General features: G+C 40.2%; 63 protein-coding genes and 1 pseudogene (1 of these 64 cut by a window edge). 12 read left to right on the plus strand and 52 right to left on the minus strand.

All coding sequences use genetic code 11. The features are described from left to right. The 45 genes and pseudogenes from DLM75_RS24585 to bet form a co-directional block, all read right to left on the minus strand. Nucleotides 1-500: IS3 family transposase (locus DLM75_RS24585; RefSeq protein WP_206610871.1), on the minus strand; the 500-nt coding region annotated here is incomplete at its 3' end. Beyond that, a complete protein-coding gene (locus tag DLM75_RS24590; protein ID WP_206610872.1) occupies nt 497-892 on the minus strand; it encodes a transposase in 396 nt (131 codons plus the stop codon). The genes DLM75_RS24585 and DLM75_RS24590, both read right to left, overlap by 4 nt. 56 nt (nt 893-948) lie before the next feature. Beyond that, a complete protein-coding gene (locus tag DLM75_RS21985; protein WP_118970660.1) occupies nt 949-2,673 on the minus strand; it encodes a DNA methyltransferase in 1,725 nt (574 codons plus the stop codon). 295 nt (nt 2,674-2,968) lie between these two features. After that, on the minus strand, nt 2,969-3,319 hold the full coding sequence (locus DLM75_RS21990; RefSeq protein ID WP_118970661.1) for a hypothetical protein: 351 nt from the start codon (nt 3,317-3,319) through the stop codon (nt 2,969-2,971). Nucleotides 3,320-3,463: 144 nt separating this feature from the next. Next, nucleotides 3,464-3,856 (minus strand): annotated as a pseudogene (locus tag DLM75_RS24755) (DUF6161 domain-containing protein); the annotation flags it as partial. Between the two features lie 35 nt (nt 3,857-3,891). Continuing rightward, a complete protein-coding gene (locus DLM75_RS22000; RefSeq protein ID WP_118970663.1) occupies nt 3,892-4,638 on the minus strand; it encodes a hypothetical protein in 747 nt (248 codons plus the stop codon). An 80-nt stretch (nt 4,639-4,718) separates the two neighbouring features. Next, nucleotides 4,719-5,138 carry a hypothetical protein gene (locus DLM75_RS22005; protein WP_118970664.1) on the minus strand — a complete coding sequence of 140 codons (420 nt, stop codon included), beginning with the start codon at nt 5,136-5,138 and terminating at the stop codon, nt 4,719-4,721. Then, nucleotides 5,135-5,353: a hypothetical protein gene (locus DLM75_RS24760; RefSeq protein ID WP_118970665.1), complete on the minus strand. Its 219-nt coding sequence runs from the start codon at nt 5,351-5,353 to the stop codon at nt 5,135-5,137. The genes DLM75_RS22005 and DLM75_RS24760 overlap by 4 nt, the downstream gene beginning before the upstream one ends. 2 nt (nt 5,354-5,355) lie before the next feature. Next, nucleotides 5,356-5,994, minus strand: a complete 639-nt coding sequence (locus DLM75_RS22015) for a hypothetical protein (protein WP_118970666.1) — start codon at nt 5,992-5,994, stop codon at nt 5,356-5,358. Beyond that, entirely contained in the window at nt 5,991-6,272 is a 282-nt protein-coding gene (locus tag DLM75_RS22020; protein ID WP_118970667.1) for a hypothetical protein, read from the minus strand. The genes DLM75_RS22015 and DLM75_RS22020 overlap by 4 nt, the downstream gene beginning before the upstream one ends. Then, entirely contained in the window at nt 6,269-6,712 is a 444-nt protein-coding gene (locus DLM75_RS22025; RefSeq protein WP_147456687.1) for a DUF4376 domain-containing protein, read from the minus strand. The genes DLM75_RS22020 and DLM75_RS22025 overlap by 4 nt, the downstream gene beginning before the upstream one ends. A gap of 131 nt (nt 6,713-6,843) precedes the next feature. Continuing rightward, nucleotides 6,844-8,811, minus strand: coding sequence for a hypothetical protein (locus DLM75_RS22030; protein WP_118970669.1), 1,968 nt, complete (start codon nt 8,809-8,811; stop codon nt 6,844-6,846). 314 nt (nt 8,812-9,125) lie between these two features. Continuing rightward, nucleotides 9,126-10,022 (minus strand): hypothetical protein, encoded by an 897-nt coding sequence (locus DLM75_RS22040; RefSeq protein ID WP_118970670.1) that lies wholly within the window; start codon nt 10,020-10,022, stop codon nt 9,126-9,128. Continuing rightward, a complete protein-coding gene (locus DLM75_RS22045; RefSeq protein WP_118970671.1) occupies nt 10,022-11,962 on the minus strand; it encodes a hypothetical protein in 1,941 nt (646 codons plus the stop codon). Before DLM75_RS22045 ends, DLM75_RS22040 begins: the two co-directional genes overlap by 1 nt. A 3-nt stretch (nt 11,963-11,965) precedes the next feature. Next, entirely contained in the window at nt 11,966-12,805 is an 840-nt protein-coding gene (locus DLM75_RS22050) for a phage tail protein (RefSeq protein WP_118970672.1), read from the minus strand. Between the two features lies 1 nt (nt 12,806). Continuing rightward, a complete protein-coding gene (locus DLM75_RS22055) occupies nt 12,807-16,127 on the minus strand; it encodes a primosomal protein (RefSeq protein ID WP_241548016.1) in 3,321 nt (1,106 codons plus the stop codon). Between the two features lie 228 nt (nt 16,128-16,355). Next, a complete protein-coding gene (locus DLM75_RS22060) occupies nt 16,356-16,706 on the minus strand; it encodes a hypothetical protein (RefSeq protein ID WP_118970674.1) in 351 nt (116 codons plus the stop codon). A 29-nt stretch (nt 16,707-16,735) separates the two neighbouring features. Further along, nucleotides 16,736-17,245: a hypothetical protein gene (locus DLM75_RS22065; RefSeq protein ID WP_118970675.1), complete on the minus strand. Its 510-nt coding sequence runs from the start codon at nt 17,243-17,245 to the stop codon at nt 16,736-16,738. Next, the gene (locus DLM75_RS22070) at nt 17,235-18,053 is read right to left on the minus strand and encodes a hypothetical protein (RefSeq protein WP_118970676.1); all 819 of its coding nucleotides are present in this window, start codon (nt 18,051-18,053) and stop codon (nt 17,235-17,237) included. Before DLM75_RS22070 ends, DLM75_RS22065 begins: the two co-directional genes overlap by 11 nt. Nucleotides 18,054-18,061: 8 nt before the next feature. Beyond that, a complete protein-coding gene (locus DLM75_RS24510) occupies nt 18,062-18,238 on the minus strand; it encodes a hypothetical protein (RefSeq protein WP_167731801.1) in 177 nt (58 codons plus the stop codon). An 11-nt stretch (nt 18,239-18,249) separates the two neighbouring features. Next, complete coding sequence (locus DLM75_RS22075; protein WP_118970731.1) at nt 18,250-18,627, minus strand: hypothetical protein; 378 nt, start codon at nt 18,625-18,627, stop codon at nt 18,250-18,252. A gap of 47 nt (nt 18,628-18,674) precedes the next feature. Next, entirely contained in the window at nt 18,675-19,178 is a 504-nt protein-coding gene (locus DLM75_RS22080) for a hypothetical protein (protein WP_118970677.1), read from the minus strand. After that, nucleotides 19,178-19,501, minus strand: a complete 324-nt coding sequence (locus DLM75_RS22085) for a hypothetical protein (RefSeq protein ID WP_118970678.1) — start codon at nt 19,499-19,501, stop codon at nt 19,178-19,180. The genes DLM75_RS22080 and DLM75_RS22085 overlap by 1 nt, the downstream gene beginning before the upstream one ends. Beyond that, the gene (locus DLM75_RS22090) at nt 19,501-20,607 is read right to left on the minus strand and encodes a hypothetical protein (RefSeq protein ID WP_118970679.1); all 1,107 of its coding nucleotides are present in this window, start codon (nt 20,605-20,607) and stop codon (nt 19,501-19,503) included. Before DLM75_RS22090 ends, DLM75_RS22085 begins: the two co-directional genes overlap by 1 nt. After that, on the minus strand, nt 20,608-21,264 hold the full coding sequence (locus DLM75_RS22095) for a hypothetical protein (protein WP_118970680.1): 657 nt from the start codon (nt 21,262-21,264) through the stop codon (nt 20,608-20,610). 2 nt (nt 21,265-21,266) lie between these two features. After that, nucleotides 21,267-21,443 (minus strand): hypothetical protein, encoded by a 177-nt coding sequence (locus tag DLM75_RS24515; protein ID WP_167731802.1) that lies wholly within the window; start codon nt 21,441-21,443, stop codon nt 21,267-21,269. A gap of 5 nt (nt 21,444-21,448) precedes the next feature. After that, nucleotides 21,449-22,576, minus strand: coding sequence for a P22 phage major capsid protein family protein (locus DLM75_RS22100; RefSeq protein WP_118970681.1), 1,128 nt, complete (start codon nt 22,574-22,576; stop codon nt 21,449-21,451). A gap of 12 nt (nt 22,577-22,588) precedes the next feature. Beyond that, nucleotides 22,589-23,425, minus strand: a complete 837-nt coding sequence (locus DLM75_RS22105; protein WP_118970682.1) for a hypothetical protein — start codon at nt 23,423-23,425, stop codon at nt 22,589-22,591. After that, nucleotides 23,426-24,964: a phage portal protein gene (locus DLM75_RS22110; protein WP_118970683.1), complete on the minus strand. Its 1,539-nt coding sequence runs from the start codon at nt 24,962-24,964 to the stop codon at nt 23,426-23,428. Nucleotides 24,965-25,039: 75 nt separating this feature from the next. After that, entirely contained in the window at nt 25,040-26,440 is a 1,401-nt protein-coding gene (locus DLM75_RS22115; RefSeq protein ID WP_118970684.1) for a terminase large subunit domain-containing protein, read from the minus strand. After that, nucleotides 26,437-26,865: a hypothetical protein gene (locus tag DLM75_RS22120; RefSeq protein ID WP_118970685.1), complete on the minus strand. Its 429-nt coding sequence runs from the start codon at nt 26,863-26,865 to the stop codon at nt 26,437-26,439. The genes DLM75_RS22115 and DLM75_RS22120 overlap by 4 nt, the downstream gene beginning before the upstream one ends. Then, nucleotides 26,858-27,481 carry a ParB N-terminal domain-containing protein gene (locus DLM75_RS22125; RefSeq protein WP_118970732.1) on the minus strand — a complete coding sequence of 208 codons (624 nt, stop codon included), beginning with the start codon at nt 27,479-27,481 and terminating at the stop codon, nt 26,858-26,860. Before DLM75_RS22125 ends, DLM75_RS22120 begins: the two co-directional genes overlap by 8 nt. A gap of 101 nt (nt 27,482-27,582) precedes the next feature. Continuing rightward, nucleotides 27,583-28,887, minus strand: a complete 1,305-nt coding sequence (locus tag DLM75_RS22130; protein WP_118970686.1) for a putative antirestriction adenine methyltransferase — start codon at nt 28,885-28,887, stop codon at nt 27,583-27,585. Further along, nucleotides 28,888-29,271 carry a DUF488 family protein, N3 subclade gene (locus DLM75_RS22135; RefSeq protein WP_118970687.1) on the minus strand — a complete coding sequence of 128 codons (384 nt, stop codon included), beginning with the start codon at nt 29,269-29,271 and terminating at the stop codon, nt 28,888-28,890. It lies immediately after the preceding gene. Further along, nucleotides 29,268-29,459 carry a hypothetical protein gene (locus DLM75_RS22140; protein WP_118970688.1) on the minus strand — a complete coding sequence of 64 codons (192 nt, stop codon included), beginning with the start codon at nt 29,457-29,459 and terminating at the stop codon, nt 29,268-29,270. The genes DLM75_RS22135 and DLM75_RS22140 overlap by 4 nt, the downstream gene beginning before the upstream one ends. Continuing rightward, complete coding sequence (locus DLM75_RS22145) at nt 29,456-29,923, minus strand: DUF6908 domain-containing protein (RefSeq protein ID WP_118970689.1); 468 nt, start codon at nt 29,921-29,923, stop codon at nt 29,456-29,458. The genes DLM75_RS22140 and DLM75_RS22145 overlap by 4 nt, the downstream gene beginning before the upstream one ends. Beyond that, nucleotides 29,920-30,393 carry a DUF6908 domain-containing protein gene (locus tag DLM75_RS22150; protein ID WP_118970690.1) on the minus strand — a complete coding sequence of 158 codons (474 nt, stop codon included), beginning with the start codon at nt 30,391-30,393 and terminating at the stop codon, nt 29,920-29,922. The genes DLM75_RS22145 and DLM75_RS22150 overlap by 4 nt, the downstream gene beginning before the upstream one ends. A gap of 100 nt (nt 30,394-30,493) precedes the next feature. Then, the gene (locus tag DLM75_RS22155) at nt 30,494-30,802 is read right to left on the minus strand and encodes a hypothetical protein (protein ID WP_241548019.1); all 309 of its coding nucleotides are present in this window, start codon (nt 30,800-30,802) and stop codon (nt 30,494-30,496) included. A 222-nt stretch (nt 30,803-31,024) separates the two neighbouring features. Next, nucleotides 31,025-31,258: a hypothetical protein gene (locus tag DLM75_RS22160; RefSeq protein ID WP_118970691.1), complete on the minus strand. Its 234-nt coding sequence runs from the start codon at nt 31,256-31,258 to the stop codon at nt 31,025-31,027. Continuing rightward, nucleotides 31,255-31,662, minus strand: a complete 408-nt coding sequence (locus DLM75_RS22165; protein ID WP_118970692.1) for a hypothetical protein — start codon at nt 31,660-31,662, stop codon at nt 31,255-31,257. The genes DLM75_RS22160 and DLM75_RS22165 overlap by 4 nt, the downstream gene beginning before the upstream one ends. A gap of 11 nt (nt 31,663-31,673) precedes the next feature. Further along, the gene (locus tag DLM75_RS22170) at nt 31,674-31,859 is read right to left on the minus strand and encodes a hypothetical protein (protein ID WP_118970734.1); all 186 of its coding nucleotides are present in this window, start codon (nt 31,857-31,859) and stop codon (nt 31,674-31,676) included. A 44-nt stretch (nt 31,860-31,903) separates the two neighbouring features. Next, entirely contained in the window at nt 31,904-32,977 is a 1,074-nt protein-coding gene (locus DLM75_RS22175) for a helix-turn-helix domain-containing protein (protein WP_118970693.1), read from the minus strand. Next, on the minus strand, nt 32,974-33,375 hold the full coding sequence (locus DLM75_RS22180; RefSeq protein ID WP_118970735.1) for a hypothetical protein: 402 nt from the start codon (nt 33,373-33,375) through the stop codon (nt 32,974-32,976). Before DLM75_RS22180 ends, DLM75_RS22175 begins: the two co-directional genes overlap by 4 nt. Before the next feature lie 160 nt (nt 33,376-33,535). Beyond that, nucleotides 33,536-34,375, minus strand: coding sequence for a PD-(D/E)XK nuclease family protein (locus DLM75_RS22185; protein ID WP_118970694.1), 840 nt, complete (start codon nt 34,373-34,375; stop codon nt 33,536-33,538). Next, nucleotides 34,375-35,400 carry a phage recombination protein Bet gene (gene bet, locus DLM75_RS22190; RefSeq protein ID WP_118970695.1) on the minus strand — a complete coding sequence of 342 codons (1,026 nt, stop codon included), beginning with the start codon at nt 35,398-35,400 and terminating at the stop codon, nt 34,375-34,377. Before bet ends, DLM75_RS22185 begins: the two co-directional genes overlap by 1 nt. Before the next feature lie 530 nt (nt 35,401-35,930). Here bet and DLM75_RS22200 point away from each other — a divergent pair. Continuing rightward, a complete protein-coding gene (locus tag DLM75_RS22200; RefSeq protein WP_118970697.1) occupies nt 35,931-36,329 on the plus strand; it encodes a helix-turn-helix transcriptional regulator in 399 nt (132 codons plus the stop codon). Nucleotides 36,330-36,341: 12 nt separating this feature from the next. Here DLM75_RS22200 and DLM75_RS22205 read toward each other — a convergent pair whose 3' ends face one another. Both DLM75_RS22205 and DLM75_RS22220 read right to left on the minus strand, forming a co-directional pair. Further along, nucleotides 36,342-36,542 (minus strand): hypothetical protein, encoded by a 201-nt coding sequence (locus tag DLM75_RS22205; protein WP_174715107.1) that lies wholly within the window; start codon nt 36,540-36,542, stop codon nt 36,342-36,344. A gap of 695 nt (nt 36,543-37,237) precedes the next feature. Further along, the gene (locus DLM75_RS22220) at nt 37,238-37,579 is read right to left on the minus strand and encodes a hypothetical protein (RefSeq protein WP_118970700.1); all 342 of its coding nucleotides are present in this window, start codon (nt 37,577-37,579) and stop codon (nt 37,238-37,240) included. Nucleotides 37,580-38,317: 738 nt separating this feature from the next. On the opposite strand from DLM75_RS22220, the gene DLM75_RS22230 reads away from it, so the two are divergent. After that, entirely contained in the window at nt 38,318-38,638 is a 321-nt protein-coding gene (locus DLM75_RS22230; RefSeq protein ID WP_147456688.1) for a hypothetical protein, read from the plus strand. Between the two features lie 341 nt (nt 38,639-38,979). Here DLM75_RS22230 and DLM75_RS22235 read toward each other — a convergent pair whose 3' ends face one another. The 4 genes from DLM75_RS22235 to DLM75_RS25080 all read right to left on the minus strand — a co-directional run bounded on the left by DLM75_RS22235 (nt 38,980) and on the right by DLM75_RS25080 (nt 42,551). Beyond that, entirely contained in the window at nt 38,980-39,909 is a 930-nt protein-coding gene (locus DLM75_RS22235) for a helix-turn-helix domain-containing protein (RefSeq protein ID WP_118970703.1), read from the minus strand. Nucleotides 39,910-40,319: 410 nt separating this feature from the next. Further along, complete coding sequence (locus DLM75_RS22240) at nt 40,320-40,994, minus strand: chromosome partitioning protein ParB (protein WP_118970704.1); 675 nt, start codon at nt 40,992-40,994, stop codon at nt 40,320-40,322. Beyond that, entirely contained in the window at nt 40,991-41,728 is a 738-nt protein-coding gene (locus DLM75_RS22245) for a ParA family protein (RefSeq protein WP_118970705.1), read from the minus strand. Before DLM75_RS22245 ends, DLM75_RS22240 begins: the two co-directional genes overlap by 4 nt. A gap of 472 nt (nt 41,729-42,200) precedes the next feature. Next, nucleotides 42,201-42,551 carry an LIC_10907 family protein gene (locus DLM75_RS25080; protein WP_118970706.1) on the minus strand — a complete coding sequence of 117 codons (351 nt, stop codon included), beginning with the start codon at nt 42,549-42,551 and terminating at the stop codon, nt 42,201-42,203. A gap of 233 nt (nt 42,552-42,784) precedes the next feature. Here DLM75_RS25080 and DLM75_RS22255 point away from each other — a divergent pair, with 233 nt between their 5' ends. Then, nucleotides 42,785-43,231, plus strand: a complete 447-nt coding sequence (locus tag DLM75_RS22255) for an XRE family transcriptional regulator (protein ID WP_118970707.1) — start codon at nt 42,785-42,787, stop codon at nt 43,229-43,231. On the opposite strand, the gene DLM75_RS22260 is transcribed toward DLM75_RS22255, so the two are convergent. Next, a complete protein-coding gene (locus DLM75_RS22260; protein ID WP_118970708.1) occupies nt 43,224-44,129 on the minus strand; it encodes an LIC10906 family membrane protein in 906 nt (301 codons plus the stop codon). The genes DLM75_RS22255 and DLM75_RS22260 overlap by 8 nt on opposite strands. Before the next feature lie 169 nt (nt 44,130-44,298). Between DLM75_RS22260 and DLM75_RS22265 the strand changes: the two genes are divergently transcribed. The 9 genes from DLM75_RS22265 to DLM75_RS22305 form a co-directional block, all read left to right on the plus strand. After that, entirely contained in the window at nt 44,299-44,679 is a 381-nt protein-coding gene (locus tag DLM75_RS22265) for a transcriptional regulator (protein ID WP_118970709.1), read from the plus strand. 208 nt (nt 44,680-44,887) lie between these two features. Then, the gene (locus tag DLM75_RS22270) at nt 44,888-46,420 is read left to right on the plus strand and encodes a TolC family protein (RefSeq protein WP_241548020.1); all 1,533 of its coding nucleotides are present in this window, start codon (nt 44,888-44,890) and stop codon (nt 46,418-46,420) included. A 98-nt stretch (nt 46,421-46,518) separates the two neighbouring features. After that, nucleotides 46,519-47,811, plus strand: a complete 1,293-nt coding sequence (locus DLM75_RS22275; protein WP_241548021.1) for an Ig-like domain-containing domain — start codon at nt 46,519-46,521, stop codon at nt 47,809-47,811. Beyond that, nucleotides 47,808-48,458 carry a lipoprotein gene (locus tag DLM75_RS22280; RefSeq protein WP_118970711.1) on the plus strand — a complete coding sequence of 217 codons (651 nt, stop codon included), beginning with the start codon at nt 47,808-47,810 and terminating at the stop codon, nt 48,456-48,458. Before DLM75_RS22275 ends, DLM75_RS22280 begins: the two co-directional genes overlap by 4 nt. Continuing rightward, nucleotides 48,458-49,111, plus strand: a complete 654-nt coding sequence (locus DLM75_RS22285) for a tetratricopeptide repeat protein (protein ID WP_118970712.1) — start codon at nt 48,458-48,460, stop codon at nt 49,109-49,111. Before DLM75_RS22280 ends, DLM75_RS22285 begins: the two co-directional genes overlap by 1 nt. An 18-nt stretch (nt 49,112-49,129) precedes the next feature. Then, complete coding sequence (locus DLM75_RS22290; protein ID WP_118970713.1) at nt 49,130-49,798, plus strand: hypothetical protein; 669 nt, start codon at nt 49,130-49,132, stop codon at nt 49,796-49,798. After that, on the plus strand, nt 49,799-51,208 hold the full coding sequence (locus DLM75_RS22295) for an efflux RND transporter periplasmic adaptor subunit (RefSeq protein WP_118970714.1): 1,410 nt from the start codon (nt 49,799-49,801) through the stop codon (nt 51,206-51,208). Nucleotides 51,209-51,235: 27 nt separating this feature from the next. Next, the gene (locus tag DLM75_RS22300; RefSeq protein WP_277738625.1) at nt 51,236-54,298 is read left to right on the plus strand and encodes an efflux RND transporter permease subunit; all 3,063 of its coding nucleotides are present in this window, start codon (nt 51,236-51,238) and stop codon (nt 54,296-54,298) included. A gap of 20 nt (nt 54,299-54,318) precedes the next feature. After that, nucleotides 54,319-56,935 carry the 5' portion of an efflux RND transporter permease subunit gene (locus DLM75_RS22305; protein ID WP_118970715.1) on the plus strand. Its footprint extends 74 nt past the window's final position, so the window shows 2,617 of its 2,691 coding nt (coding positions 1-2,617); it begins with the start codon at nt 54,319-54,321; the stop codon falls past the right edge of the window.

Consider the following 56,935-nt stretch of genomic DNA (forward strand, 5'->3'; position numbering starts at 1 on the left):
TCACCAAATCGTTGCTCCTTTGCTTCAAGAAGCATATCTCGAATCATCTGACCGTCAATGCCAATCGTTGAGGAAATGTAGCTTATGATTTCTCTGTCATGGCAATCCATGACAAAGGCCAACCAAATAAGTCTTCCATCCCAACAACGAATTCCTAAAATATCGGAACACCATCTTACATTGCTTTTTAATGTGATGATTTTCCCTTCATGGGTCCGTTTTAACCTTGGAGCATTCCTTTGTAAAAGTAGATTTTGTTCCTTCATGATTCGGTAAATCCGCTTATGGTTCACACGTGGCAAACCCTTGTTTCTATTGATCCGATTGACGATCGCCGTAATTCTTGGATACCCGTAGGTAGGTCTATCATGGCAGACATCTTTAACCGTCTGCAAGATATGCTCTTTGAATTCTCTGATCGAAGGTTTTGTTCGGCGAAGACGATTCTTATAGTAAAAAATCGACCGAGAAATCCCTAATGCGGAAGCGATTCTTGTCATTGGAAACCTTCGATTCCTTCCAATGGCTTTTGCGAGATCAGTTTTTTTTTACGAGCAAGGATGACCGCTTCTTTGAGAATCTCGTTCTCTTCCGTCTTTCTTCCGAGAAGGCGTTCCAAATTCTTTATTCTCTGTTCGAGCTTTTTATACTCTGATTCAGGGACCAAGTTCTCTTCATTCTCGATTCCTTTGCTTGCACCGTTTTCCATAAACCGCCTCCACTGGAAGAGCTGACTGGGGCATATATTATACTTTCTCGCAACTAAAGAAACCGAATTTCCCGGTTCAAATGTCTCTTTTACTATCTGTTCCTTTTCTATCGACGACCATCTTCTTCTTCTCTGAACAGAGCTGATTACGTGGACAGTATCATTGATACTAGTACTATTCATAGCATTACTCCTATTGTCTCGGAGCTATCTGAGGTGTACGGTTTTAAGTGGGGTAACTACACACCTGACCACACTTGGGTCGATACGGCATCGACAATAGTACCACCGTTGTTTAATATATAATCAAGTCCACCGACCCTCGAATCATTTTGACGAATCGTATTCGTTCCTACTAAACCTGCATATTTTCCATCCTGAAGCTGATCATGAGTTTTTCTAAACCAGTAAACACAATAATCAGCTCGCCCAGGCATATCTGGATACCTTTCCCTTATTAGATTTACATATTCATGATCCATTTCCATTTTCATTTTATTTTTTGACTGATATGGAGGATTTCCGATTATTACATCCGCATTAGGCCAAGGATCTAATATTGCATCAGCGCAATATATGTTTTTATTTAGCGTGTCAAGAGGTAAACCTTGATCTAGAATTAATCCTAAAGAATCGAACGGCTCTATTCTCTTATTCCATTCGGCAGATAGTATTTCTTTGCCAAGCATCATTGTCATCTTCGCTACTTCTACTGCTATCGGCTGAATATCAATACCATAGAATTGCTTAATGGAAACTTTAGATAGACCTAATTTTAAATGTTTTGTTGTTTTAAAGTTAAGTGCAATTTTTTCGATAATCATGAATTCTATATCTTTTAATACTTTAAAGGCTACATACAAAAAATTTCCACAACCACATGAAGGATCCAGAACTTTGAAATTCGACAATTCCTCTAATAGAATTGTTAGCTCGCCTAAAGTTTTTGCTTTTTCAATTTTTGCCTTCCAAGGTTTAATAATAGTTGGATTTACTATTTTTAAAATATCAGGCTCTCTTGTAAAATGAGCACCGAAGGTATGTCTTTCCGTTGAAGTTAGCGTGCTTTCAAATAGAGAACCAAAAATTACTGGATTTACATTTTGCCATTTTTTTTCAGAGGCTTCTTTTAGAATTTCTAAAGATTTATGATCTAAGTCCAGCGGATCAACTATTTCAAAAAGTCCACCATTAAAATATTCAATTTCTCTGAACCGTCCAGCAGGTGCCTGTTTTGGTGAAGCCATTTGCTTGAACAAAGAACCAAACAAATCGAAACTACTTTCACCCTTTAAGCAATCTCGAATAAGTTTTGAAAAAAATCCATTTGGCAGTAAGCCAAAATCCTCGGAAAATAATGCCAACACACATTGTAGCAAGAATCTTTGTACCTTTTGTCGATCCTGACCTAATTCATATACTTGATACTTAAAAATTGTTCCAATGAGTTTCGCCGCTTCTTCGGATATCTCTTCAACGTTATTTCTAAATATAGGTTCCGAATTATTTGGAAGTAGAAAGTTAAATGCTGTTAATCTATCTGGTAGTTCCTTTAAGTAAATCTCGTCAACAGGTGATAAATATCGGTAAATTATAAACTTTTCAAAATTGCAAAGAATAATATACTCTGGTTTTTGCGCCCCTTCACCCATTATTGTCTCTGGATTCATCTCTATCCAATAGTCGCGCGCTTGTGGAAAATGAGTTTCTAGATATTTCTCACCTTTCTTTTTCATTTCGATTAGTACTCCTGGCCGCTTCGGAGGTAACCATATACAATCTGCAAATTTAGTCTTGCCAGTTGAAAACTTAATTCGGGTTTCTAAGGAACCATTAGCTTCGATTATTCCCCCATGGCCAAAAGCGCGAAATAGTCTATCTATGTATAACTGGGCTTCACCTTTTTCGTCTCCTTTTAGATTATTTGCAAATTCTATAAATTCTCTAATTGATTCTTTTTGCATAATTTAAAGCTCACATATTTTTTATTTAATATTTTTAATAAATTCTTTTTCACAATTAGAGTTCTAAAGACTCTATATTAAGATTAATTTTGCCAATGGGCGAATAGAAGAAACGTTCTGAAATTTATGCAATTTTATCTAAATACAAAAAAAATTTTGTTTTGGCTTTGGCCTTTTTCGACTTCCAATAACGTGTAATTCTGTCACTGAAACGCTCTTCCATTTTATATGTTCTGGCACATCGGTAACACTACAAACACGAGACATGGGTTACACCGTTTCGTTGTAGTTGTTTTCAAAGAGAATTCCAACAAACAATGCAAGCATCGATTAGATCGTCGGATACTAAGTAAGCAATCCAACCTGTAAAAAGTATCAAACCGAAACCAAGCATAAACATGATAAAAAGAAGAGCGTAACGCATTCCTTTAGATAAATCTGGGCTTAACGTCCCCGAAAGATTGTTTTGAGTGATGGTGAATGCTTCAAGTAAGAGCGACATACCGAGAATAATGTATAATAGCTTGTGCTTTTCTAAATCAAGATTTGCAATGAGAATGAAACCTAAGATAAAGACAACGGCAATGCGGCCTACTGACCAAGTGCCAAGGTTTAATATTACTTTTTGTTCTTTTTCAATATCCATGATTTTCTCATTGTTCTATATTCAATGAAATCGTCAACATTTCGAGCTGGAGTTATCCCCAAAAATCATATAGCCAATGTTAGCCCTTTTTCGATAACTTCATTCAACACCATTAAGTATCTTTTCAATTCTTTTAACCCTTCCTTATTTCCCCATATAAGATTTCAAAATAGATAAATCAACAGGAAGGGTCGGAGAGCTGTCCCCTTGCAATAATCCTGAATCAGCTCTTCCGAAGCGAGCTTGTAAAACTAAGTTACGATCCTCTTTATGAAGCGCTTCTTCTTTTAACATAGATAGATAAACATGACTTAGCTGAAACCTTTCTTTAGCATCTACTGAAAGATGATAATTACTCAGCATTAACTTAATTGCGATTCGTAACAGGTATAAGAGAGTAGAAATAGCAATACCAATTAGAAGTGTACCTTTGACCCCTTCTAATGAGATTATTTCCGGTTTCCAATGCTCTGGATAAAAAAAGAATATTGTACTTGTAAATGCGATTGTCAGAATGCCTAGTCCGATCGAACAATTGCGCCATAAATCTCCTTTACTGCGGTAAAATACTTCTAATTCTTCCCAGTATTTTGCCGACCAGAAATTCTAAGTTTCTCTTCGTAATTAAAGAGTACTTCACTAAATTTATCCTTATATGATACTTCGAAATCATCGATTCTCTTTTTCTGTTTGGCTTGTTCTTTATCACTTGAATTTTTATATTCTACCAATGTCTTGTGGAATTCTTCTATAATGTTATTGCTTTTCGATATTGTATCGAATGTTGACTTTTGCATTTCAGAATTCAATTCTTTACCCTTAATGAATATTTCCTCAATTCCACCTGGAAAGTATTGCGGATTATCGAGTAGCAATGTTTTGATATAGCCCGAGAAGTATTCTTTGTTTAATCGATTACCATTGAAATTTCCTCTAAAATAATCCATAATTGCATTTGCCTCGGTCTGAGTCTGTGGATTTAAAAAAAGAACTTTCATTCCTAAATCTGTTTTGCTATTGAATTTAATTAAATCATTATTCTGAATATTATAATGAATTTCATTTAATATTGAATCAAATTGAGATTGATTTTTGGTTTTAGAAAATGATTGAATTGAATTGTTCAAATTCTCATACAAATTATTATAATATTGAAATAATCCAGAATTATTTCCAATAAAATTATCCTTCCAAATATTTACTTCTTCTTTTAAAAAAGATAATAATTCTTTTGATTCTTTAAATTCGACAAAAGAATTGCCAAAAGGTATTTTCCACATTCTATGATTTCTATTAAAAATTAGATTGAACTCTTCCACTCGGAATCTCCAATTATATTATCTGAATATTCAGAATATGAAGGAATTAAACTAAAGGCAATAAAAAAGCAAATTACCTATTAGGAATTGCCTATGAATAAATTTGATAGGAGTCCGAATAACTTCGAACCGAGTCCAGAAATATAAAGAAAAATCCCCCCAAAGATCGAAATCGCTCCGCCAATCACAAAAACCAGAATCCAATTCTTCACCGATCTCCCGAATTCCGCGTCCGCCTTACGGGATTCTGCGACTTTCATCCAGTAAATCGCAAAAGATTTTTCCCGGAAAAACGCGTCTAACGCCCTTCTCCTACCCTCTTCGTTATCCTGACAGATTTGTTCGATTTCAACGGGATCGTTGGATTTCTTTCTCTTAGAATTGTTTTCTTTTAAGTACTGAACTTCCGATTTGTAATCGAAGATCGGTTCATCCGGTGGCGTTGAGCAATTCGAAAAAGAAATGAAACTGAAAAGAAGGATAGAAAGTATTTTTCTCATTGTTTTTCCTCCGGAGAGAAACCCTTCTTACCGATGAACCCGATCGCCGCGAAACCGGCAGCCATACCTATCGCGGCTTGAGGCCAATCCGCTTTTTCGAGAAAAACACTTATAACAGAACCGAGTACGATTAAAATTCCTAGTATCGTTGAAATGATTCCTTTAGTAGAGTTGTCGAGAAGATATTTCCATAAAGACTTTGCGTGTTTTACCAAGATCAGATTCCTCCTTGAGTCAGGTAAATATAGGAAGCGCGCTTCCCCGCGTTTTTGTCTCTTCCGCAATGAGCGACGAGCTTCGCCGCTTCATATCGGTTATAAATTACTTTTTCTTTGTAGCCTGTGTTCCAGTTACCGTTTGAATCGATAACGTTGTAAAACTTCACTCCATCGAAGATTTCGATTCCGGTTAGAACGATGAAATGTCCCGATACAGTAAGACTCGTCCCAAGCATGACAGCGCGGCCACTCCGAAGAACCGAATCCAACTCTTCCCATTCTCCGTTGACTCGAAGAGTCACGTCGACTTTGAATTCGTTAAGGATTTCTTTTAAGCCTTCCGCATAACACTCTAAGAATCTTCCGAGTCTAATTTCAGGTTTTGATTTCCAGAGACTTGCAATCCACTGAAGTTTTGGATTTTTTAGAATCTTTTCTCCGATTCCTTTTTCGCCGAATCGCGGTTCCATCCAATCGATGAACCAACGAACAACATCTACGGAAGAAAATTCCGGAATTACTGATGAGGCGAGGACCATCGCGGCGATATAGCCACAAACCGAACCATATTGAATCGGACCGACTGCTTTTATTTTGCTATTTTGTTCGATACCCTTTAAAGCGGATGCGTGAATCAAGTTCTCTCCTCCTTACTTTCTTGGAGAAGAACTGCGAGCGTTGAACAAGTCGTATTTAAGCGATTGATCGAGTCGCCTAACGTTCGAAGCTCAATTTTGATTTCTTTTAAATCGTTTGCTTGATAGCTGAGGTCTCTTTCGAGCTGGTTGGCTTTGTTTCGTGCTTCATAGGCGACTTGGAGCGCTTCGTTTAAACGGGAATGAACGTGTTTTACAAAGTATCCGATACCGGAAATCACAACGCCGGCAACGTAATTGATTTGTTCTTGAGAAATCATTCTGAAATCTTCTCTTCGATTTCTTGCCACCTCGAAGAAACATCGAGGGACAAAAGCTCGTTTGGAGATAAAGAATCTATTTCATCGCGTAAAGTGGTGTTTATGTGTAAAAGAAATCTCCACTTCTTGCTGATTGCTATAGCTAACGAGTCGATTTGAGGATACGAAGTGATTTCGTGATGAGAATTATCTTTTCGAACCCAATAGGAAATTGGAATTCCTCGAATCCAGTCTTGGAGTACAAGACCTATCCGGTTCGCAGAGCGTTCGCTTGTTTGAAATTTACTACCTTCAAATTCAACACCTTCTTCGCATTTCTCAGCGTACTTAGTAAAGAGTTCTCGTTTTCTTTTTTTTCTTAATTCATCCAAAGTTATATCAAAAGGAACTTCCCACTCCTTTTCCGGTTTTTCAACGAGCTTTCCCTCAAGAACTTTCATTCTCGGGACCGGCCACGTTTCAAAAATGAAAAGAAAAGGATCTGCTTGGCACATCTGATGCCAACCGAAAGGAATGTTTGAATCTTGCGATTCTTCAAGGATCTTGTTTTCCTTGAGGTTTACTAAAAACATTAGGGAATATATTCTTTCGCGTTTATGTAAGTCGTTACTCGAAGAGAACGGTCTTGAGTTTTACGACCGCTTCGAAGTGGACCATAACCTGAATAATTTCCAGGAGCCGAAGTCGAGTCAGACGTTGAAGTTTGATATGCCATGTAATCGAACGGAGTGTCGAAACCTCCCCATAATTGAGCGTTTGAAATTCCTGCGAAACGATCAGTATAGGAATGGTTGTGGACTTGCAGAGTATCTAACATTCGTCCATTGCTTAAGAACCCTGGCGAAACGGTGTCCCGGTTTCGAAGAACAGAATCAAACACTGGCCGCCAACGAAATGAAGAATTACTAAGAGCGCCTGATACAAGTCTCCGATATGGATAAACTTCTATATATGCGCCGGTGATTGTCCCGATCGGATTTGTCCCGCCGGAATAGGATACTCCGATTTTTAAAGAAGAAGGGTTCAGAGTATTTGCGATGCTTCCGTTTGTGAATTTAAGAAGCATGTGAGTTCCCGCAGGGATTTTTCCAGCGCCATTCCCGATGTCTGATACGGCGCGAACGACAAACGCGTAATTGTCGATGTGAGTTGCATTCACCGCAACCGGAGAAATTCCGTCGCTTGATTTAAACATGGCGTAGTAATTTACATCATCGAGGATCATCGAAATCAAACTCGAAGTTGCCGGATTGGAGCCGCTTAACGTAAGCTCGACGGAATTGTTTGAATCGTATTTTGTGGCCGCAGTAACTTGAAATGTATCAATATAAGTTCCACCGCCAAAAGGATCACCTGTTCCCCATTTAATACCACGCAAGAATGGACCAAGTTGAGGCCAATTCGCATCCAATCCGTTTGAAACATCCAACGCGATGTCAAAGAAAGGCTTTTGGGGGGACGGATTTATTCGGTTAAGGGTGGAAAATAAAGTAAATTCATCGATTTGTCCTTTGAGTCCCGATGAAATAAACTGTTTCGAAGTTGTTTCAGTGATTGCGTCGGGTGAAATTCCAGAAGAAGGAGCGGCTCCAACATCGTAGTAACTTAAAGAAACGATTCCAGTATGGCCGTTTACCGAAGTAACATTACTCAGAAGAACCGAAGGAAGTTGAGAAAGAGGAATTTTTCCGGAAACGAGATCCGCTTTAGAAGTAAGTTGGTTTAGAAGAGTAGTTGCAAAATGCGGATCGTTGTTTAGAGCGTTTGAAATTTCTTGAAGTGTATCAAGCACGCCCGGTGCACCATTCACAAGATCGGCTTTTGCCTGGGTTATAGCCGCATCAACTAAAGCGATCACCCAATCTCTACGGGTTGCGTGTGAATCTAGGGAAGGTGCAAGAAGTAAAGAAAGAGAACGAACGCCGGTGACGTTATCTAGAGAATCGATTTCGATACCGGATTCCAAAACTTGAGTCGCAGAATCTCCGGATTTTAATAGTTTTGAACCTGTGAACGGATTTAGAATCCCAAGTTTATTTTGATCGAGCCATTCTAAACATTTCTCTAAAACAAGATTTCCAATGCCACCGAGCTTTCCTAACCAGTAATTGGAGAATACTCCAATCATCCAAGAGCCGCGACCCATCGTCGTTCCGGCGAGACGCGTTTCTAAATCGTTAATGACTACAGGATCGACTGATTCGTTATTTCTCGAAATCGTTCCTGTGAGAGTGAAAATTCCCCAATATGGATATTCAAATTCCCCCTGACGATTTACAAGTAAGTCCCATTCATACACTTTTGGTAAAAGTCCGCGTGTCATTGCAGGAGGAATTTTGATTACGATTTCTTCATGTTCCCAATCCGCACCTTCATCCGTTGGAAAGGGTTCAATCGAAAGTAAGATTTTTGACGAAGAGGAAGATTCTTTGATTTGGAAAAGAATATGTGCAACGGGGGAAAAAATATTCTTTAAACCCCGTAGACGGATTACAGTGGATTCGTTTTGTCTGACTTCTAAAGGAAGATTAACTCTCAAAAAACGTTACTCGACTTTGAGTATGCCGCCATACTCAAAAATCGCGTTTTTCCCTTCGGGCCACTTTGGATCCTCTCTTTCGACCAAAATGTCGAATTGCAGAATTTCTTTTTTTAATTTCGAAGTTTCGGTTTCATTCATCGAAAGAAAATACCCATTCTCTTGAACCTGGGTTTCGAACTCACCCCGCTTCAAAAAAGAACCGTCATTTTTAAGCATACCGAATGAAGCGAAAACAGTCGCGCCTTCGAGCAAGTTCGAGGGAAAGAAATTTTTAAAATTTCTTCCTCTTTGAATCGTGAGCATTATATTTTTCAAGGGAAGTAATCCGTAATCCACTGGATGAGAATCCAGCGCATCAGCGCGTTTCCGGGAGAAGTCCAACGAAAATTGAACTGACCACTGCCCTGGTCATCGATGACTTGAAAATCGGAATTTCCATCTCCATAAGCGCCAATCCCACCGATACAAGTTCGAACGTTATACCAAAGTAAGATTCCTTTTTGTCCGGCGTAAGATTCCATTCCCAAGGTGCCGGAAGCGTTGTCGATTGCGTAATCTCGTTCTCGGAGAGAGAACTTTGTCCATTTAACAAGGTTAAGAAGTGGATTCAGTTTTGAATTGATCGTTGAATCCGCGCCCGTTCGAGTATTCACTTCATTTGATAAAAGATTCGAAAGCGCCGAAAGTTGAGAAAAATTGATTCCGTCTAACGGATTTGTGCCGGGTGCTAAATTGATCGCTTTGTGAGAGTTGAAGTTTAAATTCCCTTCCATCGGAAGAGAGCCATCCCTTGAAAGTTTAGAATTTAAGGCGACGTATTGGATATAGAGATCGTTTTCAACGGTCTTACCTCCACCTACTCCGTTATACGCGTTTATATACCGAGTTCCAAGATTCACGGTATTTGGAACGACTACTTTCATCGTAGAAGGGGTGATATTCACTTGAGGTCCGATTGGTTCAGATGTAACCCTTGATTGAAGATTTGCAGGAATCTTATCTTCTAAAACGCTACCTTTATAAATTCGGATTGAGCCGTCATCCACGGGTCTTTCGTTTAATCGAAAACCTCTTCTTCCATCGAGTTCGGGAAATTCTACAACTTCGTGTACTTCCCCGAGGATTTCTTGAAAAACGAATTTACCCGTAATCTCATCATATCTCCAGTTTATATCTTGTCTTCCGGAAAGAATCGGAGGAAGAGCCATTACCTATTCCTTGCAATGTAGCGTAACGTTTCAATTTGCGAGAGATACCCCGTCAAATATTGTTCTAGGGTTTGTTTGCCGCCAAAGGTGAGTTTGCAGTTCTTTTTAGTGGGTGCGTTATTGTATTCCACTTCCACGAGTGGAACGGTATGAGTGATGGAAGTATTTGACCGGACCCGAAGTTGGTCGAAATACATGACACAATCGGGAACGTTTTTGAAAATAAAACCGATCTCGACGATTCTTTTGATTTTTAGGGAAGCAATGTTCCAAGGACAAGGAATCCAAGTTGCTTCTAACTCGATCGGAAAAGATTTTTCATGTGTTTTTCCGTTCTCGTCTACTATGTAAAAAAGAACCATACCGTCGGGGTTTTGGATAAAGTCGTCTTTGACACTTGCGTAGAGGTAGAAATGAATATCGGTAAGGCCGTTTTTGCGTTCGTTAAAAACTTTTTTGTAAACTACATGATCGGCACCGGAAAAGATGAGCTTGTGACACTTTGATCCAGAAATCAGAGTATCGTTAGTAAGTTCGGTGTGAAGTTTACTGGAGTCCGAGGAAGTCCAGGAAGAAAGGGAATCCAGATCATCGATCGTTTCATAATAACTTTTTTGTGGGAAGGCGATACTGTAATCGCCGAATTCATAATAGCGATACGGAGCGTTTTTGATTGTGATTAAAACTCGCGGCTCTTTGTGGATTTCGAGTAAGTTTTTACAAATTAGAATCGCTATTTCTTTTGTGAAAGACGCAGGGACTTCAACGCTTTGAGTTTTTCTTCCCCATTTTTTTTCGGAAGATTCATTCAGTTCCGAATAGAGTTTTGTAGTGCCGGACCCTTCCTCACTTTTTGCAAATATCTCAATGTAGTTCCAAACCCAATCACGATCGATCTTTACATCGATGTCGTTGAAATCCCAACCAACCGCGAGCTTATCAATTGGTTCTTCTTTTTTCTTTTCAAGAAAGTAAAATCCATCCGAGTTGACTCCGCAATACCAAAGCCCTCCTAGCATATCGACTAAAAGTTCGATAAACTTATAAAGGGACATTCCTTCGAGATAGAGTTCACCGAGTGTCGTTATACCGTACGTGGTTTGGATGAGATTCGAAGCATAAAGGATCGGAACTCTCTGACCGTAGGATTTAAAGACTTGGTTCGCGAGTTCTGAAACAAGTGTAAGAGGATCACCCCACTCTTTGGGGAGAATTTCAATAGTTCCGAGGATTCTATTCTGAGAAACAACGGACGGGTTGTGAATACGAACCGTTAAAGAATCGATAACTTCGACAACTCTGAATTTTCCTTCGTTGTCAGAATCGTCCGTATCCCTTATATACAATACTTGATCGGGTTCTATGTTAGCAGTTTGCAGGTTTTGAGGGTAGGAAACGTTCGCGCCGAGGTAGAGAATTGCGTCTGTTTGATTCTCACCTCCAATTTCGATTTTATGAATGTTCCACTTATTGAAATTGGAAATCGTCTCTCCTTCGAGACGTTTAATCATCCCATAGGATTTGTAAGAAAATCCTTTTTTAGAAGTCGAGGTTTGATCGGGAGTATCATAGAGATACGCCTTCATCACGGACTTGGAATCTATTTTAAGTTTGTAAGAAGCAAAGTCTGGAAGCGGAACTTCGGGCATTTCTGCAAATACCAGTTCGCCGGACAAAGGTCCGAACTGGTTCACGGTGTTTCTCATCGAAGAAAGTTTCGGATATTGAATCCCAAGAGGGAACTGAGAGAGAACAGAACCCGCAACTGACGAAAGTTGAACGTTTGAGTCTTCTCCTGTACCGCCGGAGTATTCCTGGAAGATCGTTGCGTCGGTCGGTTGACCTTTACAAGACGTTCCATACGTGGATCCGAATCCTTCCGGAAAACCGGATCTTTCACCGTGGCCGTAAACAGCCGATTCGTCTACAATGTATCCCAAAGTTTATGATTCATAGCGCGTCCTGTGTCTGATTCTTAGGCGTATGGGTGCATTCACCGCCGAAGAATAAACGACTCTGTTTTTACCCGGACGAAAGACTAAAAAACTTCCTCCGGTCCATATTAGATTATTGTGAGAATACGTGATCGGCTTCGAGTCGTTGATTCTTCCTCCGATTCGAACCTCTCCCCTGACGGAGCTGATCGTCATGTATTTGTTTAGTTCGGTTGCATTCGAAAAAGATAAACTTTGGATCCGCTGAGTTGCAAATCCTTGACCTTCCTCGTCTTCAAGGTCTAAGGAAAAATCTGGATTGGAATTACTTTCTGCGATTAAGTCGAATTCGGGATAGCCGTCGAGAGCGTATTCCGAAGCGAGATAGATGTCGAAGTATCCTCCGGAGGAAAGATATAAAAAGTCTGTGTCTGATTCTTCGTTATCTTCAAAAAGAACGTCCATGAGAATCAGTTCAATATTTGCTTCGCTTACGATTCGTTTTTCGGAACCCTTGTCGAATTTTTCAGGAATACTCGAAATTTCTACACTGGCACGACGTGAGTTTTCCACATCGATTAGGTAAATCGGCTTTTTACCCGTTAAAAAAAAGTTCGCAAGTTTACTTCTAAACAAATTGTATTCAAGATCGGAACTGAACGTTTTCGAGTAAGGAAGAGAAAGTTTCCGCGTGGAGATCACGTTGTCCGATTGATTCTTAGATCCCCACTGACTGTTTCTTGCAACAAGCGCCTCCGGAATATCGAATTTCGTCGGGGAAATTCTCCAAAGCTGATCGAGCGTTTCTGTAAGTGTTCGTCCTTTAGAATCTTGTAATATAAATTTCAAACTAACCCAAAACGCCGGTTTGCGTAAGACGTTTCAGGAGTTCGTCAAGAAGGTAGTCGAGCATCGCTTCCTTGTCGATTTGAGAGTAGTTTTGAGAGTGGTCCATCCACTCGATGTGAATATTCGGATTTAGAATATTCGATTTTGGAATGAGGCTATCCGAAATATCTTTTCGAATGTCATTCCATCCAGTCTCGGGAACAACAACCTCACGCGGAGTTAAAAGAGCGGGAACCGAATCTTTTCCGGGTATTCCACCTTCGACAAGTCCACCAATAGAAAATCCCATCCAAGGTGGATAGTTTTGAGATTGTGCGGCGGACAACGCAAGTCCCGAAGCAGTCATTCCCGCTCCTGCTACAATTCCACCAAGAACCGCACCCGTAGCAACGCCAAGAGCGGGCATCGTAAGCATGGATGCGCCAAGAGTTGGTCCGGCCAATGCGGCACCGGCGGCCGTGTATCCTGCAACGGAAGAAGCGAAAGTGATCGCACCTTGAACAGCCGATTGAGCAATTCCAAAAGCGGCTTGCGCCACTTGTGCTTGTTTGTTTGCTTCGAAAGCGGTCTTACCCGCTTGCCATTCGATGTAGCTTGTGAGTTTTTTTGCGTTCTGTTTGTCTTGTTCTGCCTTTGCAGTGGCGGCAACTTTGTCCGCTTCAATTTTCTTTTGCTGTTCGGCTAAAGCCTTTGCCTTTTCTTCATCCTCCTTCTTTTTCTTAGTATCCTCAGCATCATGGTCTTTGTTTGCTTTCTCAATTTGCTCCTGAGTTTTTTTATCGTAGCGGTCTTTTAAGTCTTGTTTGTCTTTTTGTAATCGATCAAAGAGTTCCGCTTTTCTTTGATTGAATAACTCTTCGTCTAAATTCTCTTGTTCAAGAGCCGCGATTTGTGAGTTGTATTTTTCTTCGAGCTTGAGTGCGTCTTCGTTGTAGAGAGCTTCGTTCTCTTCTCTGATCCTTTGCGCTTCTGCGTCTCTTCTTTCCTGCTTTCTTTCTTCATACGCCTGCTCGGCTTCTTCCATCGCATCGAGCTTTTCTTGAAGTTTTGCGAGTTCTGCGTCTTGAGCGGAAAGATACGCTTGAAGATTCGCATCGACGATTCTTTCGAATGCTTGTCCATAGAACTGAACCTGTTGGATCTGATTTTGACTTTGAACCTGAACAAGTTGAGCCTGAGCTTGTAGGACTTGAGTTACTGGAGCGGAAAGAAAAGCGACAGCACCGGCGGCCGCTTTTCCCCAAGCAGTGACGGATTGTAAAAACCCTTGAGACTTATTCGTCGCTACATTGATCTGCTGAGAAATTTCATAAATTTGGGATTCTGTTTGAGTGAGTGGTCCGGTATTTTGTTCCCACTCAGATTTGAACTTTTGAAGTTTAGCGGAAATTTGATCGAAAGTTTTAGCATCATCTAACTGCGCGTGAAGTTTAATACCTTCTTTGGGAGAAAGTGCGCCGGAGCGAACCTTTCGATCGATTTCATCCCTTGCGCCTGCAAGAAGTGAATCGAGTTCCCGTAAATTCTCAGGTTTTAGTTTTAAAACGACGTCGGGAGAAATGTTGTATTTTTTTGAAATTTCCCTGACAACTCGTTCAAGTTGTTCTTTGTTTTGAATCTGGTTTATTGAAATCGATTTTCCATCCAGAGTCAGAGGAATTCTTGCACCTTCTTTTTGCGAAAAATCGTTGAGTTGTTTTTTTAAATATTCAAAAGACTGAGATTCAAGCGTTCCAACGATTTTTACGGTTGTCGGATTTGCTTTCCAAAACTCTTCGATGATTCTTTTTTGTTCTGACAAATCCTCTTTAAGCTTACCCTTTCCTCCTCCGCCTGACGGAGAGGCAGGAGCTTTCGGACCTGAGTTTTCTTTATTTATTTCTGAAAATGCTTTTCTCCAACGGTTTACTTCTTCGCTGGATACAAACTGCTTACCGGAAAGCCAATTCCGTTTGAAAATTTTCTCGGTCTCTTCTGCTGTAAAACCGAGGTTCTTTAAATTCTTTTGTAGTTTCTCAATCTTTTGCTCACCCACCGCATAACCTAAGTTTGCGGCTCCGGCGAGTTCATTGATCGCGTTGTCAGCCGATTCGAAATCTTCTTTGAACCTTTCTTTAAGCGTTCTTGCTTTCTCTTCGGTGTCTTTTTGTTCCCCTTCCCTTCTGTATCTCTCTACGATGTCGATCGTAAATACAAGTGCAGTTGCTCCTAACGCAAATGGTCCAAGTATTTTTGTCCAATTCGCGGCTCCGGCTATTCCTGCAAGTTCTAAACCTTTTGTGATTGTAACAAGGGATGCGTAAAAGGTAAGTCCGGCGGTTCCGGCTACTGTGAGAGATTTTCCAAAATGAGAAATCGAAGGACCAACGTTTAGAATTTCAATTTGAGTTTTTTTGATTTGAGCATCGATTTTTTTCCACTCATCCGATCCTTCCGGAACGCGGGCTAAGGATTCTCTAAGAAGTATAATTTCGTTATCTAACTTTTTTACCTTGTCTCCATTGGAAAAAAGACCGGGTAAAAAAGAGAATCCGTCGCTTCCTAAATTTAGAATTGGAAGAAGTGATTCTTGATAGAGTTTTCCGAGTGCAACTTTTGTTTCATTCGAAGACTTGTCGAGTCTACCTAATGCACCCGCGTAGCCTTGCGCCTGTTCTGCCGCTCTTCCTTGAAAGGCTTCCGTTTCGCGTAACGTTTCATTTAAAAGGACTTGTCTTGCTTGTGCGCTTTTGGTAGCGTCATTCAGATCGTCCATTTTCATGCCGTGAATTTCGAGCATCTTGGAGATATTCGTCTGAATTCCGGTTGCATCCGAAAGAATCGAATTCCCCGCTTTGTAACCTTGCGAGACTACTTCGATCGATTCCGCCAAAGAATAATTGGATTGTCTTAGAACAGACCCTATGTCCGCATTCGCTCGGATGAGCTTTGAGGCTTCCGTAACGCTGTAACCCATCGATGTAAAATTTCGCATCGCTCCGGTTACGGCTTCTTTGTTCAAATTGAGTTCATTTGAAATTGCACTAACAGCCGATACGGCTTCGGGAATTGCTTCTTTTCCGAATTTGTATCCAATAACCGCAGAAAGCCCGCTCATTGTATTCTGAGCTTTCTGGGCTTCGTCCATGAAGGACTTTACCTCGCTTGTGATAACTCGGGTTGTGAATCCACTCGCAAGAGAAGCGAGGGCAGTTTTTAAAGAAAGGGTTTGTTTGTTAAAGTCTTCACCGGACTTTCTTGCTTCGTCGAGTTTCGCTCGAACGGACTCAACTCCGGATTTAAGACGGTTAAACGAGTCTCCTCCGATTTGAGACTTGCTCATTCCATCTTGGAATTTTTTGAGCCTTGATTCAAGACCGGCGATTGTGTTTAAGGATTGCCGATATGCCTTCGGATCGATTGCGATCGCGTTATTCGCCGTTTGACCAAGATCTTTTATCTGAGCGACAAAATTTCGTGCATCCGAGACAGCATCGTTAAAAGCCTTTTGAAGCGGCTTTCTGTCTCCGACGAGAGCAACGTTTACCGTAGCTTGGTTTTTATTCAGTTACTACTCTTCGCGTATCACGATTCCGTTTTTCCTTAATGTATGTTCTTCTTTTAGTTTTTTCCAAAAATCAGCAGATTCGGACTTTGCTTTCCAAAACGCTTCTTCGTATTCTTCTTCCGATAGTTTCTGAGAAGGACGAACGAGCTTCAGAGAAGTCATTTCCTTATCGATTATTCCGATTCTCTTCGTAATTTCTTCCGCAAATTCCGGTTTCAAATAAACAGCTACGACGAGCCTGTTCCTATATTCCTCTAACTCCAAATACTTGAGTGCGAGAAGTCGGCTTGTCAGACCGTGGTAGTTAAGTTTTTGAACCGTTTCTTCCCGAACTCCGGAACGAACGAGCTTCATTTTCGCAAGCACAAGCTCCGAGTCGGGATCTACTTTTTTACTGCGGACTCTCCGGGATTTCGTTTTGTAGCGAGTTCTATTTCGTTTAGGAATTTGAATACGTGCGAAAAGTCTGGATAGAAAAAGGGAATCCGGTTTAAGACGGCGATATGTTTTTCAGATTCGAAAACGGTAACTTGGAATTTCTCTCGAAGTAGTGTTAAAATCCTATCGCCAAACTTCCGAGCTTCCTTTTGTTTTTTAACGAAGAGCGTACAATCATTTTCGGAAACGTACTGTGTTAAATCTTTACAGAAGTCCATGAAAGAAACTGCATCCTCTAAAACGAGTAGCTTGTAACTTTCGTAAAGCTCGGAAATTACATGATTCGTTTCGTTAAACGCAGTCGTATGTTGCTCAATCGCAAGTTCCAATTTGTCTTGAATCTTAGAAAGTCTTTCATGTAGCCCGATTGTCGATACATGGATCGGGAGCGTAAATTCACCACCGCCCGGAAGGACGATGGATATTTCGTTGTAAGGTTGGATGTTATACGACACTTAAATCCCCCAGATAGTAGGCAACGGGGAGGCCGCGGAACGTTGTGTTTGGATCCACGAGGGATTCAAATTTTAGTTCCACCGAAAGCGGTGTCTTCCCATCGAATTCCCATTTCGGTTCGGGGTAGAGCATCGTATTCGGTAAAATCAAAAGATCCATCGGATCAAGCGAGCGAGTTCGTGGAGCGATGAGTCCGGTTAAGTGAAGTTCCTGACCGTTCCCGGCCTCGATACTGTCCCACATTTTAACGGTCCGGGCCGCACCTTTGATGTTTCCGGTAAGAGAATCGTAGTTTATTAGATACCCTTTGATTACTTTTTGAATCACTTCTTGCACGGGTTCAATGATCTCAATCGTCGTCGTGACCATATAACTGTTCAGAGTCTTCTTGAACGATTGCGCTCCCATCTGCATGGCGACATGTTCCGCGTATCCGAGTGACTCTTGCATAGTAGCTTTCAAGCTCATCCCTAGATCCCACATGTCCGCAATCTTGAAAGTTGCACCGACTGCCGGAACCGCTCCGATCGGAGCCATCAGTTCCAGGGAGTTTGCTCCCGTTATGGTTTTGATTTTTTTAAGTCCCGGTAAATTCCCGATCTTTAGATACTGACCAACTGAAAGTCTTGTGAAATCCGTTCCGGTTCCGGTAACTAAAGCGTCGTTAGCCGATATGGATATGGTTCCCGGTTGAATTGGAGTTTTAGAAAGAGGTCTTCCAAAGTCTGTCGAGATTGGACTGATTGACCCGGTAGGACGACCTATTACCGCCGATCCTTCCGGCGTTATTAAATCTTCAAGTGCCATTTGTTAGCTCACTCAGGAGAGCTTTGTTTCACGTTTTGTTTTGGTTTTTCCAGAGTATTGTTTTTTGGTTCGTAGAGCTTAAAGAGCGGATCTTTTAGAAACTCCTCCACTTGAGATTTTGGGACGCGGACAGTTACATCTCCGTTCCTGGTCGATCTAAGAAGTGTTACCTGTTCTTCATTCATTCTTCCTCCTTTTATGAAATAAAAAAGCTCGCGTTGTATCGATACTCGCCATTCAGAACTTGGCCGATGAGTCGAATTTCTTTTCCTTGAATCACTCTCAAGGTGATCGGGGGAAGATCGACTTGAGTTTTTCCTTGCGGGAGATTTTGCGGAGTCGGTAAACTTACGTTATACCTTTCGTTTAATTTTTCATACAGATCAAATGCCAGGTCTTTCGATCTTGGAAGAGTCTTTGCTATGCACAAAAAATCGATCTGCGTCTTCGAAAACGGATCGGGGTTAGTTGTAATATTATGAATGACTAAAATCTTCTCTACGGCCTCTTTAGGGGTCTCTACGAAGGGCTGAAGAATGTTTGTATAGGAAGAAAATGAAGGCTCAAGTTTCATCCAATCAACTAAGTATTCAATCAAATATCTGTGAGTCGTTACGTCGCTCATCCGAAAGTCTTTTCAAAGAGATCGCCAAAATGATCGGACACCTCTTCAACAATTTCGTTTGAGTTAACTGGTTCTTGAAGTTTCTCAATCCAACCGGGTCCAGTTCCTGGCTGTTTTCCTTTGAGTGTGATTGGATTTCCGGCTACTTTACTTTCTCCTGACTGTTGCACTTCCGCGTAGGGAGCTTCGTAAATTGTTCTTGCTTCTAAGTCTGCGATGTCTGCTAAAGCAGGGGGTAGTTTAAACTGTGATTTATTTTTAGAAGTAACTTCTTCTTCGTCTTTAACGAGTTTGTCACCTACATAGATCGAGTAGGCGCCTTGCATGTATCCAGTTTGTCTCTGAGGTTGAATCCCTGTTTGAGAACTTGCAACTTTGGCCGGAATTCCAAGGGATACGATCTCGAACGCTTTTTTTGCGATCTCAATTATCTTTTCCGGGAATATCTTCCCTAGTCTTTCTTTGAATTCTTTGTCGTCTACTTTCCAACCCTGACTCACTAACCCTCAATCTCGATATGATGAACGTTTTGATTGGCGTCGGGTGCTGGATAGAAGTAGAGAATAGAAAGGTAGCGACCTCGAATTGCAAAGTCTTCTTTTGAAATTCCTTGCGGCCACTTAATTAAGTCGGTCGGTCGAATGTCCTCATTTGGTAAAATAACTGCATAAATGGTCGTATATGCGATTCCGTTATCTGAATTTCTAATTCTCGTCTTCGGCTTCCAACTTTCGGCAAAGATTGTAATGTGTTCGGACCTTTCTTCATCGAGTGAGCTATCTGCAACGTTGTAAACGGGTCTTAGAATTTCGAAAGGAACCACTATGCCACGCTCCTTTCGGGGATCGCCTTACCTTGTTTTTGAAACCAGGATCTTGCGAATTTTTCGTTCGATCGAGAAGCAATGAGAGCAAAAAGTTTCCGGTTGGTAAGGATCAAAGGAAATAATCGGTGTGAACATCTTGGATGATACCCCGGTTTTTCCTTTTCGGTAAGAAGTTTAAAAACGCCTGCCTTTGCTAAGGTCAGGTCTGTCGTATATATCTCGTCTTCGTGAGGTTTACAAACTTCTGCAGTTGTGTTGTGTCCGGGAACTGTGTATAAAACGATTCCGGCCCGAGTCCCTTCCTCAATCGAGGCCGTAACTTGGCTGTCTGTGATTCTTGATCTTGTTACGAGCTCCGCATAACTCTCGATTTTGAAATGAATCGGGTTTCCGTTTCGATCCAGGATTTGAATGTATTTCTTTTCTAAGAGTTTGGAATTGAGGCGTTCTAATTTCTCGAATTTCTTTTTACCAAATTTTTCTATAAAGAATTCTCTTGAATCTTTGTCTCTTGGAGAAAGAATTCGCGAACTTTGACTTTTCGAAAAATCTGATTTGTAAAAAAGCTCGATTACATTTTTCTTCGAAGCCGTCGGAGTTCCCGATTTCAAAAGTCCTTTGGCTACTGCTTTGGATAAGTCGGACTCCGTTAGAGCGCCTTGTTTCGAAAGTTTAAAGTAAGTTTGAAACATCATTTTGGATTGTTTGATCGCTACTCTAAAATCATTTGCCGCGTCCCGGATTAAGACCTGCAATGCTTTTGAATCGATCGGGGTTCCGGCAATGTTCATCCCCGATTCTAAAATCAAACTTTCCGAAATACTTCTTCCGTATCGGTATGTTTGAGAAAGAGTATTTCCGATCGATTCGTAGAAAGTGTTTAAGACGTTATCATAGAGGGTGAGAATCTTTTTATATCTTCTTTCTAAAAAACTAAGGTATTCTTTTTGATCGGGTGTCACCTTAGAGAAATGATTCTTTGTTTTCCAAGTGATTTCTACGATTGAAGATTCCAATTCGCGAATAGCATCAGAAAGATTTTCAAGCAAAGTCTCCACTTGCCTTCTGCTCATTTCGCGGAGTAAATCATCGTGAATTTGCATTTAGTAAACCGATACTCCCGAACCCGTCCGGAAAAGTTTACCTGTAGTTCGACTCCCTTCTTTTTTTACAAATTCGTAAACCGATTCCGGGATGTCTTTCACGCTTCCGTTTTTGTAGGTGTAACTCTGATCGGAAATCGAATACGATTGAATGCCGTTGGCTCTGTTTTCTGCATGTTTGTTTGTAGGAAATTTGAATAACTCCAAAGCGAAAACGATTTGAGCTTTTTTTAAAGTTTCCTCGCTAACTCTAGAGTAATCAAAGGATTCGGAATTTTGAAGACGTAAGTAAGCGGTATTCAGCGCTTCTCTTTTTCTTTGAATGAGATTTGCGAGTTGTCCGACCTTGTTTTCAGGGATTCGCCGGAACCGAATAGGAAGATCAATTTCAAATTCAACCGGCGAAATGACCGCGTTTGAATCATCCAAAACGGATTCCACTTTTACAAGTTGGGATTCTAAATCCAAAGTTTCGCCGGGAAGTAACGGAAGAGTTCCTAAAAACTCAGTTCCAACCCCGGTAAGGATTTCTCCTTTGGCAGTAACTATTCCTTTTTGAAAATACTCAACTCTTTCAGTATCCCTCCAGAGTGTTCCTCCAGAGAAATACTGTAAGAAATCATCGGACTCTTTGATTGTAACAAGCCCGACTTTCATTTTTAGTTTTGCTCCTCTTTTTCTTCGATTTGCTTTTTGGGATTCTGAGCTTCCTTTGATTCCGGAATTCGAAAATCCGGGTGAGCCAAAAGAGAATCTAACTGGCTTTCGTCGGCAAGTAACCCGACTTCGGAACCGTCCTTGAGTTTTTTATACACTTTGATTAGGTTTTGTTTCATGTGGGTTAAGCCGCCGCGAGAACTCTTCCGATTCGTTTCTGATTGATTACTTCCCCACCATAGAGAATGTCATTTTGGACTTTGACACGGAGACCGTCCGACCATACGGAAACTCGTACGGGAAGACCGGCCAACATTGCAACAACGGATCTAACCCCTGTTCCTTCCGGCATTGCTTTGTAAGCTCTTGCACCGAACGCAATCGCAGAAGGAGAAAAGGCTACCATTGAGCGAGAAGGAATCACCGTGATTACTGCGTCATCCGGAACAGCGCTTCTTAGAGGTCCGTCAAAGTAAATCTTTGTCGTAACGCTTGCCGTTTTTTCGGTTCGGATCACCGTATGAAGAGGAGACCCTGTTTCTCCGGCGACCGTGAAAACGTCTCCTGGCCGGATTGGTTTTAAAGAATCGTTAAAAGCATCAACGACCATTTCAGAATCACCGGCCGCATATCCGCCGGAGTGGTTGACTGCCCCTGCAAGATCGGTCGGTGTATAGGATTCGATCGCGTGGTTTTCGGATACGTTGAATCCGAGGGCGCGGGTGATTTTTCCGTCTCTCAGTGCGCTTGTATCTCCGGATTCGTTCGCTTTGAAAAATTCCGGGATAGAAAGAAGAGATCCGTAATCATCCGGCGCACAAACGAGTTGTTTCTCTCCGCTGACTTTGTTATTCGACAGCATCGTTCTGAGTTTGACAACCTTGTCTTTATCCAAGCCAGTCCTTGCATCAACGATGTTGTTCGTCTTCAATGCAAGGTTATAGATAAACTTGTTTACCGTTGAATAAAGAGAAAGAGCCATCGGTTGCGCGTATTTCTCAATCAGGTCGTACGGGCTAAGAGAAAGCTCTGTGGACGTGAGTATGATTGTTTTCTTTTTGGATTCTGTAAGTTCTACTTTCTTCGCTTCCTGATGAACATCGGTTGCGTCCGGATCTTCTTTCGGATCGTAGTCGTCTGCGTCTCCGAAGTCCGGGGTTATCGGAACCGTAACTTTGTCCCCTACTTCCGCGAGCTTTTGTTCGATGGATCTAGAAACTTGATTTTGTAAATTGAGAACTCCGGAATCAAGGGCGTCCCACCCATCAAACCAGAATTCAGGAAAGAGTACGTCTTGTCCTGTGTTAGACATTGAACCTTCTCGTTAATCAACGATGATCGTTTGGATTCCGGCTTTCATCTTTTCGAGCCGTTCTTGTCTTACTTCCGGTTTCGCTAAATCGGAACGCTTATAGGCAACCTGTCCGGTTGTAGTTAAGCGACCTCCTTTCACAGAAGTCCCGGAACCTGGAATTAAATTAGATTTGAGAAGGTTTGCGTTAGAAGGTAGCGCAAGCCACTTGGCGGCCGCCTCTTCCGGGTCCAGTTCTTGAACCCCAGCGCCGTCCCCAACATCGAGTTTTAAGAGAACCTTAAAACTTCCGTCTTCCTTATTCTCAACTACAGTCGGTTGACTGATCGCTTTCAAAAGAAGGAGAGCTTGGTTTTGGTCGTAAAGATTGTGTTTTGAAAGAGCAGAGTAAAGTTCCGTATTGATCGACTTTTCACGAAAAAGAATTTCGTAACGTTCTTTGCTTTTTCTTTCAGATTCGATCGCTCCATTTAACTTCTTTATTTCAACTCCGAGTCTTGCGGCTTCTCTTTCCTTCTCAGGTAGTTTTTCAAGTTCGAGCTGTTGCAGTTTTTCTTGAAGTTCTTTTAATGCTGGATTCTCATCCTTCGCCGCTTCTTCGAGAGTCTTTAACTTACTCGATGCGGTCCTATATTCGGCAGATAATTTTCCAAACCCCTGAGCAAGTTCCCGAGGTATATTGTATGTATTTCCACCGAACTTGAACTCTGCGAGTTCAGTCTCATTGTTCCTTACTGAATCACTTCCTCCTTCGATACTTTGCCCGTTCTCTTCTGTCTCACCTCCTCCTGATCCGTCTCCTTCTCCTGCTTGTTTTAAAACTCTGGAATACTGGTTCCAAAACCTCATCTATGCTACCTTATCTCGGCTACTCGCCGTTCGCGTTTGCGTTTGTGTCGGGGCCGCTCCCCGTAAGTTTTGTGTTTCTTGATTCTTTTCTTCCATGTCGGAGGAAGAGGCCGTATGATTACTTTCTTGATTAAAAAACTTCTCCATAAAACCGGGAAGTTGTTCATCATTGGTAGAATCGATTTCAGAATAGAGTTTACTCTTTTCTGTTTCGCTAAGGTCCGAGAAAACTTTATTTACGATTTCTTTTGCGATCTTCTTTTTAACTGCCGAATAATTCAGGCTTTCGAAAATAGAAAGTAGAGTCTTTACGGTTTCTGCAATGTCGATTGTTTCGAATTTTTTTTGATACGAAATCTTGATTTGATCTTTTGAGACGGAGGTTTTTTGCCAGAGAGCGAAGAGTTCGAAGATTTCTTTTTCGCACTTTTCAAGGCGGGTTGCGCCTGAATGTAAAAATGCTTTTGCCTCTCGAAATTCTAAAGACTTTGCAATTCCTGATTGCGGGCCGGTCTTTTCTTGGTCTTTGTCAAGACCTACTTTTTGAAGAATCTTTTTACAAAGTCTTTCAACAACGATTCCAAGACCTGTAAGATCCTCAATTCCGGGTCCTATAAATGAAGGAGCGGAACTTGATTCTTTGTCGTAAGTGATAAAAGAAAGGGAACCGATTCCTTCTTTTTCTAATTTTTCCGGGAGAACTCCGGGATAGATGAAAACCTTAAAAGCTCCGGAATAGATGACTTCGTCCTCAACGGACAAGAGGTTATAAATTTTACGATCGATAATCGCTATATCTTCAAAGATTGTCTGATTGATCGGCCCTGATTCGTTATCGGACCAGGATACGAAGACTAAAGGAACCCGGCCGAGTGAATGCGGAACCAGCTCACTTGCTAAAATCTTTCCGTCCTTATTTCGAGTAAAGTCTTGATAATATTCTTTTGTCCAAAGACGATACTGGACAATTTTAGTTCTTTCTTGGAATGGATCTTCATCTTCTAAATACGAGTTATCAAGAAGAACCCATAGTAAATATCCTTTCTCATCGATTGAGAAGTCTCTAATCTGGCCTATATCATACAAAACGCAATACGGCCTTAATCCTTGTTCAGTAACGTCCGCTTGAGTTTTTACAGTTTCAGGATCAAAGACCGGCGAATCGACAAGAACCGCGCAGGTGCAAAGTAGCGATTTGGTTGCTACCTCTTGCATGAATTCATCTATACTTTGACGATGATTTACGTTTTCGAGGAACGGTTTTATAGAATCAGGAATATCTCTGGTCGGAGTCGTATCGAAAATTAGTCCGGTAAGGGCTTCAACGATCGGAGAAGTGTGGTTTATAAAAACTGATCTCTTCTTTCGGTTCTCATATGAAAATGAATTTTCTTTCGAGTATTGAAAGAGGTGGTTTTTGTCTATGTAAGAAAGGCCGCCAAGAAAGGAATCTAAGATCAATTCCCAAGCTGACAACTTGGAAGAAATATCCGGGTGTCTTCTTTTTAAAATGATTTCGTATTCGATCGTCTCGGACATGAAACTTTTCTAAGGCTCTATTTTTACTGTATTTCACAGGTGGAAAACAGTCAGGTGCTTTCATGAATTTTTTGTTTAAGAAGCGAGTCCGAAGGATGCAACGAATGTTTTCTCAATCGCCATGTAGTAAACACCGGAACCAGCGTCTACGATGTCATCGTGTCCCTTTCCATCTCCGACAAAGTTATGGAGAGTATTTAAAATTACTTCTATACTCGTATTCGGACTATTTACGATTACTACCTTCCCGATTCCAGCAAGACCGGCCCAAGGAAGCGCCCGAGAAAGTTTGTCTCCATTTGCGGGATAGGATGCACACTCGACACCGATCTCTGCGAGTAACGTTATGATATCCTCAGCCGCCCCCTTCCCCGTTGCACCGGGTTCTTTCTCGACTCCGACTTTTACTTTTCCGTATTTTGCATATTGAATCTTGTCGAGTTCCGACTCTCTTTGGATCCACTTCTTTACGTCATGCCATGCGAGTCGGTTCTGATCGAATTTCAGATAGAGTATTCCGTCTTTAATGCCTCCGATCGCTGTCGCGGTAAAGTCTGGATCGTCCTTAGCCGTTTTCTTAACAGTCGCGGCCAAATCCCAGAAACGAAAGAGCCGTATATCATTTGGAAAATCAGGCGCGTGTCCGAACCAGTGTCGATTGAATACTTTTCCAGCGACTGGTCGAGCATTCCAGTTTCCTTCGAGATAACGTTCCCGCTCATAGTCGGCCATCGACTTGAGATTAGCGAGATACCCCGGATTTTTTTCTAAAAGGATCTTGTTATCATATACGGAAGACTTAATGAAAGTGACAGAGCGAATGTCTGCTTCTGTAAAGTCAGGAAAAGAGTGAATGAGTTCTTTTTTGGAACTGGCAAAGTAGAATTCGTTCTTCACCCGAAGAAAGTAGCGAATCTTTCCATCTCTTTCAGGAATTGGAAATCCGGTTTCACGGTCTATCCACCAATCAAGAAATCTCCTAATCCAAGAATCAGGATCGGGGTTACAAGTTGCCCGAACGTAAGGAAGAACACCGCTTCCAGACCGATTTCGAGAACCCATAAAGAAAAATGTGTCTTCACTAAACTGGTTACACTCATCGAAGTAAAACCCAGCTACTTGAGAACCTTCCCAACTGAATTTTGTTTTCTCAAGTTGGAGGTGATGGTATTGAATACTCGCTTTCTGAATCCGGTATTCAAGAGCCGGTGACTCGCGAGCAACACCTCCGAGGAATGGATAAAGGTTATTTGCTTCGTCCCAAAGACCGCCGGGTTTTCGAAGGTCTGTAGAATTTTTTCTAAAGAAGACAGCGTTGAATTTTGGGATATGGATGTAACGGAGAGGATCAATCGTGATCGCGTAACTCTTTCCTCCCCCTTTGGCACCTCCGAAGAAAGCAATATCAGCAGGAGTAGAAAGAAAGCTCACTTGCGGTCCCGGTTGAGGCTGAATGATCCGGGATTTAGCGGTCAATCTTCGGTATTAGTTTCGTTCGGGTTTACATCGATCGGAGTTCTTCCGTTATCGGGAAGATATACGACAACTTGCTGAACTTCTTTTTCAACTGATAGCTTGTCCTTTCTACCCCACTCATCCGGCCACCGGCGTTCCAAAATCCAAGCCTTAGCCTGCCAGGAATCGGATTTCTGGATGTCGCTAAGTAGTTTTATCTTTGCGAGAGCTTCCTTTTCTTGAAGTTCCTGCACAAATTGCACATATTCGGAATTCTTTTTTTCTCCGGGGTCCGTTCCCTTAGATTTCCATTGATAGAAAGCGCGTTCCGAGATCCCGGCAAGAGCGCAGGAAGATTCGTAAGTATGGCCGTTTGAAATGGCCGCGAAGAACTTTTCTTTGACCTTCTCGCTTAACTTGGAAGGTCTTCCACTTTGTTTAGGCACATAAATCGTTGTCGTTTGTTTCTATCCATTCTTCGCAAATCTCAATCATCTTGAGAAATGCTACTGAATGGTTTTTTACGTTAAGGCGTCTTTTAACTTCGGTCATCACCTCTACGAATCTTTCAAAGTCTCCTAAAACAACGCGGTCCCTCTTTTCATCGACGAGCTTCTTTTCCAAAAGCTCTAACGTCTGGTCGATTTGTTTTAGATCCAGGTCGCTGTAAAAAAGCCGTATCTCATTGAGCTTTATATCTGATTCGGAAATAGGAACTAAATCGGGGATTTGATAGTTGAGAAGTGACTGCTCGTCAATTCCGGAGTAAGCCTTCCAATCCAGTTCTTTGATTTGGAGGTAAAGACTTTTGAGAATTCCTAAGTCGTCCTGTCCGGCGATCGAATTATGTGAAAGCTGAATCGCAAGCTCTCTTTCCGAATCGATGTCCTCGATATACAAGATTAAGATCGCTTCGAGTTTCGCCTTTATAGAAGCAGTAACGCGATGATTTCCAGAAATGATTTTGTATTTCTCTTCGATCTTTACTCCGAAAGGAAGTTGGGAAAGAAATCCGTCTTTCTTTACGTTTTCGACTAAGCGGTTCATTTGGTCCGGCGTCATATACCGGGCGTTGACCGTTAATAGTTCGCAGTCCTTTACCGGGTCTACCCATGCCAGTTTGTAAGGCGCGATATAGGAATTGATTTCTGAAAGTTTCTGATTTACTTCCTCTTTGTTTGGAACCATTCTTTAAAAATTTCACTCAAGGTCGCGTTTTTGAATTCTTGCTGGTAAACGAGTTTTCCTTTCTTACGGTCTGCCAGTTCGTACACTCCACGGTATTTCATGGAAACGGGGTGTGGAGTATAGACGGAAGTCTTCACGCCTCTATACGAGTGTAAATACTGTCTTGTGAGGAGTGCCTTTACTTCTTTAGAAAGAAGGAGCATGATGAGAAGTTTTGAGAGTCTTTTCTCTCCGGATTTAACTACGAAATCAGAAGAAACAAAAACATGATTCATACTACTCATAAATTTCTTAAATCCGGCAAATCCGAAGACTTGACCGTCTGCCTGGAAAGCGATTCCGAAATCTTCTTTGTCGGAGTAATTTACTCTTGAAGACATGAAGATATGTTTGTAATGGAAAATGAGATCCGTAGTCACTTTCGCGATTTCGATCTTTGGATTTTCCGAGAATTGGAAATCGGTTGGAACGATCTTCAATGTCGTAGACTCGTTGCCGGGTGTTGGCGTAAAAAAGTAGGTCTTCTGGCTTTCGAGACTCGTATAAAGCGTAACGTCCCTTTTATTGGAATATCTCACTACCCCTTTTTTGAAGGCCGCGAGCTCCGGAAAATCAACGTCTGAGTAAATAACGGATTCTCCGGATTCCAAAAGGGAAAGATACGTTTTACCCGCATTCTTACTGTCAAAAAGATTGTACGTCGCCCTTTCGTATTCAAAGACTTCTTCCACGGTATTATACATTTTCTCATACCCGCCTTTATAGGTAGGTGCAAAAAGTAAACTTACTCCGTCGCAATCCTGAACGTGTTTCAAAAAATCCCCGAAGTAAAAGGATTCGATCTTAAAATCAAATACTCCCCCCGATTCGAATTTTTTTAAGGTTCGATCATAGAAATCGTCCCCTTTTTCTAAATAAGAATCCCACATTTCCTTTTGGAAGTCATTCTTACAAGGCCGGAATTTGGAAGTTTTCAAAACATACATCACCTCTACGAGCTTTCTGTATTTCGAATCTTTCGGCCAATTTTGAAAAACGGATGAGTAAGTAGGGTCATTGCATTTTAAGGGAGTATCCTGATTTAGAATAATGTCTGCAATGAGCTTAGAGTAAAGGGAGACATCGTTTGAATAAACTTTATATCCAAGTCGGGATAAAAGTCGGTCTGTCGTGAAATTGCCAGAACAACCCACGAAGATTTTTCGAGACTTTGGAGTCGTCGAAATTAAATCTACGAGGATCGCTCTGGCTTCTGGCGGGACGGAGCCTATAAAACCCATTTAAAGAAGGTTCGGCTGGTTCGTTTCTTCTCTACTTTCTGCTTTATACTCTTCGACTTCGATTCCGGTCTTTTCCTTTATCCAATCTGCAACAAGGCGTCTGTGACAAAAATCACCCGGTTTTTCATAACAAAGAAGCGCAATGTCTTCTCCTTCGGAAATAACACCCAAATCAAAAATCACTTTGTGCACATTTAACTTAGATAGCTGGTGAAGGAACTTTTCCGTATATTCCTTCAAAGGCAATTTTAAAGTTTCAGCGTCCGGCGCGAGCGGAAAGTAGTTTAACCCTTTCCAGTATTTGGCATATCTCGCGATCGAAATCGGGATTATTTTTTCAGGAAGTTTTCTTACATTTGCGAAGTAACTCGTATAAATTTTCATCTCATCATTCCCGTAAAGGTAAGTGGATAATGCCGACGACTGTGTTTCGTCGCGATCCGCTGACCGATCTCGTTTAAGTTCTTTAGGTGAGGGGTTGCTAATTCCCTCGCCTTCTCGTAACTGATTTCTTTACTGAGGAGTTGTAACCGAATGATTTGAATCTGGTATCTGGACTCTTCCGCGTTCATTCGATTCCCTCAATTACCGTTTTTTTAGGATCAAGGAAACCTTGTTCTTTTAAGTTTTTGTTCCAAATGTTGCAAAAACCTTGAATGCTCTTTTGAAGTTTAAACGAAACGGCTCGAATTGAACCGTCTTCTCTTAAGAGGTAAACTTCATCGTATCGTCCTCTATGACCATCTTGCACAAAGAGGTAGGGAACCATTTTTAGAACTATCTCTACCCTATTGATTCCTTTTTCTTTTTTGAGTCCATATTCCTCGATAAATTCGAAACACACTTCTGGATCTCGCATCAAATCTCCGTTTTGGATAAAGTTGTGAGAAACGGAAACCGCGTCCTTCCCTTGAGGTCCGGTTCCGATATATTCGATCACGAGATCCATATACCCTTCATTTTTGATTCTTAATGCTCTGTTTTTTAACTCTTTCAATCCGCCGTTTTGTTCGATGATTTGCATTATGGTATTCATACTTTCTTTTCTCCGGATTGATTTTTTGAACGATACAGTTCCAAATAACCTTGTTCCTCGAAAATTCCATCCCAAAGATAGCTAAGGACTTTCAAAGCATTGAGTTTCTTTTGATTTGTGTGTTTGATTTGACCGTCTTCATTCATTTCAAACACTTCGTCCTTCTCCAGCATGTGCTCTTGAATGTATGTATATGGAAAATAGAGAATTTGCTTTTCGTATTTCAGTTCCTCTCCGTCCATTTTCCAAGTTCCGAATAGTATTATTTCAAATTGAATTTTAGGATTCGCTATCCATTCTCCCTCCCTTGAGACGAGTTGAGTCACCTGAATAGCATCATAACCTCTCGGTCCCTTTCCTATTGATTCGATTTCAAGAACGGACTCCTGTTCCTTTTCTATTCGAACACTGCTTTCTTCTATGCCCCTCTTGCCACCGTGTTTTCTTATGATCCCGTGAATCGTTTTCATACGTTAGTATCCTTTTTACTAATTTTGTGATTTAAACCACTAGAAAACGAATCTACTAAGTAAACTTTTATTTTAATATTATGCTTTAATAATATATTATTTATTCTAAAGCCCACTTATCAATTTTCGACCTTACAAATTCCTCATCGACTTCCTTTACGAACTGAATCGTATGAACAGGAGAATGATCTATATAGGTGTAAATCGAAAGGAAATCTTTCCACTTTTCTTCTCCGGATGCTTCTTTCATCATTATAAGCCGACGAATATCTTCTACCGAGAGGTCAAAGATCCTTTGATTCTTGGAATTGTATTTCTCGACGTAGCGTATAAACTTAAAATTATGAACGAGCTTTTGAAGTGTGTTCTGGGAAATCCGCATATAGAGTGCGGCCTCTCGAAACGTCATTCTGAATTCGATTGATTCGTTTGGATTCGATCGATTGATCGAGGTTTATTTAATGGAAAGTTTCCTATGAAGTAATAAATTAAAAGAGCGGTGATTCCAAATACGAAATAACCTGCCGTTAGCCAGAAAAGAAAGATTACAAAAATTCCGAACATCCTATTCGATTGATTGCCTCCACCTGCGATTTAAAAAACCGCAGGGTTCACGTTTGTAATTTGAGTTTTAAGCCGCAATTTTACCGGTTTCAGCGAATTGCGTTAGAATAGTGGCCGCAAGTTTCGCGGTCTCTTGATCGAACCGGATTCGGTCCCCATTATCAAGACCAAACCAGATAGTCGATTTTTCTCCGAGTTCGTTCGTTTCTTCGATGCTCGAACTTCTTCCAAGTGCATCCAGAAACTTCGCCTTTTGATAACCTCTGGGAGTTGTGTGAATATACATTTGTCTTTCTTTCATGCAGTTTTACTTTGCGCGTTTGATTTTACGGTCTCTATTTCACTCATTTTTATCCTATGTTCGTCTCGAAGGAATTCGTCACTCTTTGCTTTCTCTTTGTAATTTGGAGAAATCCAATCTATCGAGCAAGGTTTCGGATCGGCGTCAATAAGCTCAAAGTCTTCGAGTAGTTCTTGATAGGAAAGCCACTTGGTCCTTTTGTCTTTGTAACGAACGACCTGGTAGTTTCGAACTTCCCCTTCTTCTAAAATGAGAGAAGCAAAACAAAGTAGTTTGGATTTTTTTGACCTCACTGTAAAAAACCTTCCACCTTCGAGAATTTTTCTTTGCGCTTCTTTCCGATACCCTTCCTCCAAGGCTTCGAGAAAGTCGGCTTTTAATTCTTGATCCGTCCTTTCCTTCAATTTCTTCTGTGTTAGGCCGCGAGCGTTTCCTTTTTAATTCCTGCTTTCGGGATCTGGCTTTCCAGTTCGTCAAAAACGTATTTCACTTCTTTAAACTTTAACTTTGGATAAGACCATTCCAGGATCTCCCAAGTTTTCATTACTGCATAACCTTCTCGGAAATGCCAGACGATTGAATCTCTTAAATTTTTATCCATGTTTTTGTTCTCCTTTTGGATTTGATTTTTGATTCTAAAATATTTCACACAGCTTCCTTACGTTCCAAAGAATGAAGAATCGGAGAGCCTCCCTCTTCGTTCACATACTTGTCATAAATCATACGAATTGATCCGGTAAGTTCATCCGGACTCTTCGCTTGACGGATTAGTTTCATTGAACTGCTGGTCAATTTTTCCGAGGCCCAATCTTCAAATGACGCGAATCGCTCTGACAATACTGGCTTCTGAATAAATTCTACTTTTTTCGGAGCCTGCGCCGATCGATTCTCGACTGATTTTTTCGATTTCGTTTCAGACAATAAGCAGAGTGCGTTGTAAGCATTTTTGATATGGTCTTTATAAGAAAACGCGGAAGAGATATTTACCGGCCTCGATTGCCAAAAAGTATCGGATTTGAAATTTTCAGAATTTCGAATTACGATTAGTTTCGAAATGGTTTCCAAAACTATTTCCGGTCTGGATCCTTCTTGAAAGGCTTCCCATTCTTCGAGCTTACTTTTTTCCGTCTTTGGATAGTGATCGTATTCTTTCCATTCACGAAGGATTAGGTCTTTTGCTTTTTCAGAAACATTCAACCAAGTGGTCTCGGCTGAAAGCGAGAGAGCTTCCTTTTCTATCTCTTTTTTATGTTCTTCTTTTATTCCTTTAATATCTGATCCACAATTTGAGGGGTGTATACACTCCTTATCCTGGGGAGTGGCATCCACATTTTGTGGAATCCTATCCACACCGTATGGAGTGGGTTCCTCTTCCTGTGGGGTGGCTAAATCGATTTTTTGTGGAGTGGGTTTTTGAACCTTAACGTTAGCAAACATAACCCGCAAAGTTCCGACCTTTGTTTTTGTAAGACGAACGCGGATGACGCCTTTGCGAGCCATTCTAGAAATCGCTTCGGAAATAGCTTTTTCCGATTTCTCCATGATGGCCGCAAAGTAAGCGTTCCCCGAGGTACATCCTTCCTTTCGTTTGGAAAGGTGGAAAATCATGGAGAATAGAATTTTTTCCTGATCGGTAAGATTCAAACCGTTTACGATCGTGAAATCGATCCAAGTCCCGTCCATTCCGGACGGGCGCTCTTTTTTTGTTTTCACTTTCATCGCGATGCCATGACTTCCGACACAAGACTGTCGGGTTGCTCTTCTTCTATAGCTCCGCACTTCGAGCAGTAATTTTGAAAATGCTTGGAATGAATAAAGTCTTCCTCGCATTCGCAATCCCAAAAATCTTCATGGAGTTCCTGAAAATCCGATTCTTCTTTTATCGAGATAAAAAACTTTTCTGTATCGCCGGTCCTGAGATAAAAACAGGTTAAACCATGAAGGAAGCTGTCTAAAATCTCTAAGTTGTCGGTCACAAGTTCGATTTTTCCGAGTCGCCGGACAACAACAGTTTCGCTTAGAAATATTTGGAATCCGAGCGGACCTTTAAATTGCGAATTGCCCTCCTCTCGAAATTCGTAGTGATCCAAGAGGTTCAAAATAGTCTCGTTTTTCATTTCCATTGCTACCTGTTCTCAAACCGAGTCTGAACAAAATAAGTTTCAGCTCTTCGTTTGTTTGCACGTTTGGAAACTTGGTTAGCAAAATTGAGGGCTTTTCGCTCCCTTCTTTTTCTAACGAATGTCTTGATTCTTTCTTTCATATTTCGGAATACTCTCATGCCGCAAACCTCCAGTGCTGTTTTGCGATTTCGATTTCTTCCTCGTCCCAAAGAAAATTGTCGTAATTCGGAAAAACAAATTCTATGATTTCCTCTTTCGAATCCGTATTCATAAGGAGTCTTCGAATTGCCCTCGCGGCCATGCGATAATCATCTACTAAAGATTCAATATCGGAAGCCGGGATTTCAAATTTCCTAAACCCTTCGTGTGATTTGTTTTTCGTAGGTTTACCGAGATAGATAATCTCGGCAGGTAGCGAAAGCGCCTTACACTGTAAGGCTACTTGTCTTCTTACTGAATCTTTAAGCTCACTTGGAAAACTCTTTGCTGTTTTCAGTTCGATGATTTTTTCGGGAGTTAAAAAATCGAGATACCCGATTGCCGGAATTTCGATTCCAAGATCAAATTCAAATTTCTTCTGAAAAACTGCGGAGGGAATTTCCTTGAAATAGGAAAAGCCAGCTCGAATCGACGGCTCTATATAGGAAAATTCCTTGTCTCGTTTTTCGGAGTAAAGATCGCGAATCTCCCCTCCCCTTTGAATTAGAAAATCTTTTTCAGATTCTTCAAAAACTCGAAGTCCTGTTTCCAATGCGGAATCGACATCGTATTCGGAACCGGCCATATTCGAAAGAACGCAATTTTTCATTGCGTTCTCAATCGCACGACCGCGCCAAAGTGAAGGACCGTCCCCTTTATGTTTTAGAATATATTTGAGAACCCATTTAGCGGGGTCCGTGATATATTCGTTCAAAGCGGAAGCGGACAAGTGTTCGATTCCGTATAGGTCGAGTTTTTTTCTCAGTTTATTGGATCTTTTTATGGAAGGATACATTAGCGTTTTCCCTCCTTGAGCCCGACAAGTTCCGGTTCCTGCTTCGAGGACGGAGTATTCTTTATGGAATCTTCGACTCGAATCGAATTCTCTGAAATTGTTTTGTCCGATCCAGTTTCTTCCTGCTCGGGAATGTTTGGATCCTCGATCCAGCCATATTCTCCAAGAACGTTAAGAAGCTCGTTTTTACCGTCGTTGAAAAAATAAACTTGGGATTCCGAAAAGGTGTCTTTAATTTTTTCCCAGCTTTTCAGTATTCTCAGAAGTTCATTTTTCTTTTGCTCGTCGGTAAGGTTACTCGCTCTTTGAACCTTTTGGATTAAGTTCATAAGACTTCGGTATTTTTCTGCGGAAGTTTTTTCCTGATTTGTTTTCGCAGAAGGAGGAGTAATATCTTTTTCGCTTTTTGATTGAGTTTCCGGTATTTGAATTTCCACAACCGGAAGTTCTTCGAAAGTATAGAGGCCGGATGTTTCGTTCGGAAATGCTTTTCTAAGTCCCAGAGATTCAGCGCACTTTGCAAGTTGGTTGTCGGACATTTTGTCCCACATTGCATTTGGCTTGCCGTCTGAATTTTTTTGAACATAAGCCTCGTATCTGGCGACTGCATAGAGCGGTTCAACGAAATCTTTTCGTAAGATTCCAATCTTAGCCGCAACGGGTGGCTCTTTTTTCAACCAAACGTCTACCCAAATCCCGTCCGGTCCGCACCACCAAGGACCAAGTTGTCCGGCATATTTTTCAGTTCGATGCGCGATAAGACGAAAGCCATCAATCGACGTTTGAACTTGCATCACGTGTGTTTTCTCTTTAGAATCCCAACGCTTGATTGCATAGATTTGTCGCAGGAAAGGGTCAAGACCTGTTCGTTTGCATTGAATCAGAAAGAGACTCAATTCATCATCACTGGCCCCTTTTGCGACGGTTCTTTTTAAAAGCTCAATTTGTTCGGTAGTAAATTCGAACGGTTTTGATTTTGTTAGTTGTGATTCTTGCGAAATCTCCTTCTGTAGGGTAGTCGTCATACGCACTCCCTTTTTCGGATTTCATCGGCTAACGATTTTAACTTTCTATCCAATCTATCCCAGTTCTGAACTATACGAATTGGATTTATAAATCCTCGTTCGTGCAGAATTCCAATTTTCTCGCGTTCGTTTGGTTCGTATCCGTTCGTTATTCGAAACGCTTCAAACGCAATCTTAACTTCGATCGCTATTCTTCCCATTCTTGAATTCAAATTCATCGAAATTGCTCCATTATCAAAATTTGATTGACTTTTTGAAACAGAGGCATTCACTTGAACTAGGTTTACTTAGTTTACCATGATCCCAAAAAAAGCTCGGTTGCCGCCGGGCTTTTTTCTTTTCAGTTTCAACAAATCTATATCCCAAATGAAATCTATGGATCGAATTAAATCCGAAGGGGAATATACCCATTCACATCTTTTTACTGCTTGCATCATACCGAAGCTCTAAAGAGTATCTCCATATATTCTTTTGGAATATTATTTTTACATATTACACGTATAGGATTTAAGTCAAGTAGGAAAAGAATTATGAAGGCGATCGATTCAACACCGGGCGAGAGGCTTGCAGAAGCCCTCACATTACTCGGACTCAACCAAACGGAATTTGCGGATACCATTGGCTCTTCTCAACAAACGATAAGTAGGAATATAGGTGGGAAACTTAAGATTACGCTGACCGACGCATTAGCTATCGAAGCAGTTCATAAAATTTCTCACGAATGGCTTTTGAACGGCAAAGGACAAATATTTGAATTACCCGAGAGCCAAAAATCCGAAATAGCAATTCTAAAAAAAACAACTGAATTCATTCGGAAAATAAATCAAACAAAAGGACTTTCTTCCTTAATTGAAGATATTATTCTTTTGTCTGAATCAGATCAGGAAATGATTCGAAGTCTAGTTAAACATTTTAAAAGCAAACAATAGAATTTGATCGTTCTAATCGCTTGCTTGAAAAAACAGACTCTCAATTTTCAAAATCTGTTCCTCTATCAATTCTTCGTATTCTCTCTTACCGAAATACAACTCTTGAACGAATTGTAGAATCAATTTCTTTAACACTTCTTTACGAAGATTTGCGTCGCCCTGTTGGATCGGCAGGTCTTTCCATATTAAAGCAACGTCTTTTTTGGGGTTCATTATGAGACTTTTTTCTTTCACGCCTTCGTGATCGCACACATATTGAAAAAGAGTCCATTCAAGAATTTATCGATTAAGAAAAAAGTTAAGGACTGTCCAATTTTTTTTCTTCTTCCAAACTCAAGCCGCCGTTGACAAACCGCTTCGCCAAATGGTCTCTTTCTTAGGTCGATTTTTACGACATTCAGAATATTCATAACGTTGCACGGAATAGCTCACTCCAGGCGGTGCCGACTGCTGTAACCTTTCTGCCTCAACAATCGCAGTTTGTTCTGAATTTGGACCGGAAAACTCTTGGCCTATGGCTCCCCAAACCCTCTGTGTATTTGGGGTTGGATCAATATGCTTATATATGTGATATTCGATTCTCATTTTACGCCGCGTCATTGAAAGTATGATTCTTCGATTTTCTTTTTGCTTCCAAAAACTTTATAGCATCCCGGCGATCCATATACAAAATCTCTCCATCTTCTTCACGAAAAAAGAAAGTATCGGAGTCGTTAAGGGGTTTGAGAGTCTTTTCCAGTTGCGCAGGGGCTTCCTTAATATTAAATTTTGAAATTCTCATTTAGTTCTTACCTTTATGGTTTAGTATTTTGTTTCTACTTTCCGAAAAGACCACATTCTATTTTTTAATTTCTATGTTTATGATAACCGACGTGCAATAAGCAATCACGGGATATTTGATTTTAAATCTACGCGACTGCAAGATCACTGTCGATGTCTACTGAGTAAAATGAACAAACGATTCTAATTTGTTCCTGACAGATCTCAAATGACCGATTTATTTCTACGTATCCGAATCTTTGAAGCCTTTGAATATATCGAAATACAAATGCAGGAGAATCCAACGTTCGATCAGAAACGTCCTGAATTTTGATCTCTTTTTTGGATTTCATTAGAAGAGCCAAACTTAGTATCCCGACTTCAATTTTACTCAATCTCGAATCAAAGAGAAAGGACCCCTTTGCTTCGCCAAACATATCCTTCGCTTTTTCAGTATAAAATTCGTAAAATGCCAATCGCGATTTTCTCATGCAATTTCTCCTAAAAATGAATCTGAATCGTAAAATTCATTTGTAAGATTCACGAGCTTTCCACCTTGAAATAGGCTATGGCCTTTTTTCAATTTCGAGTCAAAGCATTCTGTATTTTCTATTGAATATTGCCTGAATAGGTAAATCCGATTCTCCCTTTCCCGCCATCGACTCAGAGAAATTACGTTCAAAATTTTTCCGTTATTGCTGATTTTCTTTCCAGAGCTTTTGCCCTTAGTATTTGTTCTAGTATCCAACTGTTTATCCTAACTTTAAATATTCTATTTTCGAATTTTTTATTTCGCCTAATGATCGCTAAATTTCGATCTACTAAGTTTAACTTCATCAATTTTCAATTTTTAGAATGTTCCTTTCAATAAAGCCTTGCCAAAAAGACTGATTTGCAAAATATATCTCCAGCATTTCGGCACCGATTTAACCAAATGAAAACATATTTATTTTCTTTCTTGAACGATATTAGCAAACCAGAATGCGTTATGAGTCCCTTTTGCTACCTTCTCGAAACAAGATCCGTTCTTGCGACCACCTATCTTCACCAATTTTTCTTAGTTTTACTCACCTTCCAATGGGTAGGACAGGAAAAGGCCTTTTTTGCCAAAAACCATAATAATTATGGTTTGTAAAGACATATAATCCATAAATATTATGCCCACAAAGAACACATTAAATTCTAATTTCAAAAAAATCCAAAAAGAGCTGAATCAGTCTAACGAGCAAATGGCAGAGGTCTTTCGGTGCTCAGTTCCTACTTTTGAGCTTTACAAAGCTGGAAAACAGATAATCCCCGAATATCGCTGGGATTATTTTGAGGCGAAATACCAAATAAGACGTGAATGGATGCAAACAGGTAGGGGAGATAGGGAAAAGAAAAGCTCAAATGATATTTTACGAGAGCTTGGAGAGGAAATGAAATTTTTAAAAAAACTTAAAACCCAGAAGCTGGCCGATCGGCTCGCAAAGATTCCCGATGATTTGCCCCCAAAGAAGTTAAAAATTTTGCATGACTTCCTTGATCTTTATCTTGAAAAAATTGAATAACCTTCTCTACGGTATCATCTACAGATTTAATCGGATCTTCACCTTTTACAAAGTTTTCAGCGAATTCGACAATCAATGTCTTTAATTCCGTTCGTAATTTGCTTTCCGCACTGGATAACATTACTTTCTTGCTCATACCAGAACGCTTCTCAACAGACAGTAGGACAGTCAAACGATTCGCAATTAAAAGAAAGTCCGTACTATAACTTGCAGAAATATCGTTTTCTTAGAATCGGTATATCAATTATTAAATTATCTATTCTTAGGCCGAAATGGCAGTTTCATATCCATTTTATTTCCTTTTGATTTTACTCTCAAATACGGTTTGAAAGATGTTCGACCTATGCCGCTTCCTGTTTTTGATTTGAACCCGGTTCTTGAAAAAAGATTGCGATCTTTTCTATTATCTCTTCCGTGAAATACTTAAAAACGATCATTCTTAAAGATTCAGGTATTGCATTTTTAATCAAAAGAGATCCAGAACGTTCTTCCACTTGAATTTTCTCGAGAATTTCGATACTCGACTTGGTTAAGCGCTCTTTCGACCAGTTAATAAAATCTTCCCAAGAAGAGCCTTTTTTACTATTTTCATGAAGTTCACTTTCATTTTGAAGATTTTTACAAATTCCTAAAACATACCGAAGGTTCGACTGCATCCCTCTCGTTGTAGCAATAGCCAGAGATTTTGCGAATACTGACTTTCCAAATTTTTCTTCTAAGGCTTGAGCGGTCAATTTCGAGTCTTTCGATTTTATTTCAGATGTTACAACCTTGCTCGTTGCAGTACTTAATATATTCTCTGTACTAAAGTCTTGTACAACCAGCCCACCCTCTTGGTGTACGCCACTGGAAGCGCACTCATTAGGATTGGTATTCTGGAAGACCACGATAGGGATATTTTTTTCATCAGAATCGTCTTTTTTGGGATTCTGTATATCCGTGTTTAATTGAGCTATCTCAAACAACGTAATAGTGTCATTATCTCCCCTACCCTCTCGTTTCGGAGAAATCCAACCCAGTTCTTTGAGACGCTTTTTGTATTTTATTACAGTATTTTTAGTTAGCGCAGATCGCGAACAAAGAGTGGCTCTTTTGATCTTTGGATTCTCTTCGTCATCCGGACCTTTTCCTATTGAGGCATAGCAGAGATTGCCCCGACCGCTAAACGACCACATGGCACCGAAGACGATTATCAACTGCGCCTTCTCTTTTGGTTTTATTCGTTTGTCCCGAAGAAATGCTCCGGGTACTCGTAGATGAATGCCTTCCACGATTTTTTCCTTTTCTGAGGTGCGGACATATAACGGGTTACGCACGGCAGATTGATTTGCCCTACTTCAATTCGGGGAACTCATAGGAATAGCTTGGAGCCTGTTCGGATGGTCCTCGATTCTTTGCAATTCGGCCGTATTGTGAGATGGGCCGTGTCTAAGTTATGTCTCCTTAGACGGGTACAAATCTAGATAAACTGGTTAAAAGCCGTCAAGCAGAAAAAGAGACATAATTTTATTATTTTGGAGGAATCGGACGAGCCTGCGGGCATCTCACCTCCACACAGGCTGTCTGCAAAGAATCTCGGAATGATTCTCTCGGTACATTAAATCTGGTGTACTGATTTGGGTACTGTTTTTTTGAAATAAATTAAAAAAAATTGAATAGTTCGTAATTCTTTATTTAAGGGTTAGGGTTTTTGAAGTTTGTCAATTTCCTTTTGTTTGCTTTTGATTTGCGTTTGAAGGGATATTATTTCATTTTTAAGCGCCCTAATTAGAGCTTGTTTTTGCTTAGTAGTGAGCGGAAACTCCTGATGTTCGGTTTGTTTTTTTTTGGAAGACTGAGTTTTGCCATCCCTACCTTTGCGTTTTTCCAGGTGGGGAATTTCCCCACCTGATTCCAGCCGCTTTCGAATAGTGCTAACTGTTTTGTGATCCACGCCAGCTTTTTTTGCTATTACTCGATCCGATTCCTCTGGAGAATTACGAAGTTTCCACTCAGCAATTTTCCTCTTTTGGTTATTTGTGAGATGGCGGCGCTCTAAGTTTTCCCCCAAGGCAAAGTCGATTTTCTCTTGTCTGGAGCCGCCTTCGTAAACTTCAATATCAAGCGTTTCGAAATTTAATTTTGTAGAAATTTCTAGGCGGTTTGCACCAGATAATACTAAGAATTTGCGGTTTTCTCCGAAGTATCCACGCAATGGGTCTTTTACTCCAATCTTAGAAATAGAAGTATATAGCTTTGCGTAATCCTCATCGGAAATTGGCATCATCCATTGTACTTCTAAAAGTTCGGGCGCAAGCTCCATTTGAGAAATTTTATATGGACGCGATCCGACTTTTCTCAGTCCATTTTCACTCATTTCTTTTTCTCCAAAATAGAAAGTACGACTGATACCAATCCGTCATTTAATGAAGATGTTATTTTCCTGTCCTCCGAAGCTAATGAGCTAGAGGTTATGTTTTTTGGGAGAAATCCAATCTGATATTTATCAAAATGGATTCTGAATAATCTCGCGTATCTGGCTTGAAATCCATCCCCTTCCGGCTCTTTCCAGCCGATGTAGATGATTTCCGGAGTTTTTTCTAGGTTTAAAATTGATTCTACCGTATAAAGAGTTGGATCAAAAGAGGGAGGTGTTGTTTCGCAAGGGACAATAATTCTATTCGCGAAAAGTATCGCTGAGCGTGTTATCCCTTGGACAGTTGGCGGCGTATCAATTAAAATATAATCGTACGAATCCAGAATTGAGTTTTTGAAAGTGTCTCGAAGTGCAAACGGCTCAATCGAAGCAAAAATTTTATCTAATTTGTGATTCGCTGGAATAATGTGAAGAATCCCATTGTGTTTGGAGTGATGTGAGGGATGGATGTTTTCATTCAATTTGGGGGTATCGCCCATCAGAATATCAAAGAGTCCCTTTCTCGTTTCCGTCTCTTCGGACCTATGTAGGTGGAGAGAAGATATTCCACCTTGAGGATCAGAATCAATTATGAGTACCCTTTTACCTAAGTTGGCTAGACTTTTTGCAAAAATCGAAGTTTCAGTCGTTTTGCCGGCCCCGCCTTTTTGATTAACTATTGCGATTATTTCCATCGATTATAAGCATTCTAGTTGTACAAAAATTGGGAAAGCGAAAATTTTGAAATACCTAATTTGCTTAAAAAAATCGTTTACTGTATGTCAGTCGTTGAGAGGAGGCGATTACTTAAACGGGCAATTATTGAAAATTGGAGTAGGTTCGTCTGCTTAGAAGTTACCAATGTCAGGGAAGCCAGGTGGGGAAATTCCCCACCTGTAGAAGAGTATATTCAAGTAGCCAGGTGGGGCTAAAAAATAGTTACACAAAAATTGATCTTCAAATTCTCAATCTATAGAATTGGTAGCAATCGCATTAAAGGCATCTCGCAATCTATCTATATGGACGGAAGGTTACTAACAAAATGTAGGATAGTCAAATGACTTTTCTAGAGAAAGTATAGTTTATTTTATTATTTCAATAAACGTATTTGATTGGATGAAGGGTGCTACTCGGCAATAAATTGAAGAGGGATTGACAACAAGTAAATCAGGTTTTGGATAGTTCACTTTTCAATCTTTCAATTTGAATCGTTAGCTCTCTATTCTCTTCAACTAAGAAATCCCGTATTCGTTCAGCTTCATGGAGTTTATTTTGAAGGGATATTTTTTCCGAGAAAATAACTTTCAGTTCGTTTCGATACCAATCGGCTTTACGCTTCAGAATTCTTTTTTTAAGAATGAGACGGCTCGTAAATATATAAATTTTAAGTTCCTTTGGGAGCGTCTCTTTTATAGTACGAAATTTTGCCGCGACGGCGATCTTGCGTCTCAATATTGGCAGGCTTCCTAATGAATTTTCTAACTCGTGGAGATCATACCATTTAGGCATATTTTGCATTCTCCGAAGAAAAATATGTTTTTCTATTTGAGTTCCAAAGAACTAACATATGCAATTGATCCGAACATTGCGTTTTGCGAGTTGCCTTTTTCGGTCGGCGGAAGTTATCTAAAAAAAACTCATTTTCTTTATTCAATTTTCTTTTTAAGATTGTCATAAAATGCCTTTAGCTTAATGTTTTAGTACAATTCAGAAGCGAGCTCATATCTTACTGATGAGCAAATTTGTGATGCATGTCAAATAAAATTATCACAATACCATTAGAAAATATCGACCTCTCGTCTCCCGGAAAGCGGCTTCGTTATGCTATTAAAAACATTCTCGCTATGAACGACGAAGATTTTGCTATTTCCGTCGGGAAGTCTCAAAACTATATAAGTTATATCTGCAATGATAAGCGACCATTGCTCGATAAGCTTGCCGCAGAAATCGAATCTGTTCATAGAATATCTGGTCTTTGGCTTATAAGGGGCGAAGGGAGTGCGGAGATAAATTCTGTTTCTGAAGGAAGCTCTGGAACTATTCAAAAAATGAAGAAAAGAGATTATCTTTGGAATAAAATTTCTAACGACAAGGCAGAGGATATTCTTTTGGCATTTTACGACCATATTCCGGTCGAGACACGAAATCTTATCTATCAAATGATATCCGCAGTATCGAAACAAAATCGATCTACTTAAAATATTTTCCAAATTTCTTCGAAAGAATTTGTGCCCGTTTTTCCACGGAGAGTTCCCCGGCGCCGGTTGCTAAGTTGTAATCCTGAATCAAAATCTCTTTCGTAATTTCCTCTTTCTGCTTTGAGCTTTTTTGAACATATCTTATTGGATCGAGTTTTTCTAATACTCGCAAGAACCAACTTGAGGCCATCTTGTTGATGATTGGTAAATCCTCCCCTCTTATTACCTTTGATTTAATTTGAAAGGCATCATAGTGTAGTATGGCGACCGCCCAAAATAAGGAAGCGATGATTAAACCGATTGAAGAGAGGTATGGTTTGTAAATTCCGAAAAGGGGCAAAAAATACACGAAGATCGTCGTGAGCGGCAAGGCAAGGATCGCTCCTAATAAAACTAAAAAAAGCCTGACTTTGAAATCGCCCCGCGAAATTAGCATCTTCCGGATAATAGCACAAATCGACAATATCATCCAAAATACCAAATAAATCACCAAAAGATGATAATTTAGATTCAAATCAAATATGAAGTTATTATGGTCCTTGAGGGTCGCCATATTTTGCGTTAAACACACAATGGTAACATATGCAAGTCCGAAAAAGCCGAGAAAATACGACCATATTGGTAGCCTTTTATCAGGGTTTTCGATAATCGAACTAAGAGCATATAACGTGAAAGTAGCATAAGAAATCGGAAGGAAAGTAAGATTTAGCGCTATATTGCGAAATTCAATAGGAAGAAATACTCTGAATGCCTGTATGATCATCCATGAAGAGAGAAATAAACTTAAGATTAAAAAAATAGTCGGAGCCTTCTGTTTTGGTTTTAATTTAAAAACGTAAACGCCAAAGAGAATATGCAGAACGCCAGCTAAGATTGGAAAGAGAATGTTTAGATTCAAAGTGATAACCTGAATGATAAAGTTTCGAATTTAAAATATTTAATTAAAGATTTTTGTGTCGCTTTTTAACAAATGCTTCCATTTTAAATTTCCAAAAAAGTAATTGTCGTGACAATAGGTATTATAATAATACATTTGTCAATAAAAAAGTATTATTTCTGGACTTAATTTGGAAGAGCAAAATAAACGATTAAAAATTATTCTTTCTCATTTTGGCGGGAATCAGACTGAGTTTGGGAAAACCATTAGTAAATCAAAACAAACTATAAGTAGTTGGCTTAGCGGTAGGTTTACTATTCCTGAGGATTCCGCGATCATCATTGAAATGGTTCACGGATTTAGGCGTGAATGGATTTTACGTGGTGAATCGCCGCAGAGGGTTCCTGATTTTCTTTCTCGTAATAACGAGCTAATCAAAAGTATCGATTCCAAAAAAGGTTTGCGAGAATTGGTCGAATTACTCATGCGATTGTCGAAGAAAGAGTATGAAATCGCGCAAAAATTGCTAATCGGATTGGCAGAAGGGAGCGCCAACCGCAAAACTTTGTGAAGCTATTAAGAGGCTTTCCATTCAAAATAGTATTGTTATGGAACTTAATTAAATATAAAACCTGTGTTCTAAGTAAGTGTAAATGATATCTTACTTGACTAATTTATTGCAACGTTGTCTTTTGGCAAAAGGATTTTGTGATTTATAAAGTATAGTCGCATCACATATGTGGGCTTCCGACTTCGGATCACGAATTGCTCCGAAACAAATGAAATTTTATGTAGTAATCTTTATTTCCGCTATGTTGTTTTCTTTTACATTTGAGATTCATACAAAAGAAAAAGGGAAAGAGAATTTATTACGACTGAATTTAGAAAAAGCAATTCTAATCGGGATCACAAACAATATTTTTATAAAAAATATTGAAAGACAAAACGAAGTTCTTGAATTAACGCTCAACGAAAAATGGAGAGAGTATCTTCCTAAGTTAGGAATTTCCTATTTTGGATTAAGAAATCTAAATCAAAATCAAGTCGATTCGGTTTACAATGATATTCGATTAACCGTTCAACAGCTCCTCTATGACGGCGGTGAGAATTTTAAGAATATCGAAATAGCAAAGTTGTCTGCTGAGCTAAATAAAGCCGAATTCAAAATTCAAGTTCGAAAAATTAAAATCGAAATAGTAAGACAATATATGAAAGTTCTTGCTACTAGAGGTAAGTTACTCACTTCTAAAAGACTTTATAAGAGTTTTAAAAATCAATTAAACGATATTATTTCCGAGTATCGAAACGGGCTAAAAGCCCGAATCGATGTTCTTGAAATCGAACAAAAATTGAATGAAGCGCAACTTGGTTTGATAAAGGCCGAGAAAGATCATAAGGCAGCGGTCATAGAGCTAAAGTTATTTCTCCAATTAGAAGAGACGGACGAAGTTGAAATTAACGAAAACGTATTTTACGATTATATTCTCAGTGATCCTTTTCCAATATTAAACAAGGATGAAAGCGATTTAGAACATAACCGACCTGATCTTAAAAAAACGAAGATTGTCGTCGATAAGTTGAAAGTCGAAAAAGATATAGCAGAAGACTATTGGAAGCCTAAATTTCTTATCGGAGGATATGCCGGTAAAAACTCGAACGATACGAATCCAGTAAATCATTACAATTATGGGTTTAATTTCTCCATAGTATTGCCTCTGGGTAGTTCAACGTTCCAAACTCAATCCAACTACGGTGTTCAGACTGATGGAACCGGAATTCAGCGTATTCCCGGATATGGTCCTCAGTTTGTCGGCCAAGGTGAAAATACGTTCAATAGTGCGAATCTGCAGTTGTTTGATAATCTATCCCAATCCCGTAAAATATTAGAAGGCGAGCTAAAGCTTAACGATGCTGTCGCGGCTTATAATATCGCAAAAAAGCAAGCAGCTTTTGAAGTTGTAAAGTCCAAAGACAAGCTCACGGAAAACTTTTCTGTGATCTATGCGGTTAGTAGAAAGGTTATTCTATCCTTAGAAAATTATAAAATAACCAAAAGTAAATTTAAAAGCGGCCTTATAAAAAGGACTGAATCGTTAAAGGCTGAATACGAACTTTCAAAAGCACAGGATGAGCTTGCCGATTCGTATGCAGAATATTTGAGATCTTGTTACGAATATTTCAATGCAAGCGGAAGGGATCTCGTAGATCTTCCTTTTTACAATATCGCAAAAGGGAAAGGGAACAGCATAGTTTCGCAGTTGATAAAGGAAAATCGTGAAAATTTGGATCTCTTTCCGGAAAGAGGGTACTAATGGAATTCTCAAAGTTAAATCGAACGTTATTTTTGAATTTCGTAATCTTTGCAGGTTTCATTTCTTGCAATAACATAAATGATAAAGCCGGAAAATTTTTGCCGTATCTGAATTCGGGAGAGAATCCAAAAATCCTCGTCTTCACACCCGGTTCGAATGAAGCAAACGTTTCTCCGAATACGAAAGTGCAGGTAACGTTTGATCGTTTGATGAAAATTGATACTTGTGTAAGTTCTCTTTCCATAAGTCCAAATGTGACAGGCTTTTTTCATACAACACCCATAAGTATTGAATTTACCCCTTCCGCTAGTCTAAATGCGGGTACTTATACCGTAGCGATCACGAAAGGTTGTGAATCGGAAGGGGGACAAGACTTAAAAGACGTATTTACATCCCGATTTGCAGTCGGAGCTGCACCAGGAAGCAGTGTTAATTCTCCTTCCATCCTTGCTGTCAATACATTGCGCGGTAGTTTATCTGCTTGTTTAGCTGGAACGGGGTCCTTGTCAGATATGATCGCGAATGATATTACGGACGGTTGTCTTGGTACGACAATCAACCGCAATCCTATTTCTATCTTTTTTTCAGAGCCAATGGATATTGCTCTGACTTCGCTTGCGGTTGCTCTATCGCCAAGCATTCCCTCGGATTTCGATTGGTCAACGGATGGGAGAACGCTTACGATTACCCCTGATTTACCAAATACATTCGGACAGAGGATTACTGTAAATGTCAGTTCGAATGCAACGAGCGCTTTGGGATACAAAATGGCAAACTCGAGTTCGGTTAGTTTTGTGGCGGGCGGTATATTTTCATCTCCTGCGGTTCAGGCTATCGGACTTGCAAGTCAAGGTTGTGCAAACGCATTGCCCGGGGTAGGGGCAGTGCTCGGGGGAGACTGGACTTTGGGGTCGTGTTTTTGGGATAGCTCCCTAGCGTTGTTGGGTGCCGGATCTTACAGGTTTAGAGGAGGGGATGACGGAACGGGGTTAGTCGGATCTCCGAACGCGTGCGCAGATGTAAACACTGATAATTTTCGAATCATCTTTAGCAATTATATGCAAACGGCTGTTACAGCGAGTGCGGTGCGCATTCAAAGAGTGTCACCTCCTCTCACAAATGCTCGAATTGCAACGTACGTTTGGTCCGATTGTCAGGCAGTTTTTCCTTTTGGTTGTCGAGCTTTAACAGTTTCTTTTTCAGAACAAGAAGCTTCTTGTAATGGAACCTTATTCGGAGATGCTTCTACAGGAGGAGACTTTAATCTTCTACGAACAAGCACGGCTCCCGTCGGATTCCCTCTTTATAACTTAATCGTAGACACTACTGCAAAGGATGTAAACGGTGCGAGTTTACAAAGCCAGTTCATATTCGGAGTGGAAGGGAAATGAAATTTAACAATAAAAATCTGAGCGGTGTTATCGTTTGCTTTTCCTTACTACATTCCTGCTCTCTCATACCATTCTATTTTTCGAAACCGCAAAGCGCAAAAGATACGGGAAAAAATGGAGTTGTAGTTATCGGGGATGTAAGAGTTCGCGATTCAACCGGTGCTTCGTTTGTTCACGATATTTTTCGTGAAAGTTTACAATACAATCTTTTGACCGAAGGATACTCACCGATCGTAATCGATGACGAGGTAAAAGAATTTACCCCTTTTAAAAATTTCAATTTTATACAAATCGAAGAGGACTCCAAGGATAAACCGAAGGCTAACTTATCAGGCTCAGGACCATTAGAAGTGGCGCAGGAAAATCCGGTAAGAATACTCGGAAAAACGGAAAAGGAACTTCGATCTTTTCAAGAAAAAGTTAAATACGATTATTATTTGGATTCGACTGTGATTCTGAAAGAAGTCGGCTCTGTAATGGAAGGTAAAAATTCCCTACTTATTTTTATCCGAACATACGACAAGTCGGGTAAAAGAATCGGCGAGGTCGAATATATTACTATAGGCCCGAAAGATAAACTTGATACAGTAATTTCCGAAAGCGTTAAAGAAATATCGAAAAAATGGAAAGGTTTAGCGGGTCATTGATGAACATTATAGAATCAGCGAAAAAGTATACCAACAAAATGAACGTTTTTCTAATTATAGGAAGCGCGGCAATTATCGTAGTGGGTCTCTATATTCGTTCTTATTTTCTAGAAAAAGAAATTGCTGAAATCTATTTAGAGGGGATTGCACAATATTCGTCAAACCATCTTCCAGAGGCTAAGAGCGCATTGTTAAGAGTATTAGAGTTAGATAATAGTCATGCAGACTCCTTGTTCTTGTTGGGAAAAATCGAATTTTTTTCTAAGAAGTTTCAAGATGCGGAAAACTATTTTGGAAAATGCAAAATAGAAGATTCAGGGCGGCTCGACTGCTTATTTTGGAAAGCCAAATCCGGTTTTTTAGTTGGTAAACACTATGATAACGTTGAAAGCGAAATCTCTTTTTTAAAAGCAAAAGGTTTTGAACATCCCGAATTAAGCCATCTGCAAGGAATGCTTTATGAAAGATCCGGAAAGCTATCTCTTGCACTTAAAAGCTATGAGGAGGCGCTAGGTTTTACCGTAGTCGCGCTTCCGACATTACAAAGATTGGAAGCGATCTACTCGAAAGCCGGATTTAAAGAAAAGGCGGAGAAATACGAAATTTTCAATCGTTCCATCCGCGAATTTCATGCAAAAAATATTACTAGATAAACAAGAAGGATTCTCTCCATGCAAAGATCGCATCTATTCAAACTGAAGGCACAAAAGATTTTCCAGGATTATTTTAAGAGCACGGAAAGCGATATCATCGAAAATTCAAAAGGATTCCTGTATAATGTATTTGTTGCGCAAGTCGCTCTTATCCTAATATACTCCATTGGAAATATAATCGTTACCTATAGCGTCAGTTATGACGAGGTAAATGCTTTGAATATGAGAATGAAGTTGCTTTTTGAACAACGAGGAGTTTCCCCGTTATTATATTCGATGAACACTTATCCTTATACGATATTGTGGGCAGTTTTTTTCATACTTCTCTATCAATCGTTTTCTATTTTAATGAAATACGTCGTGCTAAAATCCTTTTCCGAAAAAGAAGTAAGTCTGAGAAGTCTTGCGGGATTAGAAATCACTTCCTATTCGAGATTTATTCTTTGTTTATTTCCGATTTTACTCTATGCGGAGTTTTTTCCGGAAAGCTATAAACAAGAGCTACTACCTTTGCTCTTTTACTCTTCGATTTATTTGATAACGCTTTTGACCGGCGTGTATTTATATGCGGTCAGATACGTAACTCTATCCAAAACGCTTTATTCTCAGGCCATCGGCCGGTCAATATTTACTTTTTCAACGCCTATCCTGGCAGTATTCTTTCTCGTTATCTGGATAATCCGTTAAATGAGTTTTAAAAACGGAAAAAAGGATCGGCTCATATTCGGTGTGATCGGAGTTTTCGGTCTGATCGTATTTTCAGCATTCGTGATTTTTCCAAGAATAAAAAACAGCATTCGATCTGACGCTTATCGAAAGGTCCCAGTAAAAGTCGTTATAGCCAATACGGTGGAAATCGCTCCATCCATCGAATCGACCGGTTCCATCGAACCGGAGGAGAAATTGGATTTATATTTTAAGGTTCCCGGTCGGCTTGATAAACTCTTTGTGGAAGAAGGCGACCGGGTCAAACAAGGGAAGCTGCTTGCTTCCTTAGAAAAATTCAATTTCGACCAAGAGAAAAATCGTTATGAGGCTTCCTTGGATTCATCAAAAGCAAATCTGCGTTTGGCCCAGGAAAAATACGAAAAGGCAAAAAGGGGTGTAGAGGCTCGATTTATAGAAATTAAAAAACAAGCCGAACTTGTTCATAAATACAAGGAAGAATATGAAAAGGCCAAAAAAACATACGAGGCTAAGGAAGCGGTTGTAAAAGACGGGGGACTTAGTCAGGAAGAGTTGAATGTTTCAAGGGTTGAAATGATTTCTCGATCTACGGCGTATGAAAACGGGAAAAGAGATCTTGAAATTCTTCAAATCGGCATGCGCGATTCGGATATCAAAGAAGCGGGCTTTGAAATTCCCAAAACCGAATCTAAAAAACTGTCCATTTTAAAAGAGATTGGTACGAAAATCGAAAAAGCCGAAATGGATGTCGCCTCTGCAAGCGTTCGTTCTACCGATGCGCTTTTAACTTCAGCTAAACAGAATCTTAAAGAGTCCGATCTATTTAGCCCGATCGATGGAATCCTGATTCGAAAATTTAAGACGAGAGGGGAAATTCTAAGCGGCGCGTCCGCACAAGGACAAGCGGTCTTTACAGTGGCGAAAATGGATAAAGTATTTGCCGTTTACAATGTTAGTGAAAAAGACTCGGTGAATATTCAAAAAGGTTTAAACGTTGAAGTGGTTGCCGATATTTTCGAAAACAAAAAATTTTCAGGATCGGTCGCGAGAATTCAGGAATTTATCGATGAAAAAACGCACACCTTACAAGTGAGTGCCAAAGTTTCCAATGAGAATCATTCGTTAAAACCGGGAATGTTCGTCAGAACCAAAACCTTTCAAGGCAGGAAAGAGAAGATGATCGAGATTCCGAGATCCTGTTTTACGGAATCCTCCGAAAAAGAAGGTTTTGTTTTCGTGATTCGAGGTAAATTCGCTTATAGAGTCAACGTTACTATTAAAGAAACGTTAGGCGATTCTTTGTTAGTTTCCACAGGTATTCATGAAGGAGATATGGTCGTTACCGACGGAATCTCTAGATTAAAGGAAGGTTCCGAGGTTGAAATTGAACAATCAAAAAAAGAACCTTAGATCCGCTTATATCAAACGACCCAACCCTTGCAAAATTTCCTAAAAAATCTTATTTCGAAAAAAGCCGGAATTCTCTCTTTCTATTTGTCCTTGATGCTTTTTGGAATCATTTCCCTTTTCGATTTGAAACTGGCAATCTTGCCGGATATTGGTTTTCCTAAAGTTCAAATTGAAACAAAGTATCCCTACGCGGGGATCGAAGAAGTAGAAGGTCTCGTTTCAAGACCCCTTTCGGAACGACTCTCCGGTGCAAGAGGCGTTAAACAGGTAACTTCCGTGTCCGAGCCGGGAATCAGTAAAATTACGGTCACGTTCGTTAACAACCAGGATCTTGATTTTAAAATCTTAGAACTCCGGGAAAAAATAGAACAGGTTCGGGAAATTTTACCACAAAATTCGGAAAAGCCAGTTCTTACACGTTTTGATCCGTCCAGTAGCCCTTTTTTAGAAATGGTATTTTTTCCAAAAAAGGCCGAGGATTCGATCGGACTACGAAAATATTTAGAGAATCATTGGAAGCCCGTATTGGAAAGGATAGAGGGAGTTGCAAGCCTCCAGATAGGCGGCGGGTACGATCGTGAGATTCTCGCGAAGATCGATTCCAAAAGAATGCTTTCCTACAATCTCTCTCCGGAGGTAGTAGGCAAGAGAATTATATTATCGAATCGTAATGTCCCCGCCGGAAGCGTTCCTTCGGGAGATAAAGACGTTCTAGTAAGAGTAAAAGGAGAGTCGGAAAATCTAAGCGACCTTTCGGAAACGGTCGTATCCGTCGGTCCAAATGGCGAGACTGTCAGACTTAAAGATTTTGCCGATGTGTCGATTCATTACAGAAAAAGATCCGAGAAGGCATTGTTCAATGGGAAAGAATGCGTAATATTCTATTTTTATAAAGAGTCCGGCGCTAATCCGATTTCTCTTTCCGGGAAGATTTCCAAAGAAGCAGATTTTTTATACGAATCATCGAAAGGGGAAGTGGAATTTGTCAGCGGCTACGATGAGGCGACGTACGTTCAGGAATCAATTCACGGCCTCAGGCTTTCCCTTATTATTGGAGCATTACTCGCTTTTTTAGTTTGTTTAGGAGTGATCCGTAATTTTTCAACTCCGCTCGTTTTGATTTGTATCGTTCCCGTAGCGGTGCTATCTAGTTTTTTCCTTTTTTGGGTTTTCGATCTTTCCATAAATATGATGTCTTTGGGAGGTTTAACCGTCGGAATCGGGATGCTGTTCGATAATAGCAACGTGGTTTTATCTGCCATCGAAAAAAATCATACCGGGAAAACGAATGCTTTCGACGCGGTCGTTTTCGGTTTGGAAGAAGTTTATGTTTCCGTTATTTTAGCGACTTTATCCACTCTGTTCGTCTTTATTCCGATGATCTTTTTGCGATCCTTTATAGGTTCGATTTTCAGCGAAATGGCGACAGCAATTTCCATTTCCCTTATTTTAAGTCTTTTGATCTCCCTCACTCTAACACCAGTTTTATATTCTTTGTTTCCTAAATGGACGCCAAAGGAAGGTTCGCTGATAGCATCCTTATTTGAATATTTCGCTAGGCTTGAACAGGCTTTAATCCGTTTACAAAGAGATTATCTGGAAATCATTCTTCGTTTCCCTAATAAACTCGTCGTAATTCTAATTGTTCTCGTTTTTTTATCAGGATTTTCCATCTGGTTTGTCCGTAAGGAAATTCTACCACAAATGAAAACTGGCGAATTCGAGGTTCAAATCAAGTTTCCTCAAGGAATTATGAGGGAGCGGGTCGAAGATATCAGTCTAGGAATCGAATCCTATATTAAAGATAAATATCCGATCGAATTGAGCATTGCTAGAATCGGTAAAGAAAACGTTTCCAAACATTCCAGCGGTTTTAACATCGATCCGGTTACCGAAATCCGTTTCGTAATTCGAGCTTGGGATGTTCGAAATACGACCGAAATCGTTGCCGGTGTTCGTACCGACCTCTTGCGCGAGTTTAATCAATTAGAAACCAGCGTAAAATTTTCCGGCGATGTTCTATCCTCTTTGCTCGGAAAAAAGAACGAAATCGAAATCGAATTGCGTGGAGAGAACATTTCGGATTTAGAAATGACCGGAAAAAAACTTAGGACTGAAATCGAAAAAATTCAGGGTGTCAAAAAAGTCTCCGCAGTCCTCGAAGATAAAATTCGATCCTATTCATTACGATTGGATGAATCGAAATTGCTAAGTTACGGATGGTCGGCAGACGCAGTTAGCGAATTTCTTAAAATAGGTACTTTAGGCGGTTATTTTTCCGGATTGGAGATTTCGGGGGAGGAAGTTCCGATTCGACTCGTTTTTCGGGAAGAAGATATTCCGAACGCACATTCATTTAAAAATTTATACATTCCACACTCAGGGAAACTTGTACCTTTGAGTGAAATTTCCGTTTTGGAGGAATCCTTGCAGTTCCGCTCCTTATACGGTGTCGATACAAGCAGGGCTAATTTTTTAAGCGTTTATACGGATGAAAGCAAAAAAGAAAGCGTAGAAATGGAGACGGCAGGACTTTTCAATTCAAAGAACAATCCCGAAGTTGCGATCGACTTTAGAAATAAAGACGATTCCAAAGATGTCCTATTCGAACTCCTATTTACGGTTGTACTCGCTTATGTTATTCTTTATTTATTGATCGCCGGTCAATTCGAATCGATTCGAGTCGCCAACAAGATTCTTCTCACGATTCCATTTGTGGTGTTCGGAGCGTTGCCAATTCTTGCCGCGACCGGAAAATCCCTGAACGCGAGTTCGTTCGTCGGTTTAATTTTATTGATGGGAATTTCGATCGATTCCGCCGTTTTATTTTACGAATATTATATATTAGAAAAAAAGAAAATAAGATCATCCGAAAAAGCCGCATTTAGCGCGTCCGCGATCATTTTTAGACCGGTAATTATGAATTCCGCAACCACCTTTGCAGGACTTCTTCCGGTGATGTTAGAATTGACGCCCGGCTCGGAATTTCAATCTTCAATGGCCACCGCGATTGGCTTCGGACTTATTTTGAGTGTGTTAAATTCTCTTTTTTGGATACCTCTCCTTTTTGCCAAGGAAGAAAGAAGCTAAATTTTTCGCAAAGATAGCCTATGTTTATCCTATTCGACATGCTTGCGAAACGAAGACCCGGGTTCCATTTATCGATCCTCGCTTTATCGCTTCTGATGACTGTTTTAAATTTATTAAACGTTAGTTGGGAAGTTTATCCTTCGTTTGCTTCCGGAAACGTCGTAGTTACGACACAACATGCGGGGACCGATGTTCAAAAAGTGGAATCCGATATCACGTTTCCTTTAGAAGAAGCGTTGTCCAGTACGGGCGGAATTTCGGAAATGCGTTCCGTGACCGAAGCTGGCAAGTCCGAGATCCGATTGAGTTTTGAAAACCCGGACAAAATTCTAAAATATATCGCCGAAATCAGGGAAAAAATTGAACGCGTTACCGCAGGTTTTTCAAGAGAGGTTCGTAAACCCATTATCGAATCTTCCGGCTCGGGAGAAAGTCCCGCCTTGATACTCTCGATTCAAAAGGATGCAGGAGACCCTAGGGAATTGCGCCTATTTGCCGAAAAAAGACTGAAAGCAAAAATCGAGACGAATTCGAATGTGGGGAGAGTCTTATTAGTCGGCGGAGAATCGTACGAAATACTAATAGCGATCGATCGAGATCGTTTGGAAGCGGAAGGGCTTACGATTGACGACGTGATTCGAAAAATAAAATCGAATCATACGTATTCTCTTATCTCTGTTTCCCGTGAAGGAGAAATTCAAAAACCGATTTATTTGAATTCGAAGAAAAAAGAGCCAAGTGATTTTGCGCAAATTCCGCTGAGTCAAAAAAATCGAGGGAATCTTTTTTTAAGGGACGTAGCTAGGATCGATTATCAAACAAAAGATAAGGAAAACTTCTTTAGAAGGAACGGTAAGGAGGGTTTAAGTTTATACATTTACCCTTCTTTTCGAGGAAATCTCAGTTATTTAAGTAAAGAAGTGGAAAGTCTTCAAACGGAATTTCAAAAAGACGGAATTCTTCTTGAGATCATATACGATCGTTATTCCCAGATCCGAAAAGAGCTATTCGACCACTTTCTATTTTCAGGTCTTTTGTTTCTCTTTTCGGTCCTATTTTTTTTTCGAGACTCTGCGGTTTCCCATTTACTTCGTTTTGTTTCCACAACGATCATTGTTTCGGGAATTTTTCATGCGTGCTTCGGAAGTATTAACGTTCTACTTTCGATAGGGGCGAACGTATTTATTCTTCTTTTTTTAATTTTGCCGAATTTCGCTATTCAATTTCCACAAAAACGATTCGGGATTCCCGTTTTTCAAGCGGTTTGGGCAATCGTTCTTTTCTTTTTGTTTCAAAAAGATTTCGGAATCTTTTTATTTCAAACGGCCTTTGCCAGTATCTGCTTTCTAATCGTTTGGAATTTTACGATCCGTCTGAATTTTCATTCCTTTCCTTTCTTAAATCGATTTTCCGAAGCGGATCGTTTTTTCATACTCATTACCAATCCTTGGTGTGATCGCATCAAAGTCGCAGGTTTTAAATTTGCTGAGACCGCGCGCATTTACCTGGGGAATACGGCTTTTCTTTCACGCTTTCAAACATTTTACCAAATGATGAAGTTTCGCTTTAACGAAAACCCGATCTTCGGATGGATTGCGATTTCAATCATTTCTGTTTTAGTCATCGTATTTACGTATAAAAGTTATTCGGTTCGAGTTCAAAGACAGATTCTTTTGTGTATGGTCGAGTTGCCTTCCGGTACAGGAGTGAAAGCAACGGATACAGTTTCAAAAAAAGTGGAGGCTCTTCTTTTACAGTCCGATTCGATCGAGGAGACCGTTGCAAAAGTTGAAAAAGATCATTCTCGAATTCTAATTCGTTTGAAGGACGGTTTTCAGGCAAATTCGGAATTGATCTCAAAATTAAAAAAACTCGTCGGCAAACAAAGTCCCGCATTCGTTTTTTTTACGACCGATTCCGATCGGAACTCCGCAGAGGAAAGCACATTTGAAATTTTAGGAAGCGATCCGAAGACGATTCACGATTTAGTTCAATCCGTTGCAAAACAAGTGACAGCATTTCCGGAAACAGAAGAAGTCGTTTTGCGTTACAAGGGTCCAAGAGAAGAACTCCTCATGAATGTCGACCCGGGAAAATCCTCTCAATCTCTTTTGGATAGTTCGAAACTCGGGGAAGACTTAAGGCTTACTTTACAAGGAGGTATCGCGGCAAAGACATTTTCAGACGGAAAAGAGTTCGATGTTCGGGTTCGAGGTTCGGCGGAATTCAGAGGGTCCAAAGATTCTATGGAAAAAATTCATGTCCGCAATTCTGAAGGAAAATTCGTTCCTTTAGGAGAAGTCACTTTCGGCCAAGAAGATTTCACTCCAGTAAAAGTCTTTCATAAATACCGTTCACGATATCTTGCGTTTAGCGTAAAATTCAGAGATAAGAGTTCAGGAGATAGAGTCGCTTTAGAAAATCGAATTCTCGCATTTCCACTTCCTTTCGGATATCGAATCGAAAAAGCGGAGCAAAAAACTTCTAAAATCTTCGAAACTTTAGGCGATGCGAATGCCGGTTTTTATCTGTTTCTTTTCGTTTTAATCCTTTCGCGCATTTTCCAAATTGCGAATACCGAAAACCGAATACAAGAAATCGCGCTCTATTTACTCAGAGTTGCTGCGTTGTTTTCAT

This window comes from Leptospira stimsonii (assembly GCF_003545885.1).
In the GTDB taxonomy this organism is placed as follows: Bacteria; Spirochaetota; Leptospiria; order Leptospirales; family Leptospiraceae; genus Leptospira; species Leptospira stimsonii.

What these genes read in the sequence shown, in the direction of transcription:
- DLM75_RS24590 (WP_206610872.1), bottom strand. Translation starts at nt 892, where the DNA reads ATGAATAGTACTAGTATCAATGATACTGTCCACGTAATCAGCTCTGTT.
- DLM75_RS21985 (WP_118970660.1), bottom strand. Translation starts at nt 2,673, where the DNA reads ATGCAAAAAGAATCAATTAGAGAATTTATAGAATTTGCAAATAATCTA.
- DLM75_RS21990 (WP_118970661.1), bottom strand. Translation starts at nt 3,319, where the DNA reads ATGGATATTGAAAAAGAACAAAAAGTAATATTAAACCTTGGCACTTGG.
- DLM75_RS22005 (WP_118970664.1), bottom strand. Translation starts at nt 5,138, where the DNA reads ATGAGAAAAATACTTTCTATCCTTCTTTTCAGTTTCATTTCTTTTTCG.
- DLM75_RS22020 (WP_118970667.1), bottom strand. Translation starts at nt 6,272, where the DNA reads ATGATTTCTCAAGAACAAATCAATTACGTTGCCGGCGTTGTGATTTCC.
- DLM75_RS22025 (WP_147456687.1), bottom strand. Translation starts at nt 6,712, where the DNA reads ATGAAAGTTCTTGAGGGAAAGCTCGTTGAAAAACCGGAAAAGGAGTGG.
- DLM75_RS22040 (WP_118970670.1), bottom strand. Translation starts at nt 10,022, where the DNA reads ATGGCTCTTCCTCCGATTCTTTCCGGAAGACAAGATATAAACTGGAGA.
- DLM75_RS22055 (WP_241548016.1), bottom strand. Translation starts at nt 16,127, where the DNA reads ATGAGCAAGTCTCAAATCGGAGGAGACTCGTTTAACCGTCTTAAATCC.
- DLM75_RS22060 (WP_118970674.1), bottom strand. Translation starts at nt 16,706, where the DNA reads ATGAAGCTCGTTCGTTCCGGAGTTCGGGAAGAAACGGTTCAAAAACTT.
- DLM75_RS22070 (WP_118970676.1), bottom strand. Translation starts at nt 18,053, where the DNA reads ATGGCACTTGAAGATTTAATAACGCCGGAAGGATCGGCGGTAATAGGT.
- DLM75_RS24510 (WP_167731801.1), bottom strand. Translation starts at nt 18,238, where the DNA reads ATGAATGAAGAACAGGTAACACTTCTTAGATCGACCAGGAACGGAGAT.
- DLM75_RS22075 (WP_118970731.1), bottom strand. Translation starts at nt 18,627, where the DNA reads ATGAAACTTGAGCCTTCATTTTCTTCCTATACAAACATTCTTCAGCCC.
- DLM75_RS22090 (WP_118970679.1), bottom strand. Translation starts at nt 20,607, where the DNA reads ATGCAAATTCACGATGATTTACTCCGCGAAATGAGCAGAAGGCAAGTG.
- DLM75_RS22095 (WP_118970680.1), bottom strand. Translation starts at nt 21,264, where the DNA reads ATGAAAGTCGGGCTTGTTACAATCAAAGAGTCCGATGATTTCTTACAG.
- DLM75_RS24515 (WP_167731802.1), bottom strand. Translation starts at nt 21,443, where the DNA reads ATGAAACAAAACCTAATCAAAGTGTATAAAAAACTCAAGGACGGTTCC.
- DLM75_RS22100 (WP_118970681.1), bottom strand. Translation starts at nt 22,576, where the DNA reads ATGTCTAACACAGGACAAGACGTACTCTTTCCTGAATTCTGGTTTGAT.
- DLM75_RS22105 (WP_118970682.1), bottom strand. Translation starts at nt 23,425, where the DNA reads ATGAGGTTTTGGAACCAGTATTCCAGAGTTTTAAAACAAGCAGGAGAA.
- DLM75_RS22110 (WP_118970683.1), bottom strand. Translation starts at nt 24,964, where the DNA reads ATGTCCGAGACGATCGAATACGAAATCATTTTAAAAAGAAGACACCCG.
- DLM75_RS22125 (WP_118970732.1), bottom strand. Translation starts at nt 27,481, where the DNA reads ATGACGCCGGACCAAATGAACCGCTTAGTCGAAAACGTAAAGAAAGAC.
- DLM75_RS22130 (WP_118970686.1), bottom strand. Translation starts at nt 28,887, where the DNA reads ATGGGTTTTATAGGCTCCGTCCCGCCAGAAGCCAGAGCGATCCTCGTA.
- DLM75_RS22135 (WP_118970687.1), bottom strand. Translation starts at nt 29,271, where the DNA reads ATGAAAATTTATACGAGTTACTTCGCAAATGTAAGAAAACTTCCTGAA.
- DLM75_RS22140 (WP_118970688.1), bottom strand. Translation starts at nt 29,459, where the DNA reads ATGAACGCGGAAGAGTCCAGATACCAGATTCAAATCATTCGGTTACAA.
- DLM75_RS22145 (WP_118970689.1), bottom strand. Translation starts at nt 29,923, where the DNA reads ATGAATACCATAATGCAAATCATCGAACAAAACGGCGGATTGAAAGAG.
- DLM75_RS22150 (WP_118970690.1), bottom strand. Translation starts at nt 30,393, where the DNA reads ATGAAAACGATTCACGGGATCATAAGAAAACACGGTGGCAAGAGGGGC.
- DLM75_RS22155 (WP_241548019.1), bottom strand. Translation starts at nt 30,802, where the DNA reads ATGACGTTTCGAGAGGCCGCACTCTATATGCGGATTTCCCAGAACACA.
- DLM75_RS22160 (WP_118970691.1), bottom strand. Translation starts at nt 31,258, where the DNA reads ATGAAAGAAAGACAAATGTATATTCACACAACTCCCAGAGGTTATCAA.
- DLM75_RS22170 (WP_118970734.1), bottom strand. Translation starts at nt 31,859, where the DNA reads ATGGATAAAAATTTAAGAGATTCAATCGTCTGGCATTTCCGAGAAGGT.
- DLM75_RS22175 (WP_118970693.1), bottom strand. Translation starts at nt 32,977, where the DNA reads ATGAAAGTGAAAACAAAAAAAGAGCGCCCGTCCGGAATGGACGGGACT.
- DLM75_RS22180 (WP_118970735.1), bottom strand. Translation starts at nt 33,375, where the DNA reads ATGAAAAACGAGACTATTTTGAACCTCTTGGATCACTACGAATTTCGA.
- DLM75_RS22185 (WP_118970694.1), bottom strand. Translation starts at nt 34,375, where the DNA reads ATGTATCCTTCCATAAAAAGATCCAATAAACTGAGAAAAAAACTCGAC.
- bet (WP_118970695.1), bottom strand. Translation starts at nt 35,400, where the DNA reads ATGACGACTACCCTACAGAAGGAGATTTCGCAAGAATCACAACTAACA.
- DLM75_RS22200 (WP_118970697.1), top strand. Translation starts at nt 35,931, where the DNA reads ATGAAGGCGATCGATTCAACACCGGGCGAGAGGCTTGCAGAAGCCCTC.
- DLM75_RS22205 (WP_174715107.1), bottom strand. Translation starts at nt 36,542, where the DNA reads ATGAACCCCAAAAAAGACGTTGCTTTAATATGGAAAGACCTGCCGATC.
- DLM75_RS22220 (WP_118970700.1), bottom strand. Translation starts at nt 37,579, where the DNA reads ATGAGAAAATCGCGATTGGCATTTTACGAATTTTATACTGAAAAAGCG.
- DLM75_RS22230 (WP_147456688.1), top strand. Translation starts at nt 38,318, where the DNA reads ATGGCAGAGGTCTTTCGGTGCTCAGTTCCTACTTTTGAGCTTTACAAA.
- DLM75_RS22240 (WP_118970704.1), bottom strand. Translation starts at nt 40,994, where the DNA reads ATGAGTGAAAATGGACTGAGAAAAGTCGGATCGCGTCCATATAAAATT.
- DLM75_RS22245 (WP_118970705.1), bottom strand. Translation starts at nt 41,728, where the DNA reads ATGGAAATAATCGCAATAGTTAATCAAAAAGGCGGGGCCGGCAAAACG.
- DLM75_RS25080 (WP_118970706.1), bottom strand. Translation starts at nt 42,551, where the DNA reads ATGCAAAATATGCCTAAATGGTATGATCTCCACGAGTTAGAAAATTCA.
- DLM75_RS22255 (WP_118970707.1), top strand. Translation starts at nt 42,785, where the DNA reads ATGTCAAATAAAATTATCACAATACCATTAGAAAATATCGACCTCTCG.
- DLM75_RS22270 (WP_241548020.1), top strand. Translation starts at nt 44,888, where the DNA reads ATGAAATTTTATGTAGTAATCTTTATTTCCGCTATGTTGTTTTCTTTT.
- DLM75_RS22280 (WP_118970711.1), top strand. Translation starts at nt 47,808, where the DNA reads ATGAAATTTAACAATAAAAATCTGAGCGGTGTTATCGTTTGCTTTTCC.
- DLM75_RS22285 (WP_118970712.1), top strand. Translation starts at nt 48,458, where the DNA reads ATGAACATTATAGAATCAGCGAAAAAGTATACCAACAAAATGAACGTT.
- DLM75_RS22290 (WP_118970713.1), top strand. Translation starts at nt 49,130, where the DNA reads ATGCAAAGATCGCATCTATTCAAACTGAAGGCACAAAAGATTTTCCAG.
- DLM75_RS22295 (WP_118970714.1), top strand. Translation starts at nt 49,799, where the DNA reads ATGAGTTTTAAAAACGGAAAAAAGGATCGGCTCATATTCGGTGTGATC.